General features: G+C 67.5%; 54 protein-coding genes and 1 riboswitch (2 of these 55 only partly in view). Of the genes, 39 read left to right on the forward strand and 15 right to left on the reverse strand.

Annotated features, from left to right (window positions below; translation table 11 throughout):
- The 11 genes from uvrB to JL37_RS24815 all read left to right on the forward strand — a co-directional run.
- A protein-coding gene (gene uvrB / locus JL37_RS24765; RefSeq protein WP_369798627.1) for an excinuclease ABC subunit UvrB crosses the window boundary here: on the forward strand, window positions 1-1,388 show its 3' portion. Its footprint begins 763 nt before the window's first position; the window shows 1,388 of its 2,151 coding nt (coding positions 764-2,151); its start codon lies beyond the left edge, outside the window; its stop codon occupies window positions 1,386-1,388.
- 249 nt (window positions 1,389-1,637) lie between these two features.
- Entirely contained in the window at window positions 1,638-2,129 is a 492-nt protein-coding gene (locus JL37_RS24770; protein ID WP_006386176.1) for a low molecular weight protein-tyrosine-phosphatase, read from the forward strand.
- Window positions 2,130-2,323: 194 nt separating this feature from the next.
- Entirely contained in the window at window positions 2,324-2,863 is a 540-nt protein-coding gene (iscR, locus tag JL37_RS24775) for a Fe-S cluster assembly transcriptional regulator IscR (protein WP_043547640.1), read from the forward strand.
- 21 nt (window positions 2,864-2,884) lie between these two features.
- Window positions 2,885-4,096 carry an IscS subfamily cysteine desulfurase gene (locus JL37_RS24780; protein ID WP_043547641.1) on the forward strand — a complete coding sequence of 404 codons (1,212 nt, stop codon included), beginning with the start codon at window positions 2,885-2,887 and terminating at the stop codon, window positions 4,094-4,096.
- Between the two features lie 33 nt (window positions 4,097-4,129).
- Complete coding sequence (gene iscU / locus JL37_RS24785; protein WP_043547642.1) at window positions 4,130-4,534, forward strand: Fe-S cluster assembly scaffold IscU; 405 nt, start codon at window positions 4,130-4,132, stop codon at window positions 4,532-4,534.
- Window positions 4,535-4,536: 2 nt separating this feature from the next.
- Window positions 4,537-4,860, forward strand: coding sequence for an iron-sulfur cluster assembly protein IscA (gene iscA, locus JL37_RS24790; protein ID WP_043547644.1), 324 nt, complete (start codon window positions 4,537-4,539; stop codon window positions 4,858-4,860).
- A 3-nt stretch (window positions 4,861-4,863) separates the two neighbouring features.
- On the forward strand, window positions 4,864-5,376 hold the full coding sequence (gene hscB / locus JL37_RS24795) for a Fe-S protein assembly co-chaperone HscB (RefSeq protein ID WP_043547645.1): 513 nt from the start codon (window positions 4,864-4,866) through the stop codon (window positions 5,374-5,376).
- Between the two features lie 71 nt (window positions 5,377-5,447).
- On the forward strand, window positions 5,448-7,298 hold the full coding sequence (hscA, locus tag JL37_RS24800; protein WP_043547646.1) for a Fe-S protein assembly chaperone HscA: 1,851 nt from the start codon (window positions 5,448-5,450) through the stop codon (window positions 7,296-7,298).
- Window positions 7,299-7,307: 9 nt separating this feature from the next.
- On the forward strand, window positions 7,308-7,649 hold the full coding sequence (gene fdx, locus JL37_RS24805) for an ISC system 2Fe-2S type ferredoxin (RefSeq protein WP_043547647.1): 342 nt from the start codon (window positions 7,308-7,310) through the stop codon (window positions 7,647-7,649).
- A complete protein-coding gene (gene iscX, locus JL37_RS24810) occupies window positions 7,649-7,843 on the forward strand; it encodes a Fe-S cluster assembly protein IscX (RefSeq protein WP_043547648.1) in 195 nt (64 codons plus the stop codon). Before fdx ends, iscX begins: the two co-directional genes overlap by 1 nt.
- A 219-nt stretch (window positions 7,844-8,062) precedes the next feature.
- Complete coding sequence (locus JL37_RS24815) at window positions 8,063-8,947, forward strand: methylglyoxal synthase (RefSeq protein ID WP_043547649.1); 885 nt, start codon at window positions 8,063-8,065, stop codon at window positions 8,945-8,947.
- Here the strand turns inward: JL37_RS24815 and JL37_RS24820 are convergent.
- Window positions 8,940-9,899, reverse strand: coding sequence for a LysR family transcriptional regulator (locus tag JL37_RS24820; RefSeq protein ID WP_043547650.1), 960 nt, complete (start codon window positions 9,897-9,899; stop codon window positions 8,940-8,942). The two genes, JL37_RS24815 and JL37_RS24820, sit on opposite strands and share 8 nt — an antisense overlap.
- A gap of 125 nt (window positions 9,900-10,024) precedes the next feature.
- Here JL37_RS24820 and JL37_RS24825 point away from each other — a divergent pair, with 125 nt between their 5' ends.
- Genes JL37_RS24825 through JL37_RS24835 form a run of 3 tightly spaced genes read left to right on the forward strand, consistent with a single transcriptional unit; the run spans window position 10,025 to window position 13,012 of the window.
- Complete coding sequence (locus tag JL37_RS24825; RefSeq protein WP_043547651.1) at window positions 10,025-10,996, forward strand: tripartite tricarboxylate transporter substrate binding protein; 972 nt, start codon at window positions 10,025-10,027, stop codon at window positions 10,994-10,996.
- A gap of 4 nt (window positions 10,997-11,000) precedes the next feature.
- Window positions 11,001-12,230 (forward strand): CaiB/BaiF CoA-transferase family protein, encoded by a 1,230-nt coding sequence (locus tag JL37_RS24830; RefSeq protein ID WP_156124393.1) that lies wholly within the window; start codon window positions 11,001-11,003, stop codon window positions 12,228-12,230.
- Complete coding sequence (locus JL37_RS24835) at window positions 12,227-13,012, forward strand: enoyl-CoA hydratase/isomerase family protein (RefSeq protein ID WP_043547652.1); 786 nt, start codon at window positions 12,227-12,229, stop codon at window positions 13,010-13,012. The genes JL37_RS24830 and JL37_RS24835 overlap by 4 nt, the downstream gene beginning before the upstream one ends.
- Here the strand turns inward: JL37_RS24835 and JL37_RS24840 are convergent.
- Window positions 13,009-13,812: an enoyl-CoA hydratase/isomerase family protein gene (locus JL37_RS24840; protein WP_043547653.1), complete on the reverse strand. Its 804-nt coding sequence runs from the start codon at window positions 13,810-13,812 to the stop codon at window positions 13,009-13,011. The two genes, JL37_RS24835 and JL37_RS24840, sit on opposite strands and share 4 nt — an antisense overlap.
- A gap of 284 nt (window positions 13,813-14,096) precedes the next feature.
- Here JL37_RS24840 and JL37_RS24845 point away from each other — a divergent pair, with 284 nt between their 5' ends.
- The 8 genes from JL37_RS24845 to JL37_RS24880 are packed head-to-tail and all read left to right on the forward strand — an operon-like array spanning window position 14,097 to window position 22,582.
- On the forward strand, window positions 14,097-14,921 hold the full coding sequence (locus JL37_RS24845; protein ID WP_043547654.1) for an ABC transporter ATP-binding protein: 825 nt from the start codon (window positions 14,097-14,099) through the stop codon (window positions 14,919-14,921).
- Window positions 14,921-15,799 carry a branched-chain amino acid ABC transporter permease gene (locus JL37_RS24850; protein WP_043547655.1) on the forward strand — a complete coding sequence of 293 codons (879 nt, stop codon included), beginning with the start codon at window positions 14,921-14,923 and terminating at the stop codon, window positions 15,797-15,799. Before JL37_RS24845 ends, JL37_RS24850 begins: the two co-directional genes overlap by 1 nt.
- Window positions 15,800-15,802: 3 nt before the next feature.
- Window positions 15,803-16,840, forward strand: coding sequence for a branched-chain amino acid ABC transporter permease (locus JL37_RS24855; RefSeq protein WP_043547657.1), 1,038 nt, complete (start codon window positions 15,803-15,805; stop codon window positions 16,838-16,840).
- A gap of 55 nt (window positions 16,841-16,895) precedes the next feature.
- Window positions 16,896-18,077 carry an ABC transporter substrate-binding protein gene (locus JL37_RS24860; RefSeq protein WP_043547658.1) on the forward strand — a complete coding sequence of 394 codons (1,182 nt, stop codon included), beginning with the start codon at window positions 16,896-16,898 and terminating at the stop codon, window positions 18,075-18,077.
- Between the two features lie 49 nt (window positions 18,078-18,126).
- Window positions 18,127-18,921 carry an ABC transporter ATP-binding protein gene (locus JL37_RS24865; protein WP_043547659.1) on the forward strand — a complete coding sequence of 265 codons (795 nt, stop codon included), beginning with the start codon at window positions 18,127-18,129 and terminating at the stop codon, window positions 18,919-18,921.
- Window positions 18,918-20,777, forward strand: coding sequence for a long-chain fatty acid--CoA ligase (locus tag JL37_RS24870; protein ID WP_043547660.1), 1,860 nt, complete (start codon window positions 18,918-18,920; stop codon window positions 20,775-20,777). The genes JL37_RS24865 and JL37_RS24870 overlap by 4 nt, the downstream gene beginning before the upstream one ends.
- Window positions 20,774-21,928 carry a thiolase family protein gene (locus tag JL37_RS24875; RefSeq protein ID WP_043547661.1) on the forward strand — a complete coding sequence of 385 codons (1,155 nt, stop codon included), beginning with the start codon at window positions 20,774-20,776 and terminating at the stop codon, window positions 21,926-21,928. The genes JL37_RS24870 and JL37_RS24875 overlap by 4 nt, the downstream gene beginning before the upstream one ends.
- Window positions 21,929-21,934: 6 nt before the next feature.
- Window positions 21,935-22,582 carry a TetR/AcrR family transcriptional regulator gene (locus JL37_RS24880; protein ID WP_043547662.1) on the forward strand — a complete coding sequence of 216 codons (648 nt, stop codon included), beginning with the start codon at window positions 21,935-21,937 and terminating at the stop codon, window positions 22,580-22,582.
- Between the two features lie 9 nt (window positions 22,583-22,591).
- On the opposite strand, the gene JL37_RS24885 is transcribed toward JL37_RS24880, so the two are convergent.
- The 4 genes from JL37_RS24885 to prfB all read right to left on the reverse strand — a co-directional run bounded on the left by JL37_RS24885 (window position 22,592) and on the right by prfB (window position 26,362).
- Window positions 22,592-22,912, reverse strand: coding sequence for a hypothetical protein (locus JL37_RS24885; protein ID WP_043547663.1), 321 nt, complete (start codon window positions 22,910-22,912; stop codon window positions 22,592-22,594).
- A gap of 15 nt (window positions 22,913-22,927) precedes the next feature.
- A complete protein-coding gene (gene lysS / locus JL37_RS24890; protein ID WP_043547664.1) occupies window positions 22,928-24,451 on the reverse strand; it encodes a lysine--tRNA ligase in 1,524 nt (507 codons plus the stop codon).
- A 10-nt stretch (window positions 24,452-24,461) separates the two neighbouring features.
- Window positions 24,462-25,217 carry an SDR family oxidoreductase gene (locus JL37_RS24895; protein WP_043547665.1) on the reverse strand — a complete coding sequence of 252 codons (756 nt, stop codon included), beginning with the start codon at window positions 25,215-25,217 and terminating at the stop codon, window positions 24,462-24,464.
- Window positions 25,218-25,257: 40 nt separating this feature from the next.
- A protein-coding gene (prfB, locus tag JL37_RS29825) for a peptide chain release factor 2 (RefSeq protein ID WP_156124395.1) occupies window positions 25,258-26,362 on the reverse strand; the annotation gives its coding sequence in 2 pieces (ribosomal slippage) (window positions 25,258-26,280 and window positions 26,282-26,362; 1,104 coding nt in all).
- Window positions 26,363-26,615: 253 nt separating this feature from the next.
- Here prfB and JL37_RS24905 point away from each other — a divergent pair.
- Window positions 26,616-27,926: an MFS transporter gene (locus JL37_RS24905; protein ID WP_052097585.1), complete on the forward strand. Its 1,311-nt coding sequence runs from the start codon at window positions 26,616-26,618 to the stop codon at window positions 27,924-27,926.
- A gap of 182 nt (window positions 27,927-28,108) precedes the next feature.
- On the opposite strand, the gene recJ is transcribed toward JL37_RS24905, so the two are convergent.
- Window positions 28,109-29,809, reverse strand: coding sequence for a single-stranded-DNA-specific exonuclease RecJ (gene recJ, locus JL37_RS24910; RefSeq protein WP_043547667.1), 1,701 nt, complete (start codon window positions 29,807-29,809; stop codon window positions 28,109-28,111).
- On the reverse strand, window positions 29,791-30,735 hold the full coding sequence (locus JL37_RS24915; protein WP_043547668.1) for a hypothetical protein: 945 nt from the start codon (window positions 30,733-30,735) through the stop codon (window positions 29,791-29,793). Before JL37_RS24915 ends, recJ begins: the two co-directional genes overlap by 19 nt.
- A gap of 178 nt (window positions 30,736-30,913) precedes the next feature.
- Here JL37_RS24915 and JL37_RS24920 point away from each other — a divergent pair, with 178 nt between their 5' ends.
- The 3 genes from JL37_RS24920 to JL37_RS24930 are packed head-to-tail and all read left to right on the forward strand — an operon-like array spanning window position 30,914 to window position 33,686.
- The gene (locus JL37_RS24920; RefSeq protein ID WP_231570439.1) at window positions 30,914-32,146 is read left to right on the forward strand and encodes a lipoprotein-releasing ABC transporter permease subunit; all 1,233 of its coding nucleotides are present in this window, start codon (window positions 30,914-30,916) and stop codon (window positions 32,144-32,146) included.
- Window positions 32,139-32,828 (forward strand): ABC transporter ATP-binding protein, encoded by a 690-nt coding sequence (locus JL37_RS24925; protein ID WP_043547671.1) that lies wholly within the window; start codon window positions 32,139-32,141, stop codon window positions 32,826-32,828. The genes JL37_RS24920 and JL37_RS24925 overlap by 8 nt, the downstream gene beginning before the upstream one ends.
- A 39-nt stretch (window positions 32,829-32,867) precedes the next feature.
- Window positions 32,868-33,686, forward strand: a complete 819-nt coding sequence (locus JL37_RS24930) for a TatD family hydrolase (protein WP_043548185.1) — start codon at window positions 32,868-32,870, stop codon at window positions 33,684-33,686.
- A gap of 6 nt (window positions 33,687-33,692) precedes the next feature.
- Here the strand turns inward: JL37_RS24930 and JL37_RS24935 are convergent, their stop codons facing one another.
- Complete coding sequence (locus JL37_RS24935; RefSeq protein WP_043547672.1) at window positions 33,693-35,084, reverse strand: ATP-binding protein; 1,392 nt, start codon at window positions 35,082-35,084, stop codon at window positions 33,693-33,695.
- Entirely contained in the window at window positions 35,084-35,800 is a 717-nt protein-coding gene (locus JL37_RS24940) for a response regulator transcription factor (protein WP_043547673.1), read from the reverse strand. Before JL37_RS24940 ends, JL37_RS24935 begins: the two co-directional genes overlap by 1 nt.
- Before the next feature lie 211 nt (window positions 35,801-36,011).
- Here JL37_RS24940 and JL37_RS24945 point away from each other — a divergent pair, with 211 nt between their 5' ends.
- The 5 genes from JL37_RS24945 to JL37_RS24965 all read left to right on the forward strand — a co-directional run bounded on the left by JL37_RS24945 (window position 36,012) and on the right by JL37_RS24965 (window position 41,776).
- Window positions 36,012-38,027: a ligand-gated channel protein gene (locus tag JL37_RS24945; RefSeq protein ID WP_043547674.1), complete on the forward strand. Its 2,016-nt coding sequence runs from the start codon at window positions 36,012-36,014 to the stop codon at window positions 38,025-38,027.
- A 53-nt stretch (window positions 38,028-38,080) separates the two neighbouring features.
- Window positions 38,081-39,019, forward strand: coding sequence for a siderophore ABC transporter substrate-binding protein (locus tag JL37_RS24950; protein ID WP_043547675.1), 939 nt, complete (start codon window positions 38,081-38,083; stop codon window positions 39,017-39,019).
- 48 nt (window positions 39,020-39,067) lie between these two features.
- Complete coding sequence (locus JL37_RS24955) at window positions 39,068-40,039, forward strand: ABC transporter permease (protein ID WP_043547676.1); 972 nt, start codon at window positions 39,068-39,070, stop codon at window positions 40,037-40,039.
- 76 nt (window positions 40,040-40,115) lie between these two features.
- A complete protein-coding gene (locus tag JL37_RS24960; RefSeq protein WP_231570440.1) occupies window positions 40,116-41,012 on the forward strand; it encodes an iron chelate uptake ABC transporter family permease subunit in 897 nt (298 codons plus the stop codon).
- Entirely contained in the window at window positions 41,009-41,776 is a 768-nt protein-coding gene (locus tag JL37_RS24965) for an ABC transporter ATP-binding protein (RefSeq protein WP_043547677.1), read from the forward strand. The genes JL37_RS24960 and JL37_RS24965 overlap by 4 nt, the downstream gene beginning before the upstream one ends.
- An 18-nt stretch (window positions 41,777-41,794) precedes the next feature.
- Here the strand turns inward: JL37_RS24965 and thiM are convergent, their stop codons facing one another.
- The 3 genes from thiM to JL37_RS24980 all read right to left on the reverse strand — a co-directional run bounded on the left by thiM (window position 41,795) and on the right by JL37_RS24980 (window position 44,364).
- Window positions 41,795-42,616 carry a hydroxyethylthiazole kinase gene (gene thiM / locus JL37_RS24970; protein WP_043548189.1) on the reverse strand — a complete coding sequence of 274 codons (822 nt, stop codon included), beginning with the start codon at window positions 42,614-42,616 and terminating at the stop codon, window positions 41,795-41,797.
- Between the two features lie 73 nt (window positions 42,617-42,689).
- Window positions 42,690-42,818, reverse strand: a riboswitch (TPP riboswitch).
- 52 nt (window positions 42,819-42,870) lie between these two features.
- Window positions 42,871-43,341 carry a MarR family winged helix-turn-helix transcriptional regulator gene (locus JL37_RS24975; protein WP_052097586.1) on the reverse strand — a complete coding sequence of 157 codons (471 nt, stop codon included), beginning with the start codon at window positions 43,339-43,341 and terminating at the stop codon, window positions 42,871-42,873.
- Window positions 43,342-44,364, reverse strand: coding sequence for an NADP-dependent oxidoreductase (locus JL37_RS24980; RefSeq protein WP_043547678.1), 1,023 nt, complete (start codon window positions 44,362-44,364; stop codon window positions 43,342-43,344).
- A gap of 135 nt (window positions 44,365-44,499) precedes the next feature.
- On the opposite strand from JL37_RS24980, the gene JL37_RS24985 reads away from it, so the two are divergent.
- The 8 genes from JL37_RS24985 (at window position 44,500) to JL37_RS25020 (ending at window position 53,649) form a co-directional block, all read left to right on the forward strand.
- Window positions 44,500-44,952, forward strand: a complete 453-nt coding sequence (locus JL37_RS24985; protein WP_043547679.1) for a MaoC family dehydratase — start codon at window positions 44,500-44,502, stop codon at window positions 44,950-44,952.
- Window positions 44,953-44,990: 38 nt separating this feature from the next.
- Window positions 44,991-46,157, forward strand: coding sequence for an acyl-CoA dehydrogenase family protein (locus tag JL37_RS24990; RefSeq protein ID WP_043547680.1), 1,167 nt, complete (start codon window positions 44,991-44,993; stop codon window positions 46,155-46,157).
- Window positions 46,158-46,167: 10 nt separating this feature from the next.
- On the forward strand, window positions 46,168-47,100 hold the full coding sequence (locus tag JL37_RS24995) for a 3-keto-5-aminohexanoate cleavage protein (protein ID WP_043547681.1): 933 nt from the start codon (window positions 46,168-46,170) through the stop codon (window positions 47,098-47,100).
- Between the two features lie 32 nt (window positions 47,101-47,132).
- Window positions 47,133-48,341: a CaiB/BaiF CoA-transferase family protein gene (locus JL37_RS25000; protein ID WP_043547682.1), complete on the forward strand. Its 1,209-nt coding sequence runs from the start codon at window positions 47,133-47,135 to the stop codon at window positions 48,339-48,341.
- Between the two features lies 1 nt (window position 48,342).
- Window positions 48,343-49,116: an enoyl-CoA hydratase/isomerase family protein gene (locus JL37_RS25005; protein ID WP_043547683.1), complete on the forward strand. Its 774-nt coding sequence runs from the start codon at window positions 48,343-48,345 to the stop codon at window positions 49,114-49,116.
- 10 nt (window positions 49,117-49,126) lie between these two features.
- On the forward strand, window positions 49,127-50,002 hold the full coding sequence (locus JL37_RS25010; protein ID WP_043547684.1) for a CoA ester lyase: 876 nt from the start codon (window positions 49,127-49,129) through the stop codon (window positions 50,000-50,002).
- A 91-nt stretch (window positions 50,003-50,093) separates the two neighbouring features.
- Window positions 50,094-51,068: a tripartite tricarboxylate transporter substrate binding protein gene (locus JL37_RS25015; RefSeq protein ID WP_043547685.1), complete on the forward strand. Its 975-nt coding sequence runs from the start codon at window positions 50,094-50,096 to the stop codon at window positions 51,066-51,068.
- A gap of 238 nt (window positions 51,069-51,306) precedes the next feature.
- On the forward strand, window positions 51,307-53,649 hold the full coding sequence (locus JL37_RS25020) for a DNA internalization-related competence protein ComEC/Rec2 (RefSeq protein WP_369798634.1): 2,343 nt from the start codon (window positions 51,307-51,309) through the stop codon (window positions 53,647-53,649).
- A 25-nt stretch (window positions 53,650-53,674) separates the two neighbouring features.
- Here the strand turns inward: JL37_RS25020 and JL37_RS25025 are convergent, their stop codons facing one another.
- Window positions 53,675-54,916 carry a CaiB/BaiF CoA-transferase family protein gene (locus JL37_RS25025; RefSeq protein ID WP_043547687.1) on the reverse strand — a complete coding sequence of 414 codons (1,242 nt, stop codon included), beginning with the start codon at window positions 54,914-54,916 and terminating at the stop codon, window positions 53,675-53,677.
- Between the two features lie 91 nt (window positions 54,917-55,007).
- Window positions 55,008-55,801, reverse strand: partial view of a LysR substrate-binding domain-containing protein gene (locus tag JL37_RS25030; protein ID WP_043547688.1) — the 3' portion only. 184 nt of this gene lie beyond the right edge of the window; only the last 794 of its 978 coding nucleotides appear in the window; the start codon falls outside the window, past its right edge; it ends in the stop codon at window positions 55,008-55,010.

Below are 55,801 nucleotides of genomic sequence, written 5' to 3' on the forward strand. Positions count from 1 at the left end.
CCGAAAGCCCGGAGCTGGCGCTGCGCCTGACGCTGTTCGACGACGAGGTCGAAAGCCTGGAGCTGTTCGACCCCCTGACGGGCCGCATCCGCCAGAAACTGCCGCGATTCACCGTGTACCCGGGCTCGCATTACGTGACGCCGCGGGATACGGTGCTGCGCGCCATTGAAACCATCAAGGAAGAACTGTGCGAGCGCATAAAGCGCTTCACGGACGATGGCCACTTGGTCGAGGCCCAGCGGCTCGAGCAGCGCACCCGCTTCGACCTGGAGATGCTGCAGGAACTGGGCTTCTGCAAAGGCATCGAAAACTACTCCCGCCACCTGTCTGGCGCGGCCCCTGGCGAACCGCCGCCCACGCTGATCGACTACCTGCCGGCCGATGCGCTCATGTTCATCGACGAAAGCCACGTCACCATCGGGCAATTGGGCGGCATGTACCGCGGCGACCGCGCGCGCAAGGAAACGTTGGTGCAATACGGCTTCCGGCTGCCCTCGGCGCTGGATAACCGGCCGTTGAAGCTCGAGGAATTCGAGGCCCGGATGCGACAGTGCGTATTCGTGTCGGCCACGCCGGCGGCCTACGAGAAGGAACACGCCGACAATGTCGTCGAGCAGGTCGTGCGGCCCACCGGCCTGGTCGATCCGCTGGTCGAGGTGCTGCCGGCGCGCACGCAGGTGGACGATCTGCTCGGCCGGATCAATGAGCGCGTGGGGCAGGGCGAGCGCGTGCTGGTCACCACCCTGACCAAGCGCATGGCTGAGGACCTGACGGACTTCCTGAGCGAGCACGGCGTGCGGGTGCGCTACCTGCACTCCGACATCGACACGGTGGAGCGCGTCGAGATCATCCGCGACCTGCGCCTGGGCACGTTCGACGTGCTGGTGGGGATCAACCTGCTGCGCGAGGGCCTGGATATTCCTGAAGTGTCCCTCGTTGCCATCCTGGACGCCGACAAGGAGGGCTTCCTGCGTTCGGAGCGCAGCCTGATCCAGACCATCGGGCGGGCGGCGCGCAACCTGAACGGCCACGCCATCCTCTATGCCGACCGCATCACCGATTCGATGCAGCGCGCCATCGAGGAAACCAGCCGCCGCCGGAACAAGCAGCTGCAGTTCAATACCGACCACGGCATCACGGCGCGCGGCGTGCAGAAGGCCGTGCGCGAGCTGATCGACGGTATTGTCGCGCCCGCCCAGCACGACGCGCTGGAGGCGGCGGTGCCGGCTGAGTTCATGAAGGACGAAAAGGCCATGGCGCGCGAGATCAAGCGCCTTGAGAAGCTGATGATGGACCATGCCCGCAACCTGGAATTCGAGCAGGCCGCGGCGGCGCGGGACGCCTTGACGGCCTTGAAGCAGCGCGTACTGCTGGACGGCGCCACCTAGCGGCATGCACGTATCCTGGTGTGTCTTTTTGCTGACACATTGCTGAATTGTCTAGGCATCTGCTGCGCTGCAATTGCGTTGTCGCAATCCGGGCGATTATCTCGGCCCGGACTTCCTGAATTACATTTGATTGTTAATGCAAGTCATTGAATTGAATGAAAAATTCACGGGGACACATTTGCCTGAACCCAATTGCGCAGACGCAAAAAAAGCTTGCCTTATCTCGGGTTTTCCCGCACACTTACTTCCATGATGACCAAGGTACTTTTCGTTTGCATGGGCAATATCTGTCGCTCGCCGAGCGCAGAGGGCGTGTTTCGCCATTTGGTGAACGACGCGGGTTTGGGCGATGTGGTTCGCATCGACTCCGCGGGCACGCACGCGTTTCACATCGGCGAGGCGCCTGATGCCCGGGCGCAGGCCGCAGCGCGCAAGCGCGGCTACGAGATCACGCACTGCGAAGCGCGTCAGGTCACCGCGGAAGATTTCCGCGATTTCGACCTGATCCTCGCCATGGATTGGGACAACCTGTCCGCCATGCAGCAGCAGTGCCCCAAGGCCTACCAGCACAAGCTGATGCTGCTGATGCGCTTTGCCAACGAGTTCGAGGAGGCCACCGTGCCCGATCCCTACTATGGCGGGGCGGACGGCTTCGGCAAAGTGCTCGACTACCTCGAAGACGCCTGTCAGGGTGTTCTCGAGCTGGTGCGCAAGCGCGCCACCCAGTACCAGGCGGCCTGATCCGCTGCTGCGGTGGAGCCGTCGGCGTGCGGTTCCCGAAGGTGCCTGGCAGTAAAGAAACCGCGCGGATGCGCGGTTTTTTCTAGCCAGGAGCCATACCAAATTAGTCGGGAATAGGCTATACTTGAGCCAATTACTCGGGTATTGGCCGCTGGATTCGCTGGCGGTCATTGCCGAATCACAGGGAACCTACCATGCGGCTAACTACCAAAGGGCGTTTCGCCGTGACTGCCATGATCGACCTGGCTATGCGGCAGCATAGCGGCCCGGTCACTCTTGCGGCCATCAGTCAGCGTCAGAACATCTCGTTGTCCTATCTGGAGCAACTGTTCGGGAAACTGCGTCGCCACGAACTCGTGGACAGCGTGCGCGGCCCGGGCGGCGGCTATTCGCTTGCCCGCCTGGCGCGCAACGTGACCGTCGCCGACATCATCTTCGCCGTCGACGAGCCCCTGGACGCCACCAGCTGCGGCGGAAAACGGGACTGTACGAGCGGCAACGACGGCAAGCCCGGCAAGTGCATGACGCACGAGCTCTGGGCCACGTTGAATCGCAAGATGGTCGATTACCTGGATTCGGTGTCCCTGCAAGATCTGGTCGATCAGCAGCGAGTGCGCCAGCTGCAGGAAGCCAACAATCAAGCGCAGGCCTGCGCGGTGCACGTGAGCAGGGTGGGGGGCGCCAATGCCGCCAACGCCCCGACCGCGACCGTCGCAGCCAATGCCACCGTATAAGAAGTATCAGGAGTTGTAGAAATGACCACTCGCCCAATCTATCTGGACTATTCGGCCACGACGCCCGTCGACCCCCGCGTCGTGGAAAAGATGGTGCCCTGGCTGTACGAGAACTTCGGCAACCCCGCCTCGCGCAGCCATGCGTTCGGCTGGGAGTCGGAAGAGGCCGTCGAGCGCGCCCGCGAGGAAGTCGCCAAGCTGGTGAACGCCGACCCGCGCGAAATCGTCTGGACTTCCGGCGCCACGGAGTCCGACAACCTGGCCATCAAGGGCGCCGCCAACTTCTATGCTGAACGCGGCAAGCACATCATCACGGTCAAGACCGAGCACAAGGCCGTGCTGGATACCTGTCGCGAACTGGAGCGCCAGGGCTTCGAAGTGACCTACCTGGACGTTAAGGATAACGGCCTGATCGATCTGGACACCTTCAAGGCCGCGCTGCGCCCCGACACCGTGCTGGTGTCGGTGATGATGGTGAACAACGAAATCGGCGTGATCCAGGATATCGAAACGCTGGGCGAAATCTGCCGCGAAAAGGGCATCGTGTTCCATGTGGACGCGGCCCAGGCAACCGGCAAGGTGGAAATCGACCTGCAGAAGCTCAAGGTCGACCTGATGTCGTTCTCGGCCCACAAGACCTACGGCCCCAAGGGCATCGGCGCCCTGTACGTGCGCCGCAAGCCGCGCATCCGCATCGAAGCCCAGATGCATGGCGGCGGCCACGAGCGCGGTTTCCGCTCGGGCACGCTGGCGACGCACCAGATCGTCGGCATGGGCGAGGCTTTCCGCCTGGCCCGCGAGGAAATGGGCACCGAGAACGAGCGCATCCGCATGTTGCGCGACCGCCTGTGGACGGGCCTGTCGCAGATCGAAGAGGTCTACCTGAACGGCGACATGGACCAGCGCGTTCCGCACAACCTGAACGTCAGCTTCAACTACGTCGAAGGCGAGTCCCTGATCATGGCGATCAAGGAACTGGCCGTGTCCAGCGGCTCGGCCTGCACCTCGGCCAGCCTGGAGCCGTCCTATGTGCTGCGCGCCCTCGGCCGCAACGACGAGCTGGCGCACAGCTCGATCCGTTTCACGCTGGGCCGCTTTACGACCGAGCAGGAAGTCGATTTTGCCGTCGAGCTCATCAAGAGCCGCGTCGGCAAGCTGCGCGACATGTCGCCGCTGTGGGAAATGGCCAAGGAAGGCATCGACTTGAACACCGTGCAGTGGGCCGCGCACTGAGCGCCCGCGCCAAGAAATCCGTGGAGAAATAGCATGTCTTACAGCACCAAAGTTCTGGATCACTACGAAAACCCGCGCAATGTCGGTTCGTTCGACAAGTCGGACGAATCGGTGGGCACCGGCATGGTCGGCGCGCCCGCCTGTGGCGACGTCATGAAGCTGCAGATCAAGGTGAATGAAGCCGGCGTGATCGAAGACGCGCGCTTCAAGACCTACGGCTGCGGCTCGGCCATCGCTTCCAGCTCGCTGGTGACGGAATGGGTCAAGGGCAAGACGCTCGACGAAGCCATGAATATCCGCAACACCCAGATCGCTGAAGAACTGGCGTTGCCGCCCGTGAAGGTGCACTGTTCCATCCTGGCCGAAGACGCGATCAAGGCCGCGGTGCAAAACTACAAAGAAAAGCATTCGGTTCCGGCCGAAGCCGTGGCGAGCTGAGCATGTCCGTTACCCTGACCCAACAGGCCGCCACCCATATCGGCCGCTACTTGCAGAAGCGCGGAAAGGGTATCGGCTTGCGGCTCGGCGTTAGGACGACGGGCTGTTCCGGCATGGCCTACAAGCTGGAGTACGTGGACGACGCGGCGTCGGACGACGTCGTGTTCGAAAGCTTCGGAGTGAAGGTCTTCGTGGATCCGAAAAGCCTGTCCTACCTGGACGGCACCGAACTGGACTACGCCCGCGAAGGCCTGAACGAAGGCTTCAAGTTCCGCAACCCCAACGAGAAGGCGACCTGCGGCTGCGGCGAGTCGTTCACGGTGTAAGTCTTGGCTGGAGACGATCACTTCAGCCTGTTCGGCTTGCCGGCACGCTTCGACCTGGACCCGCAGGCGCTGGAAACGGCGTGGCGCGCCGTCGCCGCCCAAGTGCACCCCGACCGCTATGCCACGGCAAGCCCCGCGGAACGCCGCGTGGCCATGCAATGGGCGGCGCGCGCGAATGAGGCCTATCGCCTGCTGCGGGATCCGCTGCTCCGGGCGCGCTACCTGTGCGAACAGGCGGGCGTGGACCTGCAGACCGAAAGCAACACGTCCATGGATGGCGCTTTCCTGATGCAGCAGATGACCTGGCGCGAGATGCTGGACGACGCGCGCGGCGATGCGGCGGCCCTTGCGGCCCTGCAGGCGGAATTGCAGCAGGCACGGGCTTCCATGCGCGACACGCTTGGCCGCCTGCTCGACGAGGAACGCGACTACGCCGCGGCCGGGCTCAAGGTGCGGGAATGGATGTTCGTGGAGAAGCTGGCTGAAGAGCTGGCGCACGCCCAGCCCGCTGGATAGCCCAAGGCGCGATGGGGCGCCTGCGACACGGGCGCCGGCATTCCGGCGCCCACTGACCAGAAAACAGAATCATGGCCTTATTGCAGATATCCGAACCCGGTGAGTCGCCCGCGCCGCACCAGCGCAAGCTGGCGGTCGGGATCGACCTGGGCACTACCAATTCCCTAGTCGCGGCGGTGCGCAGCAGCGTTGCCGAAGTGCTGCCGGACTCGCAAGGCCAGGCCTTGCTGCCGTCCGCCGTGCGTTATTTTCCCGGCGGCAAGGTCACCACGGGGCGCGAGCCGCTGGGCCAGCAGGCGCTGGACCCGCTGAACACCGTCGTGTCGGTGAAGCGCTTCATGGGCCGGTCCCTGGAAGAGGCGCGGGCCATGCGCGCGCCTTATGAGTTCGTCGATGCCCCCGGCATGGTGCGCATCCGCACCGTCCAGGGAGACCTCAGCCCGGTGGAGGTGTCGGCGCAGATCCTGGCGGTGCTGCGCCAGCGCGCCGAAGACGTCCTGGGCGATGACCTGGTGGGGGCCGTCATCACGGTGCCGGCGTATTTCGACGATGCGCAGCGCCAGGCCACGCGCGATGCGGCCCGGCTGGCCGGCCTGAACGTGCTGCGGCTGCTGAACGAGCCGACCGCCGCGGCGATCGCCTACGGCCTGGATAACGCGGCCGAGGGCGTGTACGCGGTGTACGACCTGGGCGGCGGCACCTTCGATATTTCCATCCTGCGCCTGACGCAGGGGGTGTTCGAAGTGATCGCCACGGGCGGCGATACCGCCCTGGGCGGCGATGATTTCGACTCCTTGATCGTGGATCACGTGGCCGCGGGAGAACTCGGCCCGTCGGACCGCCGCAGCCTGCTGATGGCGGCCCGGGCGGCGCGCGAAGCGCTGTCGGACGCCGCTGAAGCCCGGCTGCAGCTCACGCTGTCGGATGGCCGCGTGGTGGATACGGTGCTGACCCGCGCCGGTTTCGAGACGCTGGCCCAGCCGCTGATCGAACGCACGCTGGACTGCGCGCGCCGCGCGCTGCGCGATGCCGCGCTGGCGCCGGCCGACGTGCGCGGGGTGGTGATGGTGGGCGGCGCGACCCGCATGCCGGTCGTGCGCCAGGCCGTGGGGCAGCTGTTCGGCACGCAGCCCCTGACCGATCTGGACCCCGATCAGGTGGTGGCGTTGGGAGCGGCCCTGCAGGCCAACCTGCTGGCCGGCAACCGCGCGCCGGGCGAGGACTGGCTGCTGCTGGACGTGATCCCGCTGTCGCTGGGGCTGGAAACCATGGGCGGGCTGGTCGAGCGCATCATCCCGCGCAACAGCACCATTCCGGTGGCGCGCGCCCAGGAATTCACGACGTTCAAGGACGGCCAGACCGCCATGAGCATCCACGTGGTCCAGGGCGAACGCGACCTGGTCGCCGATTCGCGCTCGCTGGCGCGCTTCGAGCTGCGCGGCATTCCGCCCATGGTGGCGGGTGCGGCGCGCATCCGCGTGACGTTCCAGGTAGACGCGGACGGCCTGCTGAGCGTCACGGCGCGCGAACAGAGCAAGGGCGTCGAGGCGATGGTTTCCGTCAAGCCGTCCTACGGCCTGTCAGACGATGAGATCGCGCAGATGCTGGCCGACAGCGTGGCGCAGGCGGATACGGACGCGAAGGCCCGCATGCTGCGCGAGCAGCAGGTGGACGCGCGCCAGTTGGTGGAATCCGTGCAGGCGGCGCTGGCCGTGGACGGCGATCTGCTGGACGCGGACGAGCGCAAGCGCGTGGACGAGTGCCTGCAGGCCGCGATCGCGGCTCAGGATGCCCCGGATGCGGATACCGTGAAGGATGCGGTGCAAGCCCTGTCGGCCGCGACCGACGACTTCGCCGCGCGGCGGATGGACCGCAGCATCCGCGCTGCGCTGGCCGGCCGCAAACTTGATGAGATCGCCTGATAAGACGTTATGCCGAAACTGACTGTATTGCCGCACCCCGAGTACTGCCCGGAAGGCGCCGTGATCGAAGACGCGCCCAAGGGCGTGTCGATCTGCCGCGTGCTGCTGGATAACCACATCGATATCGAGCATGCCTGCGAGCTGTCCTGCGCATGCACGACCTGTCACGTGGTGGTGAAGCAGGGTTACGCCTCGCTGGAGGACGCTACCGACGACGAAGAGGACCTGCTGGACAAAGCCTGGGGCCTGACCCCGACGTCGCGCCTGTCCTGCCAGGCGGTGGTGGCGGATGCCGACCTGACGGTCGAGATTCCCAAGTACACGATCAACCATGCGAAAGAGGGCCATTGATGAAGTGGACCGACACCTACGAGATCGCCGCCGCCCTGGTGGACGCCTACCCGGACGTGGATCCCAAGACGCTGCGCTTCATGCAGCTGCGTGAATGGGTGCTGGCCTTGCCGGGCTTCAGCGACGACCCGGCGCATTGCGGCGAGAAGATCCTGGAGGCCATACAGATGGCCTGGATCGACGAGGCCGACTGAGGAAAGAAGCTCCCTGCGGGGAGCTTTTTTTGTGTTGCGGGGTATGGACCGGGGCAGGTGTCTGACACCCGTCGCGGTTCCCGGGCCGCCAGCCACGTCGGAGGCCAGGGGGCGCGGGTCAACGATTGCGGTCCGGCGCCTCCGCCGCGGGCGCAACGTTGGCGTACTTCTTTCCCGGTATCATGAAGGATCCCGTTGTTCTCCTTCCTGAGTCTACAGATGCCCGCTGCTCAATTGCGTTTTGGCCTGGCCGCCAACCGGCTGCACCACGAAACTCCCGATGCCGCCTTGTTCAGCTGGCTGCGCGCGTGCTCGTCCACGATACGCGAGCTGGGGGTGCAGCTGCATACGGTGGGCCGCACGCACGACGCGATCGTGCGAGAGGGCATGCTGCAAGGCTATGGCGGGCTGATCCGCTATCCCTACGGCCGCGAGGGCGGCCTGATGAAGCTGGTGGCGCGGGTTACCGAAGGCCGCGACGGGCAGGCGCCGTTCGATGGCGCGATCTACCTGATCGATCCCGTCGATCCTTCCTCGATTTTCCCCGAAGCGCTGGCGCTCAAGCGGCAGTGCATCACGCATGGCCGGCCCTTTATCTCGACGCTGGCGGGCGCCATCGAATGGATGGAAGTGGAACGCGTGCACGCGGGCCTGGCGCCCGATGCTTCGGCCTCGCGCCTGTTCGATTTCACGGGCCAGACACTGGCGCTGATCGCGCACGATGCCTTGAAGGAAGAGATGGTTGCGTTTGCCAGCGAGCATTTCGATGTCCTGTCGCGCTTTGCGCGCCGGGTGGCGACCGGCACGACCGGCGGCCGGCTGAATGAACTGGCCTGGTCGCGTGGGTGGCCCAAGGACACGCCCTGGGTGCACCGCTACCTGAGCGGTCCGCTGGGCGGCGACGCGCAGATTGCGGAGCTGGTGCTGGAGCACCAGTGCCAGCGCGTGATCTTCTTCGAAGATCCGCACGTGGCTCGCCAGCATGAAGCCGACATCCAGCTGTTGGAGCGCGCGGTGCGCGTGGTGACGGAATCGGCCACTTGCGCCACCTCGCCCACGGTGGCGCGGCGCTGGGCCCAGGCGGTGGAGAAGCGCGTCATCTGACCCGGGGCCGGGCAGGCGCCGCGGCGGGCCGGCAATCGGCAATGATGCGGCCGACGCGGTCAGCGACGGCCGCTGCAGCCATCGACAGCGGCAGCACGTCCGAACGGCATAGAAACACCGGCCGCGTCATGTGAAGCCCGGCGATCCTGCGCAGGGCGACATCGCCGCGCTCGGCTTCCTGGCGCGCCGCCTCGTACGACAGAATGGTGTGCGCCACGCCGGCCTTGGCCAGCTCGATCAGTTGCGGAATGGCGTTGGCCTCGGCGATGACGCGGAACTCCACGCGTTCGCGCTGCTGATACTGGTCCAGCAGCCGGCGCAGGCTGTGGGGATTGCCGGGCAGCACCAGCGGCAACGCCGCCAGCGCGTCCAGGCTCATGGCCGGCAGGGCGCGCAGTTCCGCGGATCGCGGCCGTTTGCCCCGCATCGAGGAGGGTGGCGAAACCACGACGAGCTCTTCGTCTATCAGGTGCTGGAAGCGCAGGTCGGCCGAGGCGTCGTCGCTGAACGTCAGGCCGAGGTCGGCATGTCCGGAACTGACGAAGCCCGGGATGTAGCCGGTGCTGGATTCGATGATCTTGAGATAGACGCCCGGCCAGTGCTCCAGGCTGAAGCGCAGCAGCGGCACGGTCAGCAGTTTCGCCATCGACATCGACATCGCCAATGAGACAGCACCGCGCGGGGCGTTCGCATCCTCGCGCACGTCCGCGCGCGCGGCATCGATGCGGCCCAGGATTTCACGCGCGTGCGCCAGCATGCGCGCGCCGGCGGCGGTGGGCGTGACGCCCCGGGAGCTGCGATGCAGCAGAACGACGCCCAGGTCCTCTTCCAGATTGCGGATCAGCAGGCTCAGAGCGGGTTGCGCCACGTGCAGCGTTTCGGCGGCGCGGCTGATCGATCCGGTGGAGACCACCGCGACGAAGCACTGCATGGCGCGTATGGACATCGACATGGCTGGGTTCCGGTTGCCAGGGTTATCACAATTTTATTATGGCCTGCATATTCAAACGGTATTTCTAATATGACAGGCGGTTTCGCATAATTCAGCGCAAGCCTATAAATGACTATGGAGACATCATGGCGCTGAAGAAGATCCTGGCCGCCTGCCTTGCCGCGGCGAGCCTGTCCGCCCCGGCGTACGCCGACAACTGGCCGTCCAAGCCCATCACGCTGCTGGTGCCGTTCTCGGCCGGTGGCCCGACCGATTTCATCGCGCGCCTGGTGGCCGATCCGCTGGCGCGCGAGCTAGGGCAGCAGGTCATCGTGCAGAACAAGCCGGGAGCCAGCGGCAACGTGGGCTACCAGAGCGTGCTGAACGGGCCCGCGGACGGCTATACGCTGATGCACAATACGGTGGGCATGCAGGCCGTCAATCCCTTGATGTATCCGAGCGCGAAGATGCATCCGTTGAAGGACTTCGTGCCGGTCGGCACCACGGGCGCCATGCCCAACCTGCTGGTGGTCAATCCCGAGCGCACGCCGGTGGCCACCTTGGGCGAACTGGTGGAGCGCGGCCGCGGCACGGCGAACGGGCTGAGCTATGCGACGTTCGGGCCTGGCAGCTCGCCTCATGTCTACGGCGCCCTGCTGCAGAAGCTGGCCAAGTTCCAGGCGGTGGGCGTGGCCTACAAGGGCAGCGCCAATGCCGTGACGGACGTGATCGGCGGCCAGATCGACTTCCTGTTCGACAGTATGTCCACCAGCATCGGCCAGGTCCAGGCCGGCAGGCTGAAGGCGTTGGCGATCACCGCGGGCGAGCGCTCGCCGCTGCTGCCCGAGGTGCCCACGCTGAAAGAGGCCGGCTATCCCGGCCTGGACCTGAAATTCTGGTTCTCCCTGCAAGTGCCGGCCGGCACGCCGCCTGAGGTGGTGCAGAAGCTGCGCACGGCGATCGCGAAGGTCGTGGCGAGCGACGCGTACCGCAAGGCGATGCAGGAGCGTGGCGCCGAAGCGCTGCAGGTGGCGCCCGCCGAGCTGGATGCGTTCTTCAAGCGCGAGACCGCCCAATGGACCGAGGCCGCGAACGCGATCGGCCTGAAGGCCGAGTGACGACATGGCCGATACCAAGCGCATGGCGCCGCTCAAGAACGTCACGGTGCTGGACCTGAGCAAGGTGCTGGCCGGGCCGCTTTGCGGACAGTACCTGGGCGAGCTTGGAGCCAGGGTGATCAAGGTCGAGCCTGTGGGCACGGGCGACGATACGCGCGCCTGGCTGCCCCAGGACGAGGGCCAGTCCGCGACGTTCCTGGCGGTGAACCACAACAAGCGCAGCCTGGCCGTGGACCTGAAGTCGGCCGAAGGGCGGACGGTGGTGCACAAGCTGGCGGCGCAGGCCGACGTGGTGCTCCAGGGTTTCGGCGGACGCACCGCCGCCCGCCTGGGCGTGGACTACGAAACGCTCAGCGGCATCAATCCCAAGCTTATTTATTGCGAGATCTCCGGCTACGGCAGGGAAGGGCCGATGGGCGAGGAGCCAGGCTACGACGTGATGCTGCAGGCCTTCAGCGGCATGATCAGCACCATGGGCGAACCGGGCGGCAACTTCGCGCGCGCCAGTTTCTCTCCGGTCGACCTGGGCACGGGTTCCTTTGCATTGAGCGGCATCCTGGCCGCGCTGCTGGAGCGCAACCAGACCGGCCAGGGCCAGTACCTGGACGTTTCCCTCCTGGATACCTCATTGGGCCTGATGTCGTACATGGCGCAGAACTACTGGCGCACTGGCCAGATCCCGCGTCGCATGGGAACCGGGCATCCGGCGATGTGCCCTTACCAGGCGTTCCGCGCCGCCGATGGCGACATCATGCTCGGCGTGGGCAACGATGCCCAATGGCAACGCTTCTGCGCGGTGGCGGGCTTGCAGGACCACATGGAAGCTCCCGAGTTCGCGAGGAATGCCGACCGGGTGCGCAACTTCGATGCGACGGTGGCCCTGGTGCAGTCGCGCATGGAAACTCGCACCGTGGCGGAGTGGTTGGGGGCGTTGAAGCCGGCGGGCATCGCTTGCTCGGCGATCCATACCCTGGACCAGGCCCTGGACCATCCCCAGGTCGCCGCGCGCGAACTGATAGTGAAAAGCCGGCATCCGGTGCTGGGAGAGGTGCGCAACGTGGGGCTGCCGGTGCGTTTCGGGCGCCAGCCTCGCGAAGCCGCGTTGCCGGCGCCGTTGCTGGGCGAGCATAGCCGCGAAATCCTGGCCGAACTCGGCTACGCCGATGCGGAGATCGCCGCGATGCTTGCCGCGGGCAGCGTGCAAGCCCATACCTCTACGGGAGAAGCCGCATGAAATTCCTGCGTTACACGGTCCGCGAGCAAGTCGCGGAAATCCATCTCGGCCACGCGCCGGTCAACGCGCTCGACGTGGAGATGCTGGACGAACTGATCGCCGCGCTGGCGCAGGCCGATGCCGATCCGGCCGTGCGCGCCATCGTGCTTGCCAGCGATCTGCCGGGGCGGTTCTGCGCGGGGCTGGACATGAAGAAGCTGCTGGACAGCACGCCTGCCCGCATCCATCGCCTGTTGTCGACGCTGTACATCAAGCTGTACGACGCGCAGTTCAACCTGGGCAAGCCCTCGATCGCCGTGGTGTCCGGCGCCGTGCGCGGCGGCGGCATGACGGTGGCCGTTTCCTGCGACATGATCGTCGCGGCGGAGACCGCCACCTTCGGCTATCCGGAGATCGACGTGGGCGTGTTGCCTGCCATCCACTACGTGCATCTGCCGGGCGTCGTGGGCAGGCACAGGGCGTTCGATCTGCTGTTCACCGGCAGGACCTTCGATGCCGCCGAGGCGCAGGGGCTGGGCCTGGTGGCGCGCGTGGCGCCGGAAGCGGAACTGCTGGAGCAGGCGCGGGAGCTGGCGCGGTCCCTGGCCGCCAAGCCGCCGCAGGTGCTGGCGATGGGGCGGCGCGCCTTCGTCTTCAGCAACGACAATGACTACCGCCGCCGCGTGGCCACGGCGGTGGAGGTGTTTTGCAACGCGGCCGCCACGCCCGAGGCTCGCGAAGGCATGCGCGCCTTCGTGGAAAAGCGCAAGCCGGACTGGCCGGCCGTGGCGGGCCAGCCCTAATTGCCCATGAACCGCGGCGGCCGTTTTTCGCGAAAGGCCTGGACGCCTTCCGCGAAGTCGGCGCGCGCGGCGGAGTCCAGGAAGCGGGCGGTTTCGTCCGCCAGCTGGGTTTCCAGCGCGGCGCTTGCGGCCGAGCGCAGCAGGGCCTTCGCGCCCGCGATGCCGTGGGGCGCATTGAGGGCGATGCCCTCTGCATAGGCGCGCGCGGCGTCGGCGAGCCCGGTGGCGGGCGCTGCCCGCGTGACGATGCCCCAGGCATGCGCGTCGGCGGCGGTGAAGGCGTCGGGGCGCAGCAGCAGGTCCAGCGCCCGCCGGGCGCCGAGCACGCGCGTCAGCCCGTGCGTCATGCCTGCATCGGGCGTGGCGCCCAGCTTCAGGTAGGCCGTCATGAAGCGGGCGTCGTCGGCGGCGATGGCCAGGTCGCAGGCGAGCACCAGCGACAGCCCGGCGCCCGCCGCGATGCCATGCACCTGCGCCAGCCAGACCTTGTCCATGCGCGCGATGCGGGCGACGAAATCGTTGAGCGGGGTGAACAGTTCGAGCAGCGTACCGCGCACCTGGCCGGCATCGCCTTCGAACATGGCGATGTCGCCGCCTGCGCAGAAGGCCTTGCCCGCGGCGCGCAGCAGCACCACCCGGATATCGTTCCGGGCCTCCAGCCATTGGGCGGCCCGTTGCAGGTCTTGCGCCATCGCCACGTCGATGGCGTTGAGCGCGTCGGCGCGGTTCAGCGTCACGGTCGCGATGGCGCCGTCGGTTTCCAGAAGCAGCGTCTGGAAGCTTGGAATTCCAGGGGGCATGGCGTGTCTCCGTTATCGGGTAAATACCAACTGTCGATCCAAAAATCGCGATGCTATGGTCTGAACCGAGCGCTTGCTTGGTTTTCTTTCAAGCATGCCTAGCGTAACGCATAGAACGATTTTCCGGCGCTGTACTGGCGTAGGTAAAGACAGGTTCGTTGCATCTCCTGCCTCGCGGGTTCGCCAGTCTGACGTCCATAAAAAAGCCTCTACGCCGCGCCTCCGGCTTGTTGCCTTGGCGCGGTCCGGCGGCGAAGAACTTCGCGGCAAAAGCGAGGAGACAGATGGTGGATCAGTCCGATAGCCCTCCCTTGCTGGAGGTGGATGGAGTCACGCTGACGTTTGGCGGGGTCAAGGCGCTCACGGACGTGGGGTTCCGAGTGGCGCCCGGCTCCATCACCACGGTCATCGGCCCCAACGGCGCCGGCAAGACCTCGCTGTTCAATACCATTTCCGGCTTCTACAAACCCGCGTCGGGGCAGATCCGTTTCCTGGGGCGGGACATCTCGCGCGTGGCGGCGCCGGAGCGCGCCAGGCTGGGCCTGGCCCGCAGTTTCCAGAATATCGCGCTGTTCCGCGGCATGACGGTCCTGGACAACATCAAGCTGGGCCGCCATGCCCATTTGCGCAGCAACGTGCTGGACGCGCTGCTGTACCTGGGACGGGCGCGGCGCGAAGAGATGGCGCTGCGCGCCGACATCGAAGAACGCATCATCGACTTCCTGGAGATCGACCACATCCGCCATGCGCCGGTGTCGGCGCTGTCGTACGGCCTGCAGAAGCGCGTAGAGCTGGCGCGCGCGCTGGCCATGAATCCCAAGGTGCTGATGCTGGACGAGCCCGTGGCGGGCATGAACCGCGAAGAGACCGACGATATGGCGCGGTTCATCCTGGACGCGCGCTCCGAATGGGGCGTGACGGTGCTGATGGTCGAGCACGACATGGGCATGGTGATGGACCTGTCGGACCACGTGGTGGTGCTGAACTTCGGACAGGTGATCGCCGACGGCACGCCCGCCGAGGTGCAGACGGATCCGCAGGTCATCCAGGCCTACCTGGGCGCGGGCGACGTGGGCGATCTGCGCCGCAGGCTGAGGGAGGCGGCCTGATGGACATGCTGTTCTTCCTGGAAGTCACGCTGGCCGGGCTGGGCAGCGGCGGGCTGTACGCGCTGGCGGCGCTGGCCTTCGTCATCGTCTACAAGGCTACCCGGGTGGTGAACATCGCCATCGGCGAATTCCTGATGCTGGGCGCCTACATGTTCTACGCGTTCGCCGCGGGCATGGAGTGGCCCATCTGGCTGGCCATCGTCGGCGCCGTCGTGGCGTCGGGCGTATTCGGCGCGCTGGTCGAGCGCCTGACGATCAGGCCCATGCTGGGCGAGTCGCCGATCTCGGTCTTCATGATCACGGTGGGGCTCGCCTCCATCCTGGTGGGCGTGGTGGAGCTCATATGGACGGCGGATCAGCGGCGGCTGCCCGAATTCATGCCGCGTTCGCCCGTGATGGTGGGAGAGGCCTTCGTGGCTCCCAAGGTCTTCTACGGATTCTGGGTGGCGGTGGCGCTGGCCTTGTTGGTGCTGGCGGTGTTCCGCTACTGGCGCGGCGGGGTGGCGCTGCGGGCGACGGCGTCCGACCAGGGCGCGGCCTACGCGATGGGCATCAACGTGCCGCGCGTGTTTTCGCTGGCCTGGGTGGCGGCGGGGGCTATTGCGGCGGTGTCGGGCGTGATCGTGGGCGCGATCGGCGGGATTTCCTCATCGATGGGTGTGTTCGGCCTGTCGGTGCTGGTGGTGGTGATCGTGGGCGGGCTGGACAGCGTGGCCGGCGCTCTGGTGGGCGGCATCTTCATCGGCCTGCTGGAGGCCTGGGCAGGCGCCTACATGGGCGGCGAGTACAAATTGCTGGCCACTTTCATCGTGCTGGTCGTGGTGCTGATGGCCAGGCCCTACGGCCTGTTCGGCACCCGTGAAATCGAGAGGCTGTGACCGATGCGCATCGCGACTGCCAAACAGACCTATCTTGCCGACGAAGCGCTGTTCGACACCAGCACGCAGCGGGTGTGGCTGGCGCTGCTGGCCGCGTCGCTGGCGCTGTTTCCCTTCGTGGCGGACGCCTATTGGCTCTACCTGGCCTGCCTCGTGGCCATCAATATCGCCAGCGCCACGGGGCTGAACATCCTGACCGGCTACACCGGGCTGGTCAGCCTGGGCCAGGCGGCTTTCATGGGCCTGGGCGCCTACACGGTGGCGGTGATGGAGCTGCGGCTGGGCACGCCAGTGCTGCTCAACCTGCTGGGCGGCGGCCTGGTGGCGATGGCCGGCGGGATCTTCGTCGGCATTCCGTCGTTGCGGGTGAAGGGCCTGTACCTGGCCATCTCGACCATCGCCGCGTCCTTCATCGCGCATTTCATTTTCGCGAACTGGGAGTTCACGGGAGGCACCACCGGGCTGCAGGTGCCGCCGGCGCGGGTGCTGGGCGTGGACCTGGACACATCGTTCAAGATCTATTGGCTCATCGTGCCCGTGACGGCGCTGATGGTGCTGGGCGCCGCGAACCTGTTCCGCACGCGCATCGGGCGCGCGTTCATCGCCATCCGCGACCGCGACATCTCGGCCGAAGTGCTGGGCATCCGGCTGCTGCGCTACAAGCTGCTGTCCTTCGGGCTGTCGTCGTTCTACGCGGGCGTGGCGGGCGGCCTGTGGGCGTACTTCTTCCGGGTAGTTACGCCGGAGAGCTTCCCGCTGATCATGTCGATCTTCTTCCTGGCGGCCATCATCGTGGGCGGGATGGGCTCCATCCTCGGTTCCATCCTGGGCGCGGTCTTCATGACCATGGTGCCGGAACTGCTGAAGCTCATCGTCGGCTGGCTGCCCGTGGGCGGCGATGCTCTGCGCCTGATCTCGCCGGTGCGCACCATTGTTTTCGGCCTGCTGATCGTGGGCTTTCTGATCTTCGAGCCGCACGGGCTCGCGGAAATCTGGCGGCGCGTGCGCCGTTTCTTCCACCTCTGGCCCTTTCGCACCTGAGCCATGCGCGACCGGCGCGGCGGCGGCCACCCATAAGACCCTCAGGAGACAAACCATGAAGCGCATCCGGATCGGCAGCGGTTTATCGAGGTTGTTGGCCCCGCTGGGCCTGGCGGCGGCCCTGGCATCGGCTCCCTCCGCCCAGGCCGCGGAGGACCTGGTGCTGGGCGGCTCGATCCCGCTGAGCGGGGTCTTCGCCTTCGCCGGGCAGGGCATCCATGCCGGCATCACCGACTATGTGAAGATCGTCAACGACCAGGGCGGAGTGAAGGGGCGCAAGCTGCGCTACGTGCCCGAGGACACGGCGTACAAGGTGGACGCGTCGGTGGCGGCGTTCAAGAAGATCACGAGCCAGAACAAGGTCAATTTCTACTATGGCGATTCGACCGGCTTCTCGAAGACGATCAACGCCGAGCTGAACCGCAGCGGCGACATCCTCATGACCGGCGCATCGTTCGCCACCGAACTGAACGATCCGGCCAAGTATCCCGCCCAGTTCATGCTGGGGCCCGACTACACCGAGATGTTCGGCATCCTGCTGCGCTACATCGCCAAGGAGCAGCCCGGCGCCAAGGTGGCGTTCGTGTATTCGGACACGGAGTTCGGGCGCGACCCCATCGCCAGCTCTCGCGCGGTGGCCGAAAAGCTCGGCCTGAAGGTCGCGACCGAGATCATGACCCCGCCGGGCAGCGTGGACGTGTCGACCGAGGTGATCAAGCTGCGTCGCGCCGATCCCGACTACACGATCTTCCACGGCTACGTGCTGGCTCCGATTCCGGAGTTCGTGGGGCAGGGCAAGCGCATGGGCCTGAAGACGCGCTACATGGGCACCTTCTGGACGATGGACAACTCCACGGTCATGCAGATGGGCGAGGACGCCGAGGGCTTCATGGGCGTGATGCCGTACCGCTACTACTACGACACCGCGGCCGACGCGCCCATGCTCAAGAAGATCCGCGAGATGCGTCCGCAGTACCAGAGCACCGGCTATATGCAGGGCTTCCTGGCGGCCATGCTGTTCACCGAAGTGGCCAAGCGCACGCTGGACGCGGGCAAGGAACTGACCGGCGCCAACATGAAGGCGGCGCTCGATGGCATCAAGGACTTCGACACGGGCGGCCTGATCGGCGTGCCGATCACGATCAAGGGCAATTCGATTCCCGTGGGCCGGATCTACCGCGCCGACGTGAAGCAGAAGCAGATGGTGCCGGCGTCCGACTGGATCGTGTTGAAGTGAGGCTGCCGTGAACCCCGGACATGACGCGCAGGCGGCACCGGCTTCGGCGGTGCTCGATATCAACAATATCGAAGTCGTCTACAACAAGGCGGTGCAGGTGCTGCGCGGCCTGTCGCTGTCGGTGCCCACCGGCAGCATCGTGGCGCTGCTGGGCAGCAACGGGGCCGGCAAGTCCACCACGCTGAAGGCCGTGTCGGGGCTGCTGGACCTGGAGGACGGCGCGCTGGTGCGCGGACGCATCGTCTTCGATGGCGGCGATACGGCCGGCGCCAGGCCCCAGAACCTGGTGCGGGCGGGCCTGGCGCACGTCATGGAGGGGCGCCGCGTGTTCGAGGACCTGACGGTGGAGGAGAACCTGGTGGCCGCGACTTACGCCCTGACCGGCAGGGCCGGCGCGCGCGCGGACTTCGATCTGGTCTATACCTACTTTCCGCGCCTGTTCGAGCGGCGGCGGGGCCTGGCCGGCTACCTGTCGGGCGGTGAACAGCAGATGCTGGCGATCGGCCGCGCGCTGATCGCGCAGCCCAGGCTGATGCTGCTGGACGAGCCGTCGCTGGGCCTGTCTCCGATGCTGGTGGAGAGCATCTTTTCCATCATCGCCCGCATCAACCGGGAGCAGGGGGTGTCGATGCTGCTGGTCGAACAGAACGCGTCGGTCGCGCTGGCGGTGGCGCACTACGGCTACATCATGGAGACGGGCAAAGTGGTGATCGACGGCAGCGCCGACAGGCTGGCGGCGGACCCGGACGTGCGCGAGTTCTACCTGGGCGTGGGCGGTTCGGGCGAGGCCCGCGGCTTTCGCGATATCAAGCATTACAAGCGCCGCAAGCGCTGGCTCTCATGATGGACAAGGAACGGAACCCCTCCGCGGCTGGTACGGGCGTTTGGCCCGAACTGACGCTGCCGCAGATGCTGCGCGAGCAGGCTCGCCGTCAGCCCCAGGCCATTGCCATCCGGCAGAAGGACTTCGGCATCTGGAAGCCCATCTCGTGGTCCGAATACTGGGCCCGGGCCTGCCGCGTGGGGCTGGGCCTGCGCGCGCTGGGGCTGGGCGCAGGCGGCCGGGTCGCCATCGTGTCGGAAAACCGCGTGGAGTGGCTGCTTGCCCAGATGGGAGCGGGCGCGGTCGGCGGCGTGGCGGTGGGCGTATACGCCACCAGCCCCGCCGAAGAGATGGGCTACGTGCTGGAGCACGCCGACGTGGAACTGGTGGTGTGCGAGGACCAGGAGCAGACCGACAAGGTGCTGCAGGTGGCGGACAGGCTGCCGCAACTGCGGCGGATCGTGATGATCGAGAGCAAGGGGCTGCGGTCCTATGGGCCGGCCGAGCGCGATCGCATCGTGACGTTCGCCGAGATCGAGGCGGACGGCGCGCGGCGCGAGGCGGAAGAGCTGCCCGCATTGGACGCGACGCTGGACCGCCAGACGCTGGACGATACCGGGCTCATGATCTACACGTCGGGTTCCACCGGCAAGCCCAAGGGCGCGATGCTGAGCTACCGCAACATGCGGGGCGTGGCGCCGGGCATCGCGGACCGCCTGGCGATGAGCCGCGACAGCGTGCACCTTTCCTATCTGCCGCTATGCCATGTGGCCGAGCAGATGCTGTCGACATTCGTGCCGATCTATCTGGGCGCGCAGGTGAATTTCGGCGAATCTATACGGACGGTGCAGGAAGACCTGCGCGAGGTGGCGCCCACGATCTTCCTGGGGGTGCCGCGCATCTGGGAAAAACTGCATGCCGCCATCTCGATCAAGATGCAGGAAGCGGGGCGCGTGCAGCAATGGCTGTACCGGCGCGCGCTCGCGGCGCGCGCCCCGTTCCTTGAAAAGTCGCCGGCGCAGTACACGGCCGCCCAGCGGCTGACCTATTGGCTGTGGTACTGGCTGGTGCTGCGCGCCCTGCAGAATTTCATCGGACTGCGCCGGGTGCGCGTGGCGATGACGGGGGCCGCGCCCATCCCTCCGGATGTGGTGCGCTATTTCCGCAAGCTGGGCGTGCCGTTGGTCGAGGTCTACGGGCTGACGGAGTCGGCGGGCATGATCTTCGGCCAGCACCCGGACCGCGTGAAAGTAGGCACGGTGGGCGAACCCATTCTTGGGGTCGAATGGCGGATGGGCGAGGCGGGCGAATTGCTGGTGCGCGGCGACATGGTGTTCCAGGGTTACTACAAGAACCCCGGCGCCACGGCCGACACCGTGCGCGACGGCTGGCTGCACACGGGGGACGTGGTGGCGGAGGAGGGCGGACGCGTGCGCATCGTGGACCGCCTGAAGGACATCATGATCACGGCCGGCGGCAAGAACCTGACCCCTTCCGAGATCGAGAACGCGGTCAAGGGCAGTCCGTACGTCAAGGAGTGCATCGTGATCGCCGACGGGCGGAAGTACGTGTCGGCGCTGATACAGCTCGAGTTCGACACGGTGGGCAAATGGGCGGAGTCGCGCCGCATCGCTTTCACGCATTTCCGTTCGCTTGCCGAGTCCGCGCAGGTCCGCGAGCTGATCCAGCAGGAAGTCGCGCGCGCCAACGCCGGCCTGGCGCCGGTGGCGCAGATCAAGCGCTTCCACCTGCTGACCAAGGAACTGGACCATGACGATGGCGAGGTGACCGCGACGATGAAGGTCAGGCGCGCCAGCATCTACCGCAGTTATGCGGGGGAAATCGAGGCGCTCTACATTGAGGAGACGACCGCATGAACGAAGCCGTGATCGTGGAGGCCGTGCGCACGCCATTCGGCCGGCGCGGTGGCTGGTGGGCCGATACGCGTCCGGATGCGCTGCTGGCACGGACCGTGCGCGGGCTGTTGGGACGCGCCGGCCTGCCGGATGGCAAGGTCGAGGACCTGATCGCGGGCTGCGTCAGCCAGGCCGGCGAACAGGGCGCCAACATCGGCCGGCTGGCGGCGCTGCTGGCCGGCCTGCCCGAAAGCGTGCCGGGCGTGGCCTTGAACCGTATGTGCGGATCCAGCCAGCAGGCCGTGCATTTCGGGGCGCAGGCCATCGCCGCGGGCGACATGCGCTACGTGGTGGCGGGCGGGGTCGAGAGCATGAGCCGCGTGCCGATGTTCCTGGACGTGACCTTGGGGCGGGGAGAGTTCCGCGGCTTCGAATCCCTCAACCCCGAGCTGCTGGAGCGCTATCCGCTGATCCACCAGATCGAAAGCGCGGAACGGATCGCGGAGCGTTGGCAGCTGTCTCGGGAGGATATGGACGAGTGGGCGCGAGAAAGCCATGCACGGGCCTGGGCCGCGGCGCAGGCGGGCCGCCATGCCGAATTGCTGCCGGGGCCGCATGCGCAAGCGGGCCGTGACGAAGGCATACGCGAGCGGACGGATCCCGGGCGCATGGCGGCCATGGCGCCGGCCTTGCGGCCTCCCGGCGAAGGGGGGGTAACCGCGGCCAATGCCAGCCAGCTTGCGGACGGAGCGGCGGCCGTGCTGCTGGCCGATCGCGACACGGCGCTGGCCGACGGCCTGCGCCCGCGTGCGAGGTTCCTGGCGCGGGTGGCGGTGGGGTCGGATCCGGTGCTGCAACTGACGGGCGTGATCCCCGCGGCCCGGCTGGCCCTTGCGCGCGCCCGCCTGGATTTGGGCGATATCGACTGGATCGAGATCAACGAGGCGTTCGCCAGCGTCGTGCTGGCCTGGCAGCGCGAGATGGGCGCGGACCTGGCGCGCGTGAATCCCTGGGGCGGCGCGATCGCCCATGGGCATCCGCTGGGCGCGACGGGGGCCGGTTTGATGGCCAAGATGCTGGCGGGCCTGGAAGCCACCGAGGGCGAACTGGGCATGCAGTTGATGTGCATCGGACACGGCATGGCTTGCGCGACCATCATCCAGAGGCAATGAACCGAGATGGAAAAGAACGGAACCGCCATGCCGGCCGCCGCCGCGGGGCGGGACGAGCGATCGGATTCCGAGCGCAGGCGAGAAGTGATCCTGACGGCGGGCCAGCTTTTCTGCCGGCACGGCTACGAGCGCACCACGGTGCGCGAGCTGGCGCGGGCGGTAGGGCTGCAGTCCGGCAGCCTGTTCCATCATTTCCGCAGCAAGGAGGAGATCCTGGTGGCCGTGATGAACAACGGCATCCAGGAGGTGATCGATGGGGGGGAACTGGCGTTGGCGCGTTACGACACGCCGGCCGACCGGTTGGCCGCGCTGTTCCGGGTGCATATGTGGAGCATGCTGCACGGCGCGGGCGGCGACGCCATGAACGCGCTGGTGTACGAGTGGCGCAGCCTGTCGGCGCCCAGCCGGGCCATCGTCAAATCGCTGAGCGACCGCTACGAGGAAATGTGGCAGGAGGTGGTTGCGGCGGCGGTGGACGCCGGCTTGCTGAAGGGCGATGCGCGCGTCATCAAGCGCTGCGTGCTGGGCGCCATGAACCTGACGGTGCAGTGGTACAAGCCCGGAGGCCGCTTGCAGCCGGCGGAGTTCATCGACGCCATGCTGCAGGCGTCGTTGCCGGCGCTGCCGGAGGGTGCCGGCAGGTGGCCGGCTTGAAACAGGGGTTCAGCCGCGGCGCTTGAGAAAGGCGCCGACGGCGCAGGCCACGGCCAATGCCAGCAGCGAGCCGGCCACGGGCAGCAGGAAATCCGCTTCGCCGCGATAGCCGCCGCCGGTGACGCCGCCCGCCACGCTGCCCATCCACAACACGACGCTGAGCGCCGCGGCGACCGCCGAGATCGCGGCGGCCACGCACAGGGCGACGAAGGCCGGCCGGCGCGGCCGCGCCGGCGCGTAGGGGGCGGCTGCCTGGACGCCGCGGGGCTGCTTGATCCAGTAGACCAGCCCCGCCACGACCAGCAGCAGCATCAGGATCTTGAAGATCATGATGCCGCCCGCCCGTCAGTCTTCACGGCGCAGGTGCGGGAAGAGGATGACGTCGCGGATGCTGGGGCTGTCGGTCAGCAGCATGACCAGGCGGTCGATGCCGATGCCGCAGCCGCCCGTCGGGGGCATGCCGTATTCCAGCGCGCGGATGTAGTCCGCGTCGTAGAACATGGCTTCCTCGTCGCCGGCGTCCTTGGCCTCGACCTGCGCGCGGAAGCGCTCGGCCTGGTCTTCGGGATCGTTCAGCTCGGAGAAGCCGTTGGCGATTTCGCGGCCCGTCATGAAGAGTTCGAAGCGTTCGGTGATGCCCTCGCGAGTATCCGAGGCGCGCGCCAGAGGCGAAACTTCCACCGGGTAGTCGATGATGTAGGTGGGGTTCCAGAGCTTGGCTTCGGCGGTTTCTTCGAACAGCGCCAGCTGCAGCGCGCCCAGGCCGGCGCGCGACAGCACTGGGCCGTCGGCGTCGGCGCCCAGCTTCTTGAGTTCGGCGCGCACGAAGGCCGGATCGTCGAGCTGCGCCTGGGTGTAGCCGGGGGCGTACTTCAGGATGGCTTCGCAGATGGTCAGGCGGTCGAACGGCTTGCCCAGGTCGAGCTCACGGTCCTGGTAGGTGAGCACGGCGCTGCCGGTGGCCGAGATGGCGGCCTGGCGGATCAGTTCTTCCGTGAAGTCCATGAGCCAGCGGTAGTCCGCGAAGGCCGCATAGAACTCCATCATCGTGAATTCAGGATTGTGGCGCGGGCTGACGCCCTCGTTGCGGAAGTTGCGGTTGACTTCGAAGACGCGCTCGAAGCCGCCCACGATCAGGCGCTTGAGGTAGAGCTCGGGCGCGATGCGCAGGTACATTTCCATGTCCAGCGCATTGTGGTGCGTGACGAAGGGCTTGGCCGCCGCGCCGCCCGGGATCGGGTGCAGCATGGGGGTTTCCACTTCGAGGAAGCCGGCGTTCAGCATGAACTGGCGGATGCTGCCCACGGCCTTGCTGCGCGCCTCGAACGTGCGGCGCGTGGCGTCCGTCATGATGAGGTCCACGTAGCGCTGGCGGTAGCGCAGTTCCTGGTCGGCCACGCCGTGGAACTTGTCGGGCAGCGGGCGCAGCGACTTCGACAGCAGGCGCGCGCTGGCGGCGTGCACCGAGAGCTCGCCCTTGTTCGTCTTGAAGACCGAACCCTCGACCGCGATGATGTCGCCGATGTCCCATTGCTTGAACGCGGCGTAGCTGTCTTCGCCCAGGGTGCCGCGGTCCAGGTAGATCTGGATGCGGCCGGTGCTGTCTTGCAGCGTGGCGAAGCTGGCCTTGCCCATGACGCGCTTGAGCATCATACGGCCCGCGACCTTGACGGCGACGGGATTGGCGGCCAGGGCTTCCTGTTCCTGGTTGTCGTACTTGTCGTGCAGCGCGGCGGCGCGGGCGTCGGGAACGAAGTCGTTGGGGTACGCGACCCCGGTTTCGCGCAGTTTGGACAGCTTGGCGCGCCGTTCAGCGATCAAGCGGTTTTCATCCTGGGCGGGTGCCGGAGCGGTCGAGTGGTCGGTCATGGTCGGGAAATCAGTCGTAATTGCGGATGTCGTCGATCTCGGTCGTGCCGAAATCTTCGCGATCCAGGTAGGCGAGGATGCGGGCGGCCACGTTGGCGGGCGAGGACAGTTTGCCGGTCGCGTGGAAGTCCTGGAACTTGGACAGCGCCGGGAAGTCTTCCGGATCGCTGGAGCGGATGGCGACCTGCATGTCGGTGTCGACGATGCCGGGAGCCAGCGCGACGATGCGCGCGCCGCCGGCGCCTTGTTCCTGCTTGACCACGCGCGTGTACATGTCGAGCGCGGCCTTGGTGGCGCAGTACACGCCCCAGCCGGCGTTCGGGTTGCGGCCCGCGCCAGAGGAGATGTTGAGCACGCGGCGGTCGGCGTCCAGGCCTTGGACGGCCGCCAGGAAACGGGCCGTGAGCAGCATCACCGCGGAGACGTTCAGGTTGAAGGCGGTGGCGATGGCCGCGCCGTCGGTGAGCGCGCCGGTGGCGAGGATAGGATGCACGGTGCCTGCGTTATTGATCAGCAGGTAGCGTTTTGCGTCGCGCGGCAGCGAGGCGCAGATACGCTCGGCGGCCGCTTCCGCCGCCTTCAGGTCGGAGAGGTCCACGGACAGCTGTTCCAGCTGCGCGTCCTGGGCGCGCGCGTACGCGGCCAGCTCGGGATCTTCGCGGCGCGCCAGCGTGATCAGGCGCGCGCCCGGCTTGGCCAGGCCGCGGGCCATGGCGGCGCCGATGCCGCGCGATGCGCCGGTGAGAATTGCAATGGTGTCGGACATTCGTGAACCTCTTGGTGGGTGAAGGGGCGTGTCGCGAAACTCAGATGCCTTGCTTCAGGCTGGCCTGGATGAAGGGGTCCAGGTCGCCGTCCAGCACTTTCTGCGTATTGGAGATTTCGACGTTCGTGCGCAGGTCCTTGATGCGGCTCTGGTCCAGCACATAGGAACGGATCTGGTGGCCCCAGCCCACGTCGGTCTTGGAATCTTCCAGCTTCTGCTGCTCGGCCATGCGGTTGCGCATTTCCAGCTCATAGAGCTTGGACTTCAGCATTTGCATGGCTTCGGCGCGGTTGCGGTGCTGGGAGCGGTCGTTCTGGCACTGCACCACGATGCCGGTGGGCATGTGGGTCAGGCGGACGGCGGAGTCGGTCTTGTTGATGTGCTGGCCGCCCGCGCCGCTGGCGCGGTAGGTGTCCACGCGCAGGTCGGCGGGGTTCACTTCGACTTCGAAGGAGTCGTCGACTTCGGGATAGACGAACACGCTGGCGAACGAGGTGTGGCGGCCGCCCGACGAGTCGAACGGGCTCTTGCGCACCAGGCGGTGCACGCCGGTTTCCGTGCGCAGGTAGCCGAAGGCGTACTCGCCCTCAAGCTTGATGGTGGCGGACTTGATGCCCGCGACTTCGCCTTCGGACTCTTCCAGCACTTCGGCCTTGAAGCCCTTGCGTTCCGCGTACTTGAGGTACTGGCGCAGCAGCATGGAGGCCCAGTCCTGCGCTTCGGTGCCGCCGGCGCCGGCCTGGATGTCCAGGAAGCAGTTCAGCGGGTCGGCCGGATTGGAGAACATGCGGCGGAATTCCAGCCCTTCCAGCTTCTCCTGGAAGGCGTCGGCATCCTGTTCGATGGATTCGAGCGTGGCGTCGTCGTCGTCGGAGGCGGCCAGTTCGAACAGTTCGTTCGAGTCCGACAGCCCGGAGCCCAGCGCCGTCAGCGTATCCACGACGTCTTCCAGGGCTTTCTTCTCGCGCCCGAGGTCCTGGGCGTGCTTGGGGTCGTTCCAGACGGCCGGGTCTTCGAGCTCGGCGTTTACGACTTGCAGGCGTTCAGCTTTGGCATCGTAGTCAAAGATACCTCCGTAGAGCCTGTTCGCGCTCCGCGTAGTCGGCGAGGCGGGCTGCGAGCTGGTTCTGACGTTCGGCTTCCATGATTGATCCTGTCTTGGTGACTTTTGTGCGAAACCGAACATTTTACCGCGCTTGACCCCGGCGCGTGGGCCGATCTCGGCAAGAGAGGGACGGATCGACCCCATGGATTCGGCCGAAAGGACCAAAGTTGTTCAGTTTTTTGTCAACTATGTGGTTCTAGCCTGCGGTATCGGCCGCGCCGTCTATCCGGCGGCGCGGGCCGTTGCCGCGCCGGCCATGGCCGGCCTATCCCGCCAGAGGAATGGAGACAGCGATGGAAAATGCGATGGCCCCCGGGGTCTCGCCGGCGATCCCGGCGACTGAGGAGGACAGGATCTACCGCAAGGTAGGCTGGCGGCTGGTGCCGCTATTGGTGGTGTGCTATGTCGTGGCCTATCTGGACCGCGTGAACGTGGGTTTCGCCAAGCTGCAGATGCTGCAGGAGCTGCAGTTCAGCGAAACGGTGTACGGGCTGGGAGCCGGCATCTTCTTCATCGGCTATTTCCTCTTCGAGATTCCCAGCAACATCATCCTGCACAAAGTGGGCGCCAAGGTGTGGATCGCCCGGATCATGATCACCTGGGGCATCATTTCGGCCTGCATGATGTTCGTGACCAGCGTGCACATGTTCTACATCCTGCGCTTCCTGCTGGGCGCGGCCGAAGCCGGATTCTTCCCCGGCATCATCCTGTACCTGACCTATTGGTATCCCGCCGCGCGCCGCGGCCGCATCACTACCTTCTTCATGACCGCCGTGCCCATGTCCGGGCTGATCGGAGGCCCGATCTCGGGATGGATCATGAGCACCTTCCACGGCGACCACGGGCTGTCGGGCTGGCAATGGCTGTTCCTGCTGGAGGGGATCCCGTCCGTCATCATCGGGATACTCGTGCTGGTGTATCTCGACGACCGCATCAACAAGGCCAAGTGGCTGACCGCCAGCGAGAAGGCCGTGCTGATCCGCAACATCGCGGCCGAGGAGCAGCAGAAAGAGGACCCGCCGATCCGCGCCGCCCTGGTCAAGCCGCGGGTGTGGGCGATGGCGCTGATCTACTTTTCGTTCGTGATGGGGTTGTATGGCGTCGGATTCTGGATGCCTACGCTGATCAAGAGCACGGGCGTGCAGAGCCCGCTGGCGATCGGCCTGCTGACGGCGGTGCCCAATCTGTTCGCCGTCATCGGCATGATCCTTATCTCACGCAATTCCGACCGGCACCGCGAACGCCGCTGGCACGTCGCGCTGCCGGCCTTGTTCGGCGCGCTCGGCCTGTTCTTCTCGGCAGTCTGGAGCGGCAATACGGTCCTGGCCATTCTGGCGCTGACGGTGGCCAACATCGGCATCTGCACGGTGCTGCCGCTGTTCTGGAGCCTGCCCACCGCCTTGCTGGGCGGCACCGCGGCCGCGGCGGGCATTGCGCTGATCAACTCGGTGGGCAATCTGGCGGGCTTCGTCAGCCCCTACCTGGTCGGCTGGCTGAAGGACATGACCGGCACCACCAACACGGGGCTGTACATGCTGGCGGGCTGCCTGGTGGTTGGCGCGCTGGTGGCCCTGGCTCAGCCGGCGAGGCTGGTGAACAAGTAGGATGGGTGCAGCGCGAGAACTCCGGCGCAAGAACGCAAGCGCCCATAGCGCGCAACCCATGCGGTGATGGGAAAACAGTGCCCCCGCTGGTCGGAAGGCAGTCTCTCGCCGCCGCATGGGTTACGCGCGTTCAGCGCTTGAGTTCTAGCTTAAGGACTCTCGCGCTCCACCCATCCTACGCTTCAGCCCGCGTGTTCGATCACCAGCTGCACCGACACCATGCCGTTCCAGACGTTCTGCTCCAGGCGGTAGGCGGCCTGGATGTGTTCCGGCAGGGATTGGTCGTGGCCGAACCAGATGGCGTCGAAGCGCTGGTGGCCGCGTTCGAGCGACAGTTTCAGATGCTTCTCGCCGACCAGGCGCTGGTTGCGCACCACGAACTCATCCAGGAACAGGGGGGCGGCGAAGCCGGCGCCCCAGACCTGCTGCTGGAGCATACCTGCCACGTCGGCGTTGGCATAGCCCGATTCCAGCGATCCGTCGGTTTCGATGACGGGCTCGAAGGTGTCGCGCCCGGTGAGCTCGCGCACCGCGGCGTCGAAGGCGGGGGCGAAGGCGGCGAAGTCGGCGCGGCCGAGAGTCAGGCCGGCCGCCATGGCGTGGCCGCCGAACTTGCGTATCAGGTCGGGGTGGCGCTTGGACACCAGGTCCAGCGCGTCGCGCAGGTGCACGTCGGGGATCGAACGGCCGGAGCCGCGGATTTCGTCGTCGCCCGCGGGCGCGAACGCCAGGGTGGGGCGCCAGAATTTCTCCTTCAGGCGCGACGCCACCAGGCCCACGACGCCCTGGTGCCAGCCGGGGTCGAACACGCAGACGGTGGCGCCGGCGGCCGCGTTGGGCTCTTCCATGGCGGCCAGCGCCTGTTCGCGCATTTCGGCTTCGATCGTGCGGCGTTCGCGATTGATGTTGTCGAGCTCGCGCGCCATTTCCAGCGCCTGGGCTTCGTCATCGGTGGTCAGGCAGGCGATGCCCAGGCTCATGTCGGCCAGGCGGCCCGCGGCGTTGATACGGGGGCCGAGCGCAAAACCCAGGTCGAAGCCGTTGGCGGCGCGCGGCTCCCGGCCGGCGACGGCGAACAGCGCGCGCAGGCCCGGTTGCAGGCGGCCGGCCCGCATGCGTTGCAGGCCCTGCGTGACCAGCAGGCGATTGTTCGCGTCCAGCTTGACCACGTCGGCCACGGTGCCCAGGGCTACCAGGTCGGACAGCGCGTCCAGGCGCGGGCCGCCATCGGGCGCGTAGACGCCGCGCCGGCGCAGTTCGGCGCGCAGCGCCAGCATCATGTAGAAGATGACGCCCACGCCGGCCAGGTTCTTGGACGGAAAGCCGCAGCCGGGCTGGTTCGGGTTCACGATGGCCAGCGCTTCCGGCAGGGTGTCCCCCGGAAGGTGGTGGTCGGTGATCACCACGCCGATGCCCGCCGCGTTGGCGGCGGCCACGCCGTCGACGCTGGCGATGCCGTTGTCCACCGTGATGATGATGTCGGGCTTGCCGGAGCGGTGCCGGCAGGCCAGTTCCACCACGGCGGGCGACAGGCCGTAGCCGGTCTCGAAACGGTTGGGGACCAGGAAGTCCACGTCGGCGCCCATGGCGGACAGCGCGCGCAGCCCGACCGCGCAGGCGGTAGCGCCGTCGCAGTCGTAATCGGCCACGATCAGCAGTTTCTTGCCCGCCTGGATGGCGTCGGCCAGCACGCCGGCGGCATGGGCGGAATGCGTCAGGCCGGCGGGCGGGAGCAGCGACGGCCAGGCCAGCCGGGTCTGGTCGGGATGGGTGACGCCGCGGGCGGCCCACAGGCGGGCCAGCAGGGGATGGATGCCCGAGGCTTCCAGGACGCGGCAGGCGTCCAGGTCGGACGGGCGGACAGTCAAGCGGGGTGTGACCACCAGGCGCTCCAGTTTTTCTTGGGCGCGGGCAGCAAGCCGAGCAGGCCCCCGCGCGGTTTCAGGGTAAGGGCGACCTTGCGGTCTTCGCCCAGCAGCAGCAGCTCGGCGGGCGCGTCCGGCAGGCCATTCTTGCCGGCCAGCGGCCGCAGGTGCTGCGTATCCAGGGCGGCCAGCGCGTCCAGCCAGGCGGCCCAGTCGCCGCCGCGTTGGGGCGCTTCCAGCCCGGCGAGCACGCGTTCGGCGCCGGCCGGGGCGACGGGCCAGGGCGATCCACCGCCGTATAGCCAGAGCGCGTTGACCGGAGGCAGGCCGCGGGCCGCGCGCGCATCGTTGACGGGGTGGTCGTGCCAGGCCATCTGTATTTCGTTGAGCAGCCGGCGCCAGGGGCGGGTCTGGGCGTCCTGGCGCCACCAATCGTTCAGGCGCTGTCCGGCCACGGCCAGCGGGCTGGCCGTCTGGGGGCGCAGGCCGTCGGGCAGCCGCAGGCGCCAGCGTCCGGGCGACAGCGGCTCGGCCGCGAAGCCCGTGCCCTCGAAGAGGGGGAGGGCCGTTTCCAGCAGAGCCGCGGTTTCCTCGGCCCGCAGGTCCATCAGGCCGGGGTCCAGCAGGGTGGCCTGGTCGGCGCCCAGCGCCAGGTGGACCAGTTCGGCCAGCCATACGGCCTCGCCGCCCTCGGCTTGCGCGCCTGCCAGCAGGGGGCCGAGGCCGGCTCCCTGCAACAGGCCCGATTCCGGCGCATAGCCCGCGCGGGCCAGTTGCCAGGACTCGAAGGCGGTGCAGCCATGGGCGCGCACGTCGAAAGCTTCGGGCCGGGCGGCGCCGGCCTGAAGCCAGGCATGCAGGGTGGGCGCGCGCTCGGGCAGGAGCTTGGCCAGCTCCGCGGCGACGGGTAGGGCGGGCAGGGCGCCCGGAATGACGATCAGCATGGGCGCGATTGTAGTCCGTGCCGGCTGCGGGAACTAAGCAGTGCCCACAGCTGCCATAGCTTGAAACGCCTGGTCTCGGAACCGCATATCCGCGGGACGGAATCCAGGCGGTTAATGCCATAATGCGCACGTGCTGAAAATACCTTACGAACTATGGATAGGCGCCCGCTACGCCGGGCTGGCCCGAATCCGCCAGCGACGCGGGCGCCGCGATCGCTTCATCTCTTTCATCGCCGCCAGTTCCATGGCGGGCATCGCGCTGGGCGTTGCCGCCCTGATCGTGGTGCTGTCCGTCATGAACGGCTTCCAGAAGGAAGTGCGCGACCGCATGCTGTCGGTGCTGCCGCACATCGAGCTCTATGTTCCCGGAGCCATGCCGGAACGGGTGCTGGACCGATGGCAGCAATTCGCCTCCGCCGCCGAGCAGAATTCCGAGGTCAAGGCCGGCGCGCCCTTCGTGGCTGCGCAGGGCATGCTGGTGCGCGGGCAGGCCTTGCGGGGCGTGCAGGTGCGGGGCATCGATCCGCAGACCGAAGGCAAGGTGTCGGACCTGCCCAGGCAGATGGTCTCGGGCAGGCTCACCGACCTGAAGGCCGGCGGTTTCGGCGTGGTGCTGGGCAACGAACTGGCCGACGGCTTGGGCGTGAAAGTGGGCGATACGCTGCTGATGATGGCGCCGCAAGGTTCGATCAGCCCGGCCGGCTTCACCCCTCGCATGCGCCAGTTCACCGTGGTGGGCGTGTTTTCGTCCGGCCACTATGAATACGATTCCTCGCTGGCCTTCGTCGACGACGAGGACGCCGCCCGCGTGTTCCGCGACAGCGGCACCGCCGGCGTGCGCCTGCGCATCGCCGACATGCAGAAGGCGCCCGAGGTGGCTGCCGAGCTGCAGAAGGTGCTGCCGCCCTATGTGATGGCCAGCGACTGGTCCCGCAACAACCGCACCTGGTTCGCCGCCGTCAAGACGGAAAAGCGCATGATGTTCCTGATCCTGGCGCTGATCGTGGCGGTGGCGGCGTTCAACCTGCTGTCGTCGCTGGTCATGGCCGTGAAGGACAAGCAGTCCGACATCGCCATCCTGCGCACGCTGGGCGCGGGCCCCAGGGAAATCGCCCGCATCTTCCTGGTGCAGGGCGCGCTGATCGGCGTCATCGGCACGCTGCTGGGCGTGGCGGGCGGCATCGTCATCGCCTACAACGTGGACGTGATCGTGCCGTTCATCGAAGGCCTGCTGGGCGTGCATTTCCTGCCGCGCGAAATCTATTTCATCTCCGCCTTGCCCTCGGACCCGCAGGTGGGCGATATCGTCACCATCGGCCTGACTTCCCTGGTGCTGTCGCTGCTGGCGACCCTGTATCCCAGCTGGCGCGCTTCGCGCCTGCAACCCGCCCAGGTGCTGCGCCATGATTGACAAGCAGACTCCCGCATTGCAGGCCGACAACATCGTCAAGGTGTACGACGAAGGCCCCGCGCGCATCGAAGTGCTCAGCAACGTCAGCCTGTCGGTGGCGCGCGGCGAGATGGTCGCCATCGTCGGCGCTTCCGGTTCCGGCAAGAGCACGCTGCTGCATATCCTGGGCCTGCTGGACGTACCCACCAGCGGCACGGTGTCGGTGGACGGCGAGCTTGCCGTCGGCCTGTCCGAAAGCCGCAAGAGCGCGGTGCGCAACCGCAGCCTGGGCTTCGTCTACCAGTTCCACCATCTGTTGCCCGAGTTCTCCGCGCTGGACAACGTAGCGATGCCGCTGATCGTGCGCCGCCGGAACCGCGACGAGGCCCGCGAGGCCGCCCGCGAGGTCCTGGGCCTGGTGGGGTTGTCCGCCCGCGAGGGGCATTTCCCCGGGCAATTGTCCGGCGGCGAGCGGCAGCGCGTGGCGCTGGCGCGCGCGCTGGTGACCCGTCCGGCCTGCGTGCTGGCCGACGAGCCCACCGGCAACCTGGACCGCCACACGGCGCACAATATGTTCGAGCTGCTGACCCAGGTGAACCGGGAATCCGGCACGGCGTTCGCCATCGTGACGCACGATCCCGAACTGGCCGCCCGCGCCGACCGCCAACTGCTCATGGAAAACGGCCGGCTGGTTTCAGGTTGAGCGGACCGGATGGATAATCGGGGCAAGGAGGGCGCGCCCATGCTGATCGACACCCATTGCCACCTGGATGCCGCCGAGTTCGACGCCGACCGCGAACAGGTGGCCGACGACGCCTGCGAAGCCGGCGTCCAGTCCATCGTGATCCCGGCCGTCGAACGCGCCAATTTTTCCGTCGTGCGGGAGCTGGCCGGCAGGATCGCCGGGGGCGCCTACGCGCTGGGCATCCATCCCCTTTACGTGCGGCGCGCCGATGATGCGGACCTGGACGCGCTGCGCGCGGCCGTCAGGCAATCGCTGGGGGATCCCCGTTTTGTCGCCATCGGCGAAATCGGGCTGGATTTCTTCGTGCCCGAGATTGCCTCCGGCGAGCCGCGTGAGCGCCAGGAACGCTTCTACGCCGCGCAGCTGGCGATGGCGGCCGAGTTCGGCCTGCCGGTGCTGCTGCACGTGCGCAAGTCGCAGGACATCCTGCTGAAATATCTGCGGCGGCATCCCCGCATCGGCGGCATCGCCCATGCCTTCAATGGCAGCGCCCAGCAGGCGCAGGCGTTCATCGAGCAGGGATTCGCGCTGGGGCTGGGCGGCGCGATGACCTACGAGCGCGCGCTGCAGATCCGGCGCCACGCCGTGGACATCGATTTGGCGCACCTGGTGCTGGAAACGGATGCGCCGGATATTCCCCCCGCCTGGCTGCACCCGCCGCAGCGCCGCAACCGGCCCGGGGAGCTTGTCCGCATCGCCCAGTCCCTGGCGGAATTGCGCGGCGTGACGCCCGCGCAAGTGGCGCACGCCACCACGGCCACCGCGCTGCGGGTGCTGCCGCGCCTGCCCGCCGCGATCCTGGCCGACGCCGACTGACGCCGCTCAGGCGCGCAGCAGGGGCAGTTCCAGCCGCACGCTCAGCCCCTGGGGCGACATGTTTCGAGCCGACATGCGGCCCTTGTGCGCCGCCACCGCCGCCTGCGCGATGGACAGGCCCAGCCCCGCGCCGCTGCCGGGTTTGCGGGCGCCCGACGCCGTCCGGTAGAACGGCTCGAACAGGGATTCCAATTCATCGTGGGCCACCCCCGGCCCGCGGTCCTCGATTTCCAGGCAGGCCTCGCGCGCGCTCACCAGGAGCCGCACGCGTATGGTGCTGTGCGCGGGGGCGAAGCGCAGGGCGTTGCGCAGCACGTTCTCGATGGCGCTGGCCAGGCTGCAGCGGTCGCCGACGAGGGGCACGGGAGGATGCGCGTCCCAGGCGATGCGGATCTGCCGGCCGCCGGCTTCGTAGCGGGCGTCTTCGACGACGGCGGACACGATTTCGGCCAGGTCCAGCGTCTCGGTCGGCACGGGCAGGGCGCCCAGCCGGGCCAGCCGCAGCGTGTTCCCGACCAGCGAATCCAGGCGTTCGCATTCGCGTTCGATGCGGTCCAGCTGCAGGTCCTGGCGTTCGTCCCTGCGCCGCGCCAGCTCGGCCGCCAACCGTAGGCGCGCCAGGGGAGAGCGCAGCTCGTGCGCGATGTTGTGCAGCAATTGTTCGCGGGTGTCGACCAGCGCTTTCAGCCTCCCCGCCATGGCGTTGAAGTCGCGCGCGAGCAGGCCGAGCTCGTCCTTGCGGCGGGCCAGCTTCGCAGGCGTGTGCGCGTCGAGCTGTCCGGCGGAGAGCGCGTGCGTGGCCTGGCGCAGTTGCCCCAAGGGCGAGGTCACGTGGCGGCTCAGCGCCCAGCAGAACGGGGCCGTCACCGCCAGCGCGAATAGCAGCAGCGCCAGCGCCACCGGCGATAGCGCCAGCACCTCCCAGTGCGAAGAGTCGAACGGCAGGAACAGCATCAGCAATTCCGTTCCGTCCGGCAGCACCAGCAATTGAGGCTCCCACCAGGAGACTCGCTCGCCTTCCGGGTCGGCGGGCAGATAGTCCGCCTGCGCCGCACGCTCGGGCGCGGCGCGGTACGAGCTCAGCCAGTCATGCATGCGGGTGGGCAGGCGCCGGCCCAGGATGTCGGCGTCGCGGGCGTCCATGATGTAGATCTTCAGGGCGGAGTAGCGCCGGTCCATGGCCTGGACCCAGCGCACCAGTCCTTCCTTGCCCTGGGTGCGGGCGATCTGCGTGGCGTCGCGCGTCAGGCTGGCGGGGTTCAGGCCGTCCAGCGAGTTGAAGCGGTACCAGGCGACCGCGGCGGTAAGCATCATGCCGCACACCAGGATGACGGCCATCGCGCCCCAGAAGGTCAGGAAGGCGCGCCAGAAGAGCGAGCGGGCGGGCAGCCAGGCCATCAGGCGCCGCCGCCGGCCAGCACGTAGCCGAGGCCGCGCAGGTTGCGGATCGAGAGCGTGTCCGCGGCATTGTCCAGGCGCAGCTTCTTGCGCAGGGCGCTGATGTGGGTGTCGATGCTGCGGTCGTAGCGGTCCGGCTTGCGGCCCAGGGCATACAGGCCGATCTGGTCGCGCCCCACCACTTGGCCGGGCGCGCGCATGAGGATCTCGAGAATGCGCTGTTCCGCGCCCGTCAGGGCGATCTCCTCGTCGCCGACCCGCACGCGTCCGGTGGCCGGATCCAGGGACAGCGCGCCCAGCGTCAGGCCGGGGCGCGCGGCGTCCGGCACTTCATCGAAACGCCGCTGCACCGCGGTAATGCGGGCCTTGAGTTCGCGGGGGCTGAAGGGCTTGGCCAGGTAATCGTCGGCGCCGAACTCCAGGCCCAGCACGCGGTCGGTTTCGCCACCATGCGCGGTGAACATGATGACGGGGCGGCGCGAGCGCTGCCGGTAGTGCTTGAGCAGGTCCAGGCCGCTGCCGTCGGGCAGCATCAGGTCGAGCAGCACCAGGTCGAAGTCGTCCTGCGCAAGCAGGGCGAGCCCCTCTGCGCCCGTGTGCGCCAGCGTGAGTTGGCAGTGATTGGGTTCCAGGTATTCGCGCAGCATCTGCGCCAGTTCGACGTCGTCGTCGATCAGCAGGATGCGCCGCGTCGCCAGGGATTGGGAAAAAGGCATGCGTATCGTCGGTTCTGCACCCGGCAGTTTGGCGGATGGCCGCGGGCCGGAGTGTCAAGAAGTGCAAAGAAGATAAAAGTTGCGGAAAGCGTGTTGCTGGTCTGAGTGTGGTCCTATTTTAATATGAGAATAGTTTTCATTCATAAATACGAAGCGGGCGGAAGCGGCACGTGGGGTGCGGCTCAAGTCTGGGACGGGAGAAATCGGAATCATGAGCAGGAAAGATCTGGCCGCCGGCTGGCGCGTACCGGGTTCGCGCACGCGGCTGGCCGTAGCGCTGTGCGCGGCGGGTTTCGGGGCGGGGCCCGCATGGGCGCAGAGCGATGAGGCCACCAAGACGATGGAAACCGTGGTGGTGACCGCCTCCGGTTATGAACAGCAGATCCAGGATGCGCCGGCTTCGATCAGCGTCATCACCCGCGAGGACCTGGACAAGAAGTTCTACCGCGACCTGAACGACGCGCTGGTGGAGGTGCCGGGCGTGATCGTCACCGGCGGCGGCGACCGGCAGGACATCAGCCTGCGCGGCATGGGCCCGAAATACACGCTGATCCTCATCGACGGCAAGCGCCAGAATTCCCGCGAAACCCGCACCAACTCGGATTCCACGGGCGTGGAAGGCGGCTGGACGCCGCCGCTTTCCGCCATCGAGCGCATCGAAGTGGTGCGCGGCCCGATGTCCTCGCTGTACGGCTCGGACGCCATGGGCGGGGTGATCAACATCATCACCCGCAAGGTTCCGGAGGCCTGGGGCGGCGAGATCCGCCTGGACACGACGATCCAGGAAAGCAGCAAGTCGGGCGATATCTACCAGGGCAACTTCTACCTGGCCGGCCCCATCAAGACCGATCTGCTCGGCCTGCAGATCTACGGTCAGGCGACGCAGCGCGACGAGGACGACATCGTCGACGGCTTCCGCAAGCGCAACTCCGAAAGCGTGACCGCCAAGCTGGCGCTGACGCCCAACCGCGACCACGACATCGTGCTGGAAGCGACCACCATGCGGCAGAAGCTCCAGGAAACGCTGGGCAAGACCGTCGCGCCGCTGGCGCCGGGCGAGGCCTGCTCGCGCAATGGATGCCCGGCTTCGTCCGAAACCGATTACCGCAGCAACAAATGGGCGCTGTCGCACACCGGGCGCTGGGGCTGGGGCGTGTCGGACAGCTACGTGCAGCAGGAAGAGTTCGACAACCGCTCGCGCCAGATGAAGATCAAGAACCTGGACATCCAGACGAGCTGGTCGCTGCCGCTGGGTTCGCACATGCTGACCCTGGGCGGCAGCTATCTGAACCAGCGCCTGAACGACCAGACGGGCAACCAGTTGGCTGGCGGCCCCAGCAAGGTGGAACGCTACCAATGGGCCCTGTTCGCCGAGGATGAATGGCGCCTGACCGAGAGTTTCGCGCTGACGACCGGCCTGCGCATGGATGAAGACGAGAACTTCGGCACGCACTTCAGCCCGCGCCTGTACGGCGTCTGGCACATGGCGGAACGCTGGACCCTGAAGGGCGGCGTTTCCACCGGCTTCCGCGCGCCCGACCTGCGCCAGACGGTTGCCGGCTGGGGCCAGGTCAGCCGCGGCGGCAACATGTACGGCAACCCGGACCTGACGCCGGAGAAGTCGGTGACCGAGGAAATCGGCATCCTGTATGACGATGGAGAAGGCTTCAACGCCGGCTTGACGCTGTTCAACAACGACTTCAAGGACAAGATCACCCGCGTGGCGTGCCCGGCGACCCAGTGCACGGACGGGCCCAACCAGTTCGGCTCGGATCCCACCACGTACATGAACGTGGACAAGGCGAATTCGCGCGGCGTGGAGGCCAGCATGAAGCTGCCCCTGTCGCGCGAATGGTCCCTGACCAGCAGCTACACGTTCACGAAGTCGGAACAGAAGTCGGGCGAATACAAGGGCCAGCCCCTGAACCAGCTGCCCAAGCACCTGTTCACCACCACGGTGAACTGGCAGGCGTCGGACGCCCTGCAGGCATGGGCGCGGGTGAACTACCGCGGCAAGGAAAGCCAGCCGATCACCGGCCCGTCCTCGTCGTCGGTGGTGGCGCCGTCCTACACCTTCGTGGATCTGGGCGGTTCGTATCAGCTCAACAAGACCGTGTCGGTGTATGCCGGCATCTACAACCTGTTCGACAAGCAGGTCACGTATGACGACTACGGCTATGTCGAGGACGGCCGCCGCTATTGGCTGGGCGTAGGCGTGAAGTTTTGAGACCGGCGGGCGCGTGGGGCCCGCCACATGAAGAGGGACGCCTGAAGAAGCAAATGCAAAAAGGCCGCCCCCGCCCCTGGCTCGCCCGCACCGGAGTCGCCCTGGCCTTGGGCGCCGCCACCGCGGTGGCCGCCGCGCAGGCGACGGTCCCAGTGAAGCACGCGCGCGGTGAAACCGCCGTTCCGGCCAAACCGGCCAAGACGGTGGTGATGGACCTGGCCGTGCTGGACACGCTGCATGCATTGGGCGTGGAGGTGACGGGCGTGCCCAGCGTCGCCAAGCTGCCGCCGCAGCTGGAGCAGTACGCGGACAAACGCTACTTGAAGGTGGGCACGATGTTCGAGCCCAACTACGAGGTGATCCACGCTGCCGCGCCGCAAGTTATCTTCGTGGCGGGCCGTTCGGCGCCCAAGTACGATGAACTGGCCAAGCTGGCGCCCACCGTCGACCTGACCGTGAACGCCAAGGACCTGGTCGGCAGCGTGACGCGCAATACGGAGACGCTGGCGGCCATCTATGGCAAGCAGGATGCGGCCAAGCAAAAGTTGGACGCGCTGCGCGCCTCGATCTCGGATCTGAACGCCAAGGCGGCGGGCGCCGGCACGGCGCTGATCGTGCTGACCACGGGCGGCAAGATGAGCGCCTACGGCCCGGGTTCGCGCTTTGGCGTGATCCACGACGCCTTCGGCGTCAAGCCGGCGACGACGGGGCTGAGCGTGTCCAACCACGGCCAGGCGATCTCCTTCGAATTCATCGCGCAGACCGATCCCGACTGGCTGTTCGTCATCGACCGCGACGCCGCGATCGGCCGCGAGGGCGTGTCGGCCCAGCGCATGCTGGACAACGAACTCGTGCGCCAGACCAAGGCCTGGAAGAACAAGCACGTGGTCTACCTGAACGGCTACAACTGGTACCTGATGGGCAGCGCGGGCCTGACCGCCATGCAGCAGAACGTGGACGAGATCGCGCGCGCGCTGGCGGCAGGCAAGTAGCGCCGCATGCATGGAGCAGGAGCAGGGCGGGTGAGCTGGCGGCAGTCGATGGGCGGTTGGGGCGGGTTTGCGGCGGTGGCGGCATTGTTGCTGCTGCTGTGCGCGGCCAGCGTCAGCCTTGGCGCGGGGCAGATGTCCTGGGCCGCGCTTTGGGGCGGCGAGGATGCGGAGCGCGCCTGGCGCCTGCTGCTGGTCAGCCGCGTGCCGCGCACGCTGGCGCTGCTGCTCGCCGGCATGGCGCTGGCCGTGGCGGGTCTGATCATGCAGATGCTGGTGCGCAACCGCTACGTGGAACCCACGACCGCGGGCACCGTCGAATCCGCCACCCTGGGCATCCTCGTCATCACCCTGCTGGCGCCGGACACGCCCGTGATCGGCAAAATGCTGACGGCCACCGGGTTCGCTCTTGCAGGCACCTTGCTGTTTCTTGCCTTGCTGCGCCGCGTGCCATTGCGCACGCCGTTCATCGTTCCGCTGATCGGGCTGATCCTGGGCGGAGTGATCCACGCGGTGACGACCTTCGTCGCCTACCGCTACGACCTGCTGCAATCCCTGCATGCCTGGACCACCGGCGATTTTTCCGGCGTGCTGCGGGGACGCTATGAACTGCTGTGGATCGGCTTCGGACTGGCCTGCGCCGCGTACGCCGCGGCCGATCGCTATACCGTGGCCGGCATGGGCCGGGAGTTCGCGTCCAACCTGGGCCTGAACCACGCGCGGCTGACCCTGGCCGGCCTGCTCATCGTATCGGCGATCTCGGCGGTCGTCGTCGTGACCGCCGGCGGCATTCCTTTCCTGGGCCTGATCGTGCCCAACGCGGTCAGCCTGATGCTGGGCGACAACATGCGCCGCTCCATTCCATGGGTGGCCGCCCTGGGCGGAATCTTCGTGCTGGCCTGCGACATCATCGGCCGGCTGGTGATCCACCCCTACGAGATTCCCATCGGCACCGTCGTCGGCGTGCTGGGCAGCATTCTGTTCCTTTGCCTGCTGCGCACGCGGAGGAACCGCCTTGGTTGAAACCGTGTTTCCGGCCGCCGCCCGCGCGCCCCAGGCCTGGCGCCTGGGGCTGCTGGCCGCCGCCGCGCTGGCCTGCATGGCTGCTTTCATGACCCTGGGCGCCAATGGGCAATGGTCGTTCGTGATTCCGTTCCGCGGCGCCAAGCTGGGGGCGATGCTGCTGGTCGCGTATGCCGTCGCGCTGTCGTCGGTGCTGTTCCAGACGATCACCCACAATCGCATCCTGACCCCGGCCATCATGGGCTTCGACGCCCTGTACCTGCTGATCCAGGCGGTGGTGGTGTTCGGCTTCGGGCAGGCGGCCGCAACCGTCAGCCATCCGGTGGCCGCCTTCTTGCTGGAAGTCGGCGCCATGACGGCGTTCGCCTGCCTGCTGTTCCGCTGGCTGTTCGCCGACGGGGTGCGCAGCCTGCACCTGATGATGCTGGTGGGCATCATCTTCGGACTGCTGTTCCGCAGCCTGTCCAATTTCGTGGTCCGGCTGATCGATCCCAACGAGTTCCTGGTCTTGCAGGACCGCATGTTCGCCAGTTTCAACACGGTGCGCGTGAGCCTGCTGCCGATCGCGTTCGCGGCCGTCTGCGCGGCGTCGCTGCTGGTCTGGCGCATGCGCCATCGCTACGACGTGCTGGCGCTGGGGCGCGAGATATCCGTGAACCTGGGCGTGGACTACCGCCGCACGCTGATGCGGACGCTCGCGGCCATCGCGGTGCTGGTTTCCGTGTCGACGGCGCTGGTCGGCCCCGTGACCTTCTTCGGGCTGCTGGTCAGCAACCTGGCCTACCAGGCCATGGGTTCCGACCGGCACCGGTACACCATTCCCGCCGCGACCCTGCTGAGCGTGATCTTCCTGGTCGGCGGCCAGACGCTGCTCGAGCGCGTGCTGGGCCTGAACACCACGGTCAGCGTAGTGATTGAATTCGTGGGCGGCGTCATGTTCCTCGTCCTGATCCTGCGCAGGGGGCGCCGATGATAGAAATCCAGCAAGTCAGCAAGCAGTACGGCGACAGCGTGGTCGTCGACGGCGTCACCTTGTCCCTGCCGGCGGGCGGCGTCACCGCCATCATCGGGCCCAACGGCGCGGGCAAATCGACGCTGCTGTCGATGGTCAGCCGCCTGCTGCCCATGTCCGCGGGCCGGGTGCAGGTGGACGGGCTGGACGTGACGAAGGCCGACAGCCGCGAACTGGCGCGCCGCCTGTCCATCCTGCGGCAGGACAACCACCTGCCGCTGCGGCTGACGGCGAGGGACCTGGTGGCGTTCGGCCGCTATCCGCACACCGGCGGCCGCCTGACGCTGGACGACAAGGACCACATCGACCGGGCCATCGCCTACCTGAACCTCGAGCCCCTGGCCGACCGCTACCTGGACGAGATGTCGGGCGGGCAGCGCCAGCGCGCCTTCGTGGCGATGGTGTTGTGCCAGGATACGCGCTACGTGCTGCTGGACGAGCCGCTGAACAGCCTGGACATGAAGCACGCCGTCGCCATGATGGGCACCCTGCGCCGGGCGGCGGACGAGCTGGGCAAGACCGTGGTGCTGGTGCTGCACGACATCAATTTCGCGTCCAGCTACGCGGATCGCATCGTCGCGATGCGGATGGGCCGCATCGCCCACCAGGGAACTCCCGCCGAACTGGTCCGGGCCGAGGTGCTGAGCGCGCTGTACGAACTGCCGATCGAGGTGCACGAGATCGGCGGCCGGCGCATCTGCGTGTACTACCGCCAGGCGGATTGACCGCGTTGCTGCCGGCCGTCAGTGCAGCGGAGATTCCCGCGCCAGGCTGTCGGCATCCAGCGCGGCCAGGGCGTCCAGGAACCGCCACGCGAACGATCCGGGCCCTTCGGACTGGGCGCCTGAGCGTCGGCCGGCGATTGCGAAGCACGACAGGGCCGCCACCGCGGCCGCATAGGGGTCGGCTCGCGAGACGGCGGCGAACGCGCCGACCGTGGCGGTCAGCGCGCAGCCTGTCGCGGTGACGCGCGGCATCAGCGCGGAGCCGCCCGCGATGCGTACCGAACGACTGCCGTCCGTCACGAAATCCACCTCGCCGGTGACGGCCACCACCGCCCCGCGCGCCGCCGCGATCGCGCTGGCGGATTGCTCGGCCTGGGCCACCGCATTGCCGGAGTCGACACCCTTGCCGGCGCTGCGGCCGCCGGCAAGGGCGATGATCTCGGAAGCGTTGCCGCGGATGATGGCGGGCCGCAGGTCCAGCAGCCGCTGCACGGCATCGCGGCGGAAGGCGGTGGCGTGATGCGCCACCGGATCCAACACCCAGGGCGTGCCGGCCCGGCCGGCCGATTCCGCCGTCAGCAGCATGCTCTCCAGCCAGGACGCCGACAGGGTCCCGATATTGATCACGACCGCGCCGCTCATGCGGGCGAACTCCGGCGCTTCCTCGGCGGCATGGACCATGGCGGGAGAGGCGCCGATCGCCAGCAGCGCGTTCGCCGCATAGTTCATGGACACGAAATTTGTCAGGCACTGCACCAGCGGCGCGTCGCGGCGCACGGCCTCGAGCAGGCCCTGTGAAATGCCGGCCTGGGCGGCGGGGGAAAGCGAATGGGCTTGCATGCCGGGCGGTCCTTGCAGGAAGAACGCGCTGGCGCGGAGGGCGGCCCGCGCGCGGCTGTCCAAGGAGCGAACGCTTGCGGCTGCTGCACCGTCCCTACGCCAGCGTTATCTGGATCAGGTTCGACGGGTCGCCGTGCACTGCGGGCCCTGGGGCCCGCCAACGGATTCTCAGCTTCTTGCCGAAGCTCCCCGGGTGGATACGTTTATGTTCGGAGTGTGGGCGGGGCTTGTCAAGTTCCGGGGCAGGCGCGGCGTCAGGCCCGCGCGGTATCGAAGGCCAGCAGATTGTGCTTGACGAGGCTCAGCATGTCGGCCAGCTGGTGGCGCTGCTCTACGGTGAGCCCTTGCAGGATGGCTTCGCTCATGACGTCGCTCTTGACGCGCATGCGTTCGATCATGGCGCGGCCTTCCGGCGTCAGCAGCACCAGCTTGGTCCGCCTGTCCTGCTCGTCCGCTCCCCGGCGCACATAGCCCAGCGCTTCCAGACGGTCGACCAAGCCGCCGAGCGCGGCGCGGCCCAGGTCCAGCACGTCGGCCAAGTCGCTTTGCGACATGCCGTCATGGCGGGACAGGTGCGCCATGACCCACCATTGCGACCGCGTGATGCCTTCGGGCTTCATGACCTCGTCGAAGACCTTGCGGCGCAATCTGGATACGTCGTGCATCAGGAAACCCAGCCTCTGGTCCCAGTTTTCCTGCGCGTTGTTCATTGCCTTGTCGGCCATTCAGGCATCCTCCAGCCGGATCAGGCGCTTACCCATGTTCTTGCCTTGATAGAGATCCGCGATCGATCCCGGCGCGGCTTCGATGCCGTCCAGGATCTCTTCGCGAAAACGCAGTTTTCCTTCGCGCACCAGCGGCGCCAGCGCGGCGACGGCTTCTTCGTAGCGGTGCTCGTAGTCCCAGACGAGAAAGCCCTGCATGCGCGCCGCCTTGTTGAGCAGGTGGCGCTCGACGCGCGGACCGGCGGGCCAGGGATCCCAACTGGCCACGGACGCGGTGCCGCAAATGACGATGCGCGCGTGCCGGTTGATCAGAGGGATCACGGTATCGCTGATACGCCCCGCGGTGTTGTCGAAGTAGACGTCCACGCCGGCCGGGCAGGCTGCGGCCAAGGCTTGCGCCAGCTCGGGCGAATGGTAATCCACCGCGGCGTCGAAGCCGAATTCCTCTACGCAAAGACGAGTCTTGGCTTGCCCGCCCGCGATGCCCACGGCCCGGCAGCCCTGGTGGCGGGCCAGTTGTCCGACGACCGAGCCGACGGCGCCAGCGGCGGTGGAGACCACGACGGTCTGACCGGCCTGGGGCTCGCCGCAGACATTGAGCGCGAAGTAGGCCGTGACGCCGTTCAGTCCGAGAACGCCGAGCGACAGCGACAGCGGCAGATCGGTCTCCAGCACGCGCCGCCGGATAGCCTGGCCGTCGGTCAGCGCGTAGTCCTGCCAGCCCAGCATCCCCATTACCAGGCTGCCTTCGGGATAGCGCGGATTGCGCGACGCGACCACGCGTCCGGCCGCGAACGAGCGCATGACTTCGCCGATCGCCACCGGATCCGAGTAGTTGGCGGCGGCATTGACCCAACCTCGCATGGCGGGGTCCACCGACAGGTACAGGTTCCTGACCAGGACTTCGCCTTCCTTCGGCTCCGGCACCGGCGCGGTGCGGATATCGAAGTGCGACGCCTGCGGGATGCCCAATGGCCTTTCTTTCAGGACGACCTGCCGGTTTACCAGGTTGCGGGTCTGCATTGCTCGTCTCCTTGGGGTTGTTCCCAATATTGTATGGATGCATACAGTATGTTAGCGTTCATTTTAACGCGATGGACCAGGATGTCCATCGCCAAGCGGGCGACAGCCCCGCGGCGCGCAGCCAAGGAGACGACGATGGCAGGGTTGTATTTCGAGCAATTCCAGGTCGGGCAGTGCTTCCAGCATGACGTGCGGCGCACGGTCACCGAGACCGACAACGTGCTTTTCTCCACCATGACGATGAATCCCGCGGCCATTCACCTGGACGCGGAATACGCCAAGGCCACCGAGTTCGGCCGTCCCCTGGTCAACAGCGCCTTCACTCTCGGCCTGATGGTCGGGATATCGGTAGGCGACACCACGCTCGGCACCACCGTCGGCAACCTGGGATGGGATGAAGTGCGCTTCCCCAGCCCTGTATTCGCCGGCGACACCCTGCGCGTGGAAACAAAGGTGCTGGAGCTGCGCGACAGCCGTTCGCGCCCGCAGAACGGCATCGTGGTCTTCGGCCACAACGCCTACAACCAGCGCGACGAGCTGGTCGCCAGTTGCCGCCGCGTGGCGCTGATGTTGCGCCAGGCAGCCTGAGGCCCCCGCCGATTTTCCCTTTATTGGAAGAGTTGCCCATGGATTTCGCGCTTAGCGACGAGCAGACCGCCATCCGCCATGCCGTGCAGGACCTGTGCGCGGGATTCGACGACGACTACTGGACCCGCAAGGACAGGGAAGGCGGCTTCCCGGAGGATTTCTACCGCGCCATGGCGGATGCGGGCTGGCTGGGCGTGGCCATGCCCGCCGAGTACGGCGGCGCCGGCCTGGGCATACAGGAAGCCGCGCTCATGATGGAAACCGTTGCCGCTTCCGGGGCCGGCATGGCGGGGGCTTCGTCCATCCATATGAATGTGTTCGGACTGCATCCCGTGGTGGTGCACGGCAGCGACGCGCAGCGCGCGCGGTGGCTGCCGCCGATCATCAGCGGGGAGCAGAAAGCCTGCTTTGGCGTGACCGAACCCAACACCGGGCTCAATACGCTCAAGCTGCGCACGCTGGCGGTGCGCCGCGGCGACCGCTATGTGGTCAATGGCCAGAAGATCTGGATCTCCACGGCTCAGGTGGCCAGCAAGATCCTGCTGCTGGCGCGCACCACCCCGTTGGACCAGGTGACGGGGCCGACGCAGGGCCTGAGCCTTTTCTATACGGACCTGGACCGCAGTCGCGTCAGCGTGCGCGAGATCGAAAAGCTGGGCCGGAAGGCCGTCGATTCCAACGAGCTGTTCATCGATGGACTGGAAGTGCCGGTCGAAGACCGCATCGGCGAGGAAGGCAAGGGCTTCTCCTACATCCTGCACGGCCTGAATCCCGAACGGGTCCTGCTGGCAGCCGAAGCCACTGGGCTCGGGCGGGCGGCGCTGCGCCGGGCCGCCGCCTACGCGGGCGAGCGGATCGTGTTCGACCGCCCCATCGGCCAGAACCAGGGCGTGCAGCATCCGCTGGCCGAACGCTGGGTGGAACTGGAAGCGGCCGAATTGCTGTATCGCCGCGCCGCCTGGCTGTACGACCAGGGGCAGCCTTGCGGCGCCGAGGCCAATGCGGCCAAGTTCTTCTGCGCCGAGGCGGGGTTCCGCGCCTGCGAGACCGCGGTGCTGACTCATGGCGGCATGGGCTATGCGAAGGAATACCACGTGGAACGCTACTTCCGCGAAGCCATGCTGCCGCGCATCGCGCCGGTCTCGCCGCAATTGATTCTCTGCTACATCGCCGAAAAGGTATTGGGACTGCCCAAATCGTATTGAGGAGACAAGCATGCGCAAATCGCCGAAGGTCATCATCACCTGTGCCGTAACGGGCTCGATCCATACGCCGTCGATGTCGCCCTACCTGCCCATCACGCCCCGGCAGATCGCGGACGACGCGGTGGCGGCCGCCGAGGCCGGAGCCGCCATGCTGCACCTGCATGCGCGCGATCCGGAAACCGGCAGGCCCGACCAGGATCCGAAGCTCTTTGCGCAGTTCCTGCCCGAGATCAAGGCCCGCAGCGGCGCCATCCTGAACATCACCACGGGCGGGGGGCTGGGCATGTCGCTGGACCAGCGGCTGGCGCCCGCCAAATGGGCGCAGCCCGAGGTCGCGTCCATGAACATGGGGTCGCTGAACTTCAACATCGCGGGCGCGGGCGATCGTGTCAGCGAATTCAAGTTCGATTGGGAAAAGCCCTATCTGGAGATGACGCGCGATTTCATCCTGTCGAACACCTTCGCGCAGATCGATCGGGGCCTGCGCGAGCTGTCCGACCTGGGCACGCGCTTCGAGTTCGAGTGCTACGACGTCGGCCACCTGTACAACCTTGCGCATTTCGTCGACCGCGGGCTGGCCAAGCCTCCGTTTTTCCTGCAGTGCATCTTCGGCATCCTGGGAGGCATCGGCGCCGACCACGAGAACCTGCTGCATATGCGCACCATCGCCGACCGCCTGTTCGGCGACGACTACTACCTGTCGGTGCTGGCCGCGGGGCGGCACCAGATGCCCTTCGTCACGGCCAGCGCGCTGCTGGGCGGGAACGTCCGCGTGGGGCTGGAGGACAGCCTGTACGCCGGCCGCGGAAAGCTCGCGACGTCCAACGCCGAGCAGGTCGCGAAGATCCGCCGCATCCTTGAAGAGCTGTCGCTCGAGATCGCGACGCCCGACGAGGCGCGGGCCATGATTCAAACCAAGGGCGGCGACAACGTCGCTTTCTGAGCGTCGCGAGGCGCACGCGGGAGAAGGATGCAATGGATGCTTTGCAGGGGTTGAGAGTGGTGGATTTCTCCAAGGTGCTGGCGGGCCCCTTGTGCACGCAGTACCTGGGCGACATGGGCGCAGAGGTGATCAAGGTGGAGCCGCCCAAGGGAGACGATACGCGCCGCTGGCCGCCTTTCAGGGGAGAGGACGGCACGGTATTCCTGAGCGTGAACCGCAATAAGCGCAGTGTGGCGCTGGACCTGAAGTCGCCCGAAGGCCGCGAAGCCGCCCAGCGGCTGATCGCCACGGCCGACATCGTGGTCGAGAGCTTCGGCCCCGGGGTGGCGGCCCGCCTGGGCATCGATTACGACAGCGCGGCGGCGCTGCGGCCGGACGTGGTCTATTGCAGCATTTCCGGCTTCGGCAGCAAAGGGCCGCTGAACAAGGGCAAGGGCTACGACGTGATCCTGCAGGCGTTCTGCGGCATGATGTCCATCACGGGCGAAGACGGCGGACCCGCGGTCCGCAGCCCGATTTCTCCCATCGACCAGGCCACCGGCATGCATGCCGCCACCGGAATCCTGGCCGCGGTCGTGCGCAGGCTGCGCACCGGCAAGGGCTGCAAGGTCGAGGCCTCGCTGTTCGACACCGCCGTCGGGTTCATGGGCTATGTGATGCAAAGCTATTGGGAGCGGGGCAGCGAGCCGCGCCGCTGGGGCTCCGCCCATGAGTCCCTGTGCCCTTATCAGGTGTTCGAGGCAAGCGACCGCCCCTTGCTGCTGGGCGTCGCAAACGATTCCTTGTGGCGCGCCTTCTGCAACGAGGCGGGCAGGGCGGAACTGGCGGACGATGCGCGCTACGCGACGAACGCGGACCGGGTGCGCAACCGCGCGGAAGTGCTGGAGCTCGTGTCGGAGATCATGCGTGGCGACGCCAGGGATGGCTGGATCCGCCGGCTGGCGCTCGCAGGCATTCCATGCGCGCCCATCCAGGGGGTGGGCGAGCTGCTGGCGCACGAGCACACCGCCGCCAGCGAAATGGTCCATCGGTTCGCGGAATCCGCGCACGGCGAGCTGAACGTGGTGTCCCAGCCGCTGCGCTTTGACGGCCAGCGGCCCAGGCCCGCCTCGCCGCCTCCAAGAGTGGGCGAGCATACCGCGCAGGTGCTGGCGGAACTGGGCTACGGCGAGGCCGCGGTCGGACGCTATCTGGATGCGCTGGCGCCGCGGGCAGGCATGGCGCCGGCGGAGGAGGGCTGACATGTCCATCGATTTTCACGAGCAGGACGGCGTGGCGCTGATCACCATCAACCGCCCCGAGAAAAGCAACGCGCTGGATCACGAACACTATGACGCCTTGTCCGAGGCCTGGCGCCGGGTCCGCGATGACGACGCCATACGCGTGGCCGTCATCACCGGGGCCGGTGATCGGGCCTTCTGCGCGGGCGCCGACCTGAAGTCGTTCATCGGCGCGCCGCCCAGCCTGGCGGCGCTGATGCACACGCAGCAGGGCCAATTGCTGAACCGCGGGCTGGAAGTCTGGAAGCCGGTGGTTGCCGCCGTCAACGGGCACTGCCTGGGCGGCGGCATGACGCTGCTATTGGCCACTGACCTGCGCGTGTGCGTGCCGACCGCCACCTTCGGCCTGACGGAGGTCAGGCGCGGCGTCTTTCCGGCCAATGGCGGCACCCAGCGCGTGGCGCAGCAGTTGCCGCACGCCATCGCCATGGAATTGCTGCTGCTGGGCGACGCGTTCGACGCCGAAGCCGCCAGCCGCTGGGGTTTGGTGAACCGCGTCGTGCCGCGCGAGGAACTGCTGCCGGCGGCCATGGCGTATGCGCGCAGGCTTGCAGCCAATGCGCCGCTCGCGGTGCAGGCCGCCAAGGAACTCGCCCTGCGCAGCCGCGATGCCGACCTGGCGACCGGTTTGCGGCTGGAGCAGTTGTTCCTGCGCCTCTTGCAGGATACGCAGGATGTCGCCGAAGGCACGCAGGCGTTCGCCGAACGCCGAGCCCCCAGATTCCAAGGACAGTGAGGAGCATGCAATGGCATTGAGATCGATGTTGTTCGTCCCCGGGGACAGCGAACGCAAACTGGCAAAGGCCCCGGACACCGGCGCGGACGCCCTGATCCTGGACCTGGAGGATGCCGTGGACGCGGCGCGGCTGCCGGCGGCGCGCATCATCGTGCAGGAATACCTGGCGGCGCGTCCGGCGGCGGGCCCGGAGTTGTGGGTTCGCATCAATCCCCTGGATTCCGGCCTGGCGCTGGACGATCTGGCGGCCGTGGTGCGGTCGGCGCCCGATGCCATCCTGCTGCCCAAGGGCCAGGGCGCGCAGGGCATCGTCACGCTGGACCGCTACCTCAGCGCGCTGGAAGCGCGCGAAGGCCTGGCGCCCGGCGCCATCGGCATCATGCCGGTGGCGACCGAGACCGCGGGCGCCATGTTCAATCTGGGCGGCTACGCGGATTGCAGCCCGCGGCTGCGCGGCCTGACGTGGGGCGCTGAAGACCTGGCGGCGGTGCTGGGAGCGGCAAGCAACCGGCGCGAGGACGGCGAGTACGACTTCACCTACCAGCTCGCCCGTTCCCTCTGCCTGCTGGGCGCCACCGCGGCGGGCGTGCCCGCCATCGACACGATATGGGGCAACTTCCGCGACATGGAAGGCCTGCGCAAGGACTCCGCGCGGGCGCGGCGCGCCGGTTTCACGGGCAAGATCGCGATTCATCCGGACCAGGTGGCGGCCATCAACGAGGCCTTCACACCCGATCCCGCGGATATCGAGCGCGCGCGCCGCATCGTCCAGGCGTTCGAGCGGGCGCCCGGGGCCGGCACGCTGCAACTGGACGGCGAAATGCTGGACCGCCCGCACCTGAAGCAGGCGATGCGCATTCTGGCCAGCGTTCCGGCCGGCAGTTGACCCGCCCGGGCGAGGCAGGCCGAACCGCCTCTGCCCAGCACTTTCGGCGACCGTCCGGACACAAGGCCGGCGCCTCTTCAAGGAGAGAGACATGACGCGTTCCTTATTCAAGCCCGCCTGCGCGGCCGCCTTGCTCGCGCTGAGCCTGGCGGGGCCCGCGCAGGCGGCGGACTACCCGTCCCAGCCGGTGAAAATGATTACGGCGTTCGGCGCGGGCAGCGCCAGCGATATCGTCGCCAGACTGATCGGCGAACGCTTGCAGGCCGCCTTGGGGCAGGCCGTGATCGTCGAGAACCGTCCCGGCGCGTCGGGCCAGATCGCCGCCGATCTGGTGGCGCGCGCCCAGCCCGACGGCTACACCATCATGCTGGCGACCAACACCACCCATTCATCCAATCCGTACCTGTTCAAGAACCTGCGCTACGACCCGATCAAGGATTTCACGCCGCTGGTGCAGGTCTGCAATTTTCCGTTCGTGCTGGCCGTCAGCGCCAAACTGCCGATCAACAGCGTCGACGACCTGCTGCGCTACGGCAAGGCCAACCCCCAGGGCCTGAACTACGCTTATGGCAACAGCACCGGCCAGATCTCGGCCGCCTCGTTCGACAAGCTGACCGGCCTGAAGGCCACGGCGGTTCCCTACAAGAGCACGCCGCAGGCCATGACCGACATCATCGGCGGACGCGCCACGTTCATGTTCGTGGACCTGGCTTCGGCCACGGCTCATATCCAGGCCGGCACGCTGAAGGCGCTGGCGGTATCCACGGAGAAGCGCAGCTCGCTGGCGCCGAATCTGCCCAGCGTGTCGGAGGCGTTGGGCCAGCCGGGCTTCGACCTGGCGGCCTGGGTCGGAATCTTCGGGCCCGCCAAGCTGCCGCAACCCATCGCCAAGCGCCTGGCCGACGAGCTGTACAAGATCGTCTCGTCCGAGGACATCAAGGGGAAGCTGGTGCAGCTGGGCGCGGAACCCATGCCGGCGCCGGCGTCCGAGTTCGGGCCCTTCGTGGCGCAGCAGGAGAAGGTCTGGGGCGACAAGGTCAGGCAGGCGGGCATCCAGGCTGAATGAGGCGGAGAGGGCGCAAGCGGCGGCGCTGAGTTTCCCTGCACGCTTCCGCGAGGCGCGCCTCGCGGCTTCCCGAGGTGGATGAAACCGCTCATGCCGCGGTCTGGATCGCGGTGAGGAGGCCTACGCTTTCCCATTTCGGGAGGCGCATATCACGGGCCGTATTTTCTGCATCGCCTTCGTCGCGGGGTCGGGGCTGGTTCAGGTGGCGCCGCGCCTGCCGGGGGCGGGCGTGGCGTGGCTGTTGGCCGCAATCTGCATTGCGGCGCTGGGCGCCATGCGGCGTTTGCGCCATGGCGGCGCGAAGGCTTGCGCGGCCATGGCGCTGGGCTTGTGCGCGGGGCTGCTCAATGCCGGCGGGCAGGCGCAATGGCGGCTGGACGACGCGCTGGCGGATGCGCACCATGATGCGGTGTCCAGGCTGGCGCTGCGCATTGCCGAACTGCCCGACGGCGACGATCGCGGGCAGCGCTTCCTGGCCGAGTTGGCCGAGCCCGCCGCGCCCGGCATTCCGTCCCGCATCCAGGTCGCCTGGCAGGCGGCGCCCGGCGCGCCGTCCGGCTTGCCTGCGCTGGTGCCGGGGCAGGTCTGGCGCATGGCGCTGGTGCTGCGGCGGCCGCACGGCCTGCTGAATCCTGCCGGCCCCGACGCGGAGGGCCGTCTTTTCGCGAAGGGCGTGCGCGCGGTGGGCACGGTGCGCGGCCAGCCCCGGCTGCTGGCCGACCGGCCGTGGGCGACGCCCGGCATCGCGATCGAGCGCGCGCGCCACCATGTCCGGGAGGGCCTGCGGGCCGCCCTGGGCGAGCACCGCTACGCGCCGGTGCTGATCGCCCTGGCCATCGGCGACCAGGCGGGCGTGGCGCGCGAAGACTGGCGCTTGTTCAACCGCAGCGGCATCACGCATCTCGTGTCGATCAGCGGCATGCACGTCACGTCGATCGCGGGCATCGCGGGCCTGCTCGTGGCAGGCGCGTGGCGGCGGTTCCGCTGGCGGGGCGTGGGGCTGGCGGAATACATGCCCGCGCGCGTGGCGGGCGGCGCGGCCGCCGCGGCCGTGGCGCTGCTGTATTGCCTGCTGGCAGGCTGGGGCGTGCCGGCGCGCCGTACCTTCTTCATGTTGTCGGTGGTGCTGGCGGCGTCCGTGTCGCGCCTGCCGGTGTCGGCGGACAGGGTGCTGGCCTGCGCCGCCGCGGTGGTGGTCGCGCTGGATCCATGGGCGCCGATGGCGCCGGGCTTCTGGCTGTCGTTCGGCGCAGTGGCCATTCTGCTGCGCATCGCGGATGCGCCGTTCGACGCGGAGGCTGGTTGGCGGGCGCGTTGGGCGGCGCGCTTCGCCCAGGCGGCGCGCCTGCAGCTGATGGTCACGCTGGGGCTCACGCCGCTGCTGGCGTTCCTGGTGCGGCAGGTGTCGCTGGGTTCGCCTCTGGCCAATGCCGTGGCGATTCCCGCCGTGACCTTCGCCGTGACGCCGCTGGCGCTGCTGTGCGCGGCGCTGTCGGTGGTGCCCGGCGCCGAAGGCCTGGCCGCGCTCGCGGGGCGGGCGGGGCTGCATGCGTTCGAACTCACGATGGCGCCCGTGGCCTGGGTGGGCAACGCCGAGTGGGCCAGTTTCCCGGTCGCCGCCGCGCCCTGGCCCTGGCTCGCGCTGGCGGTAGCGGGCATGGTGTGGGCGCTGCAGGTCCGCGGATGGCCGGGCAGGCGGCTGGGGTGGGCCTGCATGCTGCCGCTGCTGTTCTGGCGTCCCGACCGGCCGGAACCGGGGTATTGGCGCATGAGCGCGCTGGACGTGGGGCAAGGCAGCGTCATCCTGGTGGAGACGGCCAGCCAGGCCCTTCTGTTCGACGCCGGGCCGCGCCACTACGGCGGGGGCGACGCGGGCGAGCGCGTGATCGCGCCGTTCCTGCAGGCGCGCGGCATCCGGCAGCTGGATGTGCTGGTGCTGTCGCACGCCGACATGGACCACGTGGGCGGCGCGCGCGCCGTGCTGGCGGCGGTGCCGGCGCTGCGCAGCCATGCCTCGTTCGACGTCGGGGCCTTCCTGCGCCGGGACGCCCGCATCTGGCCCGATTCGGGCCCCGCGGAGGCGGTTCCGCCGCGCGATATGCAGAGATGCCGCCGGGGGGAGGGATGGGAGGCGGACGGCGTGAGGTTCACCTTTTTGCATCCCGCGCGCGAAAGCCGGGGCGTGGCGGCAGACCGCAATGCGGACAGCTGCGTGCTGCGCGTGGAAGGCGCCCGGCATTCACTGCTATTGACGGGGGACGTGGGCGTGGCGCAGGAGCGTGAACTGGTGGCCGCGGGGTTGCCGGCCACGGACGTAGTCCTGGCCCCGCACCATGGCTCGGCGTCGTCCTCGGGGCGCGAGCTGGTGACTGCTACCGCGGCCGGCCATGCGATCGCGCAGGCCGGGCACCTCAACCGCTTTCGTCATCCGGCCCGCGCGGTGGAGCTGCGGTGGATGCGCGCCGGCGCCGCCTTCTGGCGCAGCGATCGCGACGGCGCGGTGATGGCGCGGTCGGGGCCGGATGGTTTGGAGGTGTGGGCCCAGAGGGAGCGTGGGCGCAGATACTGGCATGGGCGTTGATGGGGCTCGCTCATCCAGGCATCGTTCATGGCGCGGAGACGGCGCCCCGCCTGGCCAGGGCGTCGACTTCCTCGGCGGAAAGCCCGCCCAGGCCGGTCAGGACTTCCCGGCTGTGCTGGCCGGGAAGCGGAGCCGGCGCGTCGTACTCCGCCTTGCTTGCGCTGAATTTGATCGGGAATCCCGGGCCCTGCGCCTGCACGGCGGCTCCGGCCAGGGGGTTCCAGAGCGGCGCCATCATGCCGCGTTCTTTCAGTTGGCCCCATCGCATGACGTCGCCGATTTCGCGCACCGGGCTGCAAGGCAGCTTGACCGCATTCAGGCGTTGCAAGACCTCCGTGGAGGTCAGCCGCTGCGTCCATTCCGAAACCAGGCTGTCGACGGCGGCGTTGTTGGCCAGGCGCCAGGCCAGGCTGTTCATTTCGGGATCCTGCGCCAGGTCTACCTTGCCCATGACCCGCAATAGCGCGTTCCAGTCGTCCTGGGTTGCCGCGCCGGCCACGATCCAGCCGTCCAGCGTGCGATAGGCGTTGAAGGGCGAGAACCGCATGATCCGGTTGCCCTGCCGCAGCGGCAATTCCAACGCGTCATAGCAATCGAAAGGCTCGTCGAACATCAGCGCGAACAGGCAGTCGGCCATGGACACGTCGACCGACTGCCCCACGCCCGTCCGGTTGCGATGGAGCAGGGCCGCGAGTATGCCCATGGCGGCGAAGGTTCCGGCGATGGCGTCGGAGATGGGCGAGCCCGCCTTGGCGGGAGGGGAGCCAGGCTGTCCGGTGATGCTCATCATCCCGACGGCCGCTTGCACCATGAGGTCGTATGCCTTGAGATGCCGCTCGGCGCCCGTCGAGCCATAGCCGGTCAGCGAGCAGTGGATGACTCGCGGATTGCGCTCTCGAAGCGCTTCGTAGCCGATGCCCAGCCGGTCGGCCACCCCGGCGCTGAAGTTGTCCACCACCACGTCGGCGGAACGGACCAGCCTCATGAAGGCGGCCAGCCCTTCCGGGTCTTTCAGGTTCAGGCCCACCGACTTCTTTCCGCGCGCGCGCTTCAGATAGGCGATGCCCATATCGGCTTGCGTCCTGCGATGGAACGACACGCCTTCCGGACCGGCGAACGGAGGAGAGAAGGTGGTGGGGTCGCCGGTGGCGGGGTCATCGATCTTGATCACCTCGGCGCCGAGGCCGGCAAGAAACAGCGTTGCCTGGGGGCCCGAGAAGAAGCGGGTCAAATCGAGCACCACGGTCCCTGCCAGTATCTTTTCCATAAGCTCCACCTGGACTGTCATGTTTTTCCAGTCTAAGCAGAACTTGGAGCGAGCACGCCATAGGACTTTGCGCTGGGGGCATACCCGGAATCTATTGCGGGCGTCCGTCTTGCAGAAGATGGGCGCCCGCCCAGCGGCCCGAAGCCACCAGCTCGCACACCAATTGCGGGATCAGCGCGCCGACCACTTCGGCGGCGGCGCCCATGCCCAGCACATCCGAATTGCACAGCGACAGCCGCCTGCGCAAGGGCGGATCGTCGACGGGTCGCACAGACAGTTTCTCGCGTACGCCGGCGCCCACCAGGGCCGACAGCGAGAGGATCGTGGCCGCTTGTCCGCTTTCGACGATGGACTGGATCGTCGACAGGGAGTCGAGTTCCATCATGACAGACGGCGCGAGGCCGGCCTCGGCAAAGCGGCGCTCGATGATCTGGCGGGTTACGTTCGAGCTCCCTGGAAGCACCAGGGGCACGCCCGCCGCTTCTTCCAGGGACACCGCCGATGCGCCGTCGCCATCCTGCGGCGGTTTAGCCAGAAGATAGAGGTCCTCGTCGATCAAGGGCGCCCATTGGATTCCCGCGCCTCGCGCGATTTCCTTGGAGGGGGATTCCGTGCCGGGGACCGCTTCGAACAGAAGCGACATCTCCAGCCGCCCGGTGGCGACGAGTTCAAGCAAATGCCCGCTCAGGCTTTCCACGATCCGGAGCTGGATGTCGGGATAACGCTGCTGGACCGCCGCGATCAACGGCCCCGCGAGCACGTTCGCCGCGCTGGTCGGCAGGCCTACGGACACGGGGCCGCCCGGCAGCGCGTCCGTGTTCGCTACGTCGTACTTCAATCTTTCGATCTGCCGCAGTACGGCTTGCGCGTGCAGGTACAGCGCGT

It is taken from the genome of Achromobacter sp. RTa (assembly GCF_000757485.1).
Lineage (GTDB): Bacteria > Pseudomonadota > Gammaproteobacteria > Burkholderiales > Burkholderiaceae_B > Achromobacter.

Bases quoted from the DNA above. Each gene is read 5' to 3' on its own strand.
- JL37_RS24770 (WP_006386176.1), top strand. From the start codon at position 1,638: ATGATGACCAAGGTACTTTTCGTTTGCATGGGCAATATCTGTCGCTCG.
- iscR (WP_043547640.1), top strand. From the start codon at position 2,324: ATGCGGCTAACTACCAAAGGGCGTTTCGCCGTGACTGCCATGATCGAC.
- JL37_RS24780 (WP_043547641.1), top strand. From the start codon at position 2,885: ATGACCACTCGCCCAATCTATCTGGACTATTCGGCCACGACGCCCGTC.
- iscU (WP_043547642.1), top strand. From the start codon at position 4,130: ATGTCTTACAGCACCAAAGTTCTGGATCACTACGAAAACCCGCGCAAT.
- iscA (WP_043547644.1), top strand. From the start codon at position 4,537: ATGTCCGTTACCCTGACCCAACAGGCCGCCACCCATATCGGCCGCTAC.
- hscA (WP_043547646.1), top strand. From the start codon at position 5,448: ATGGCCTTATTGCAGATATCCGAACCCGGTGAGTCGCCCGCGCCGCAC.
- fdx (WP_043547647.1), top strand. From the start codon at position 7,308: ATGCCGAAACTGACTGTATTGCCGCACCCCGAGTACTGCCCGGAAGGC.
- iscX (WP_043547648.1), top strand. From the start codon at position 7,649: ATGAAGTGGACCGACACCTACGAGATCGCCGCCGCCCTGGTGGACGCC.
- JL37_RS24815 (WP_043547649.1), top strand. From the start codon at position 8,063: ATGCCCGCTGCTCAATTGCGTTTTGGCCTGGCCGCCAACCGGCTGCAC.
- JL37_RS24820 (WP_043547650.1), bottom strand. From the start codon at position 9,899: ATGTCGATGTCCATACGCGCCATGCAGTGCTTCGTCGCGGTGGTCTCC.
- JL37_RS24825 (WP_043547651.1), top strand. From the start codon at position 10,025: ATGGCGCTGAAGAAGATCCTGGCCGCCTGCCTTGCCGCGGCGAGCCTG.
- JL37_RS24830 (WP_156124393.1), top strand. From the start codon at position 11,001: ATGGCCGATACCAAGCGCATGGCGCCGCTCAAGAACGTCACGGTGCTG.
- JL37_RS24835 (WP_043547652.1), top strand. From the start codon at position 12,227: ATGAAATTCCTGCGTTACACGGTCCGCGAGCAAGTCGCGGAAATCCAT.
- JL37_RS24840 (WP_043547653.1), bottom strand. From the start codon at position 13,812: ATGCCCCCTGGAATTCCAAGCTTCCAGACGCTGCTTCTGGAAACCGAC.
- JL37_RS24845 (WP_043547654.1), top strand. From the start codon at position 14,097: ATGGTGGATCAGTCCGATAGCCCTCCCTTGCTGGAGGTGGATGGAGTC.
- JL37_RS24850 (WP_043547655.1), top strand. From the start codon at position 14,921: ATGGACATGCTGTTCTTCCTGGAAGTCACGCTGGCCGGGCTGGGCAGC.
- JL37_RS24855 (WP_043547657.1), top strand. From the start codon at position 15,803: ATGCGCATCGCGACTGCCAAACAGACCTATCTTGCCGACGAAGCGCTG.
- JL37_RS24860 (WP_043547658.1), top strand. From the start codon at position 16,896: ATGAAGCGCATCCGGATCGGCAGCGGTTTATCGAGGTTGTTGGCCCCG.
- JL37_RS24870 (WP_043547660.1), top strand. From the start codon at position 18,918: ATGATGGACAAGGAACGGAACCCCTCCGCGGCTGGTACGGGCGTTTGG.
- JL37_RS24875 (WP_043547661.1), top strand. From the start codon at position 20,774: ATGAACGAAGCCGTGATCGTGGAGGCCGTGCGCACGCCATTCGGCCGG.
- JL37_RS24880 (WP_043547662.1), top strand. From the start codon at position 21,935: ATGGAAAAGAACGGAACCGCCATGCCGGCCGCCGCCGCGGGGCGGGAC.
- JL37_RS24885 (WP_043547663.1), bottom strand. From the start codon at position 22,912: ATGATCTTCAAGATCCTGATGCTGCTGCTGGTCGTGGCGGGGCTGGTC.
- lysS (WP_043547664.1), bottom strand. From the start codon at position 24,451: ATGACCGACCACTCGACCGCTCCGGCACCCGCCCAGGATGAAAACCGC.
- JL37_RS24895 (WP_043547665.1), bottom strand. From the start codon at position 25,217: ATGTCCGACACCATTGCAATTCTCACCGGCGCATCGCGCGGCATCGGC.
- JL37_RS24905 (WP_052097585.1), top strand. From the start codon at position 26,616: ATGGAAAATGCGATGGCCCCCGGGGTCTCGCCGGCGATCCCGGCGACT.
- JL37_RS24915 (WP_043547668.1), bottom strand. From the start codon at position 30,735: ATGCTGATCGTCATTCCGGGCGCCCTGCCCGCCCTACCCGTCGCCGCG.
- JL37_RS24925 (WP_043547671.1), top strand. From the start codon at position 32,139: ATGATTGACAAGCAGACTCCCGCATTGCAGGCCGACAACATCGTCAAG.
- JL37_RS24930 (WP_043548185.1), top strand. From the start codon at position 32,868: ATGCTGATCGACACCCATTGCCACCTGGATGCCGCCGAGTTCGACGCC.
- JL37_RS24935 (WP_043547672.1), bottom strand. From the start codon at position 35,084: ATGGCCTGGCTGCCCGCCCGCTCGCTCTTCTGGCGCGCCTTCCTGACC.
- JL37_RS24940 (WP_043547673.1), bottom strand. From the start codon at position 35,800: ATGCCTTTTTCCCAATCCCTGGCGACGCGGCGCATCCTGCTGATCGAC.
- JL37_RS24945 (WP_043547674.1), top strand. From the start codon at position 36,012: ATGAGCAGGAAAGATCTGGCCGCCGGCTGGCGCGTACCGGGTTCGCGC.
- JL37_RS24950 (WP_043547675.1), top strand. From the start codon at position 38,081: ATGCAAAAAGGCCGCCCCCGCCCCTGGCTCGCCCGCACCGGAGTCGCC.
- JL37_RS24955 (WP_043547676.1), top strand. From the start codon at position 39,068: ATGGGCGGTTGGGGCGGGTTTGCGGCGGTGGCGGCATTGTTGCTGCTG.
- JL37_RS24960 (WP_231570440.1), top strand. From the start codon at position 40,116: ATGGCTGCTTTCATGACCCTGGGCGCCAATGGGCAATGGTCGTTCGTG.
- JL37_RS24965 (WP_043547677.1), top strand. From the start codon at position 41,009: ATGATAGAAATCCAGCAAGTCAGCAAGCAGTACGGCGACAGCGTGGTC.
- thiM (WP_043548189.1), bottom strand. From the start codon at position 42,616: ATGCAAGCCCATTCGCTTTCCCCCGCCGCCCAGGCCGGCATTTCACAG.
- JL37_RS24975 (WP_052097586.1), bottom strand. From the start codon at position 43,341: ATGGCCGACAAGGCAATGAACAACGCGCAGGAAAACTGGGACCAGAGG.
- JL37_RS24980 (WP_043547678.1), bottom strand. From the start codon at position 44,364: ATGCAGACCCGCAACCTGGTAAACCGGCAGGTCGTCCTGAAAGAAAGG.
- JL37_RS24985 (WP_043547679.1), top strand. From the start codon at position 44,500: ATGGCAGGGTTGTATTTCGAGCAATTCCAGGTCGGGCAGTGCTTCCAG.
- JL37_RS24990 (WP_043547680.1), top strand. From the start codon at position 44,991: ATGGATTTCGCGCTTAGCGACGAGCAGACCGCCATCCGCCATGCCGTG.
- JL37_RS24995 (WP_043547681.1), top strand. From the start codon at position 46,168: ATGCGCAAATCGCCGAAGGTCATCATCACCTGTGCCGTAACGGGCTCG.
- JL37_RS25000 (WP_043547682.1), top strand. From the start codon at position 47,133: ATGGATGCTTTGCAGGGGTTGAGAGTGGTGGATTTCTCCAAGGTGCTG.
- JL37_RS25005 (WP_043547683.1), top strand. From the start codon at position 48,343: ATGTCCATCGATTTTCACGAGCAGGACGGCGTGGCGCTGATCACCATC.
- JL37_RS25010 (WP_043547684.1), top strand. From the start codon at position 49,127: ATGGCATTGAGATCGATGTTGTTCGTCCCCGGGGACAGCGAACGCAAA.
- JL37_RS25015 (WP_043547685.1), top strand. From the start codon at position 50,094: ATGACGCGTTCCTTATTCAAGCCCGCCTGCGCGGCCGCCTTGCTCGCG.
- JL37_RS25025 (WP_043547687.1), bottom strand. From the start codon at position 54,916: ATGGAAAAGATACTGGCAGGGACCGTGGTGCTCGATTTGACCCGCTTC.